At 72.4% G+C, this 46,210-nt stretch carries 33 protein-coding genes; 27 read left to right on the top strand and 6 right to left on the bottom strand.

The annotated features are described in order from the left end of the window. Positions 1–142: 142 nt before the first annotated feature. Complete coding sequence (locus AB0H88_RS22245) at positions 143–1,108, bottom strand: aldo/keto reductase (RefSeq protein ID WP_357647240.1); 966 nt, start codon at positions 1,106–1,108, stop codon at positions 143–145. Positions 1,109–1,443: 335 nt separating this feature from the next. Here AB0H88_RS22245 and AB0H88_RS22240 point away from each other — a divergent pair, with 335 nt between their 5' ends. The 3 genes from AB0H88_RS22240 to AB0H88_RS22230 all read left to right on the top strand — a co-directional run bounded on the left by AB0H88_RS22240 (position 1,444) and on the right by AB0H88_RS22230 (position 4,865). Then, positions 1,444–2,292: a metallophosphoesterase gene (locus AB0H88_RS22240; protein WP_357647238.1), complete on the top strand. Its 849-nt coding sequence runs from the start codon at positions 1,444–1,446 to the stop codon at positions 2,290–2,292. Positions 2,293–2,294: 2 nt separating this feature from the next. After that, positions 2,295–2,978, top strand: a complete 684-nt coding sequence (locus AB0H88_RS22235) for a 4'-phosphopantetheinyl transferase superfamily protein (protein WP_357647236.1) — start codon at positions 2,295–2,297, stop codon at positions 2,976–2,978. 375 nt (positions 2,979–3,353) lie between these two features. After that, complete coding sequence (locus AB0H88_RS22230) at positions 3,354–4,865, top strand: BTAD domain-containing putative transcriptional regulator (protein WP_357647234.1); 1,512 nt, start codon at positions 3,354–3,356, stop codon at positions 4,863–4,865. On the opposite strand, the gene AB0H88_RS22225 is transcribed toward AB0H88_RS22230, so the two are convergent. Then, entirely contained in the window at positions 4,781–6,415 is a 1,635-nt protein-coding gene (locus tag AB0H88_RS22225) for an FAD-dependent monooxygenase (protein WP_357647319.1), read from the bottom strand. The genes AB0H88_RS22230 and AB0H88_RS22225 overlap by 85 nt on opposite strands. Between AB0H88_RS22225 and AB0H88_RS22220 the strand changes: the two genes are divergently transcribed. From AB0H88_RS22220 to AB0H88_RS22130, 19 genes are all read left to right on the top strand, one after another. Then, positions 6,398–6,532 (top strand): hypothetical protein, encoded by a 135-nt coding sequence (locus AB0H88_RS22220; RefSeq protein ID WP_357647325.1) that lies wholly within the window; start codon positions 6,398–6,400, stop codon positions 6,530–6,532. The two genes, AB0H88_RS22225 and AB0H88_RS22220, sit on opposite strands and share 18 nt — an antisense overlap. A gap of 57 nt (positions 6,533–6,589) precedes the next feature. Beyond that, entirely contained in the window at positions 6,590–7,369 is a 780-nt protein-coding gene (locus AB0H88_RS22215) for a 3-oxoacyl-ACP reductase family protein (protein WP_357647233.1), read from the top strand. Between the two features lie 122 nt (positions 7,370–7,491). After that, complete coding sequence (locus AB0H88_RS22210) at positions 7,492–7,782, top strand: phosphopantetheine-binding protein (RefSeq protein ID WP_225290089.1); 291 nt, start codon at positions 7,492–7,494, stop codon at positions 7,780–7,782. Beyond that, positions 7,779–8,363 (top strand): 3-hydroxyacyl-ACP dehydratase FabZ, encoded by a 585-nt coding sequence (fabZ, locus tag AB0H88_RS22205; protein ID WP_357647230.1) that lies wholly within the window; start codon positions 7,779–7,781, stop codon positions 8,361–8,363. The genes AB0H88_RS22210 and fabZ overlap by 4 nt, the downstream gene beginning before the upstream one ends. Before the next feature lie 3 nt (positions 8,364–8,366). Continuing rightward, the gene (locus AB0H88_RS22200; protein ID WP_357647228.1) at positions 8,367–9,431 is read left to right on the top strand and encodes a glycine cleavage T C-terminal barrel domain-containing protein; all 1,065 of its coding nucleotides are present in this window, start codon (positions 8,367–8,369) and stop codon (positions 9,429–9,431) included. 29 nt (positions 9,432–9,460) lie between these two features. Next, on the top strand, positions 9,461–11,773 hold the full coding sequence (locus AB0H88_RS22195) for a beta-ketoacyl-[acyl-carrier-protein] synthase family protein (protein ID WP_357647226.1): 2,313 nt from the start codon (positions 9,461–9,463) through the stop codon (positions 11,771–11,773). Further along, positions 11,770–12,519, top strand: coding sequence for a nitroreductase family protein (locus AB0H88_RS22190; protein WP_357647224.1), 750 nt, complete (start codon positions 11,770–11,772; stop codon positions 12,517–12,519). The genes AB0H88_RS22195 and AB0H88_RS22190 overlap by 4 nt, the downstream gene beginning before the upstream one ends. After that, positions 12,516–13,757, top strand: coding sequence for an FAD-dependent oxidoreductase (locus AB0H88_RS22185; RefSeq protein ID WP_357647223.1), 1,242 nt, complete (start codon positions 12,516–12,518; stop codon positions 13,755–13,757). The genes AB0H88_RS22190 and AB0H88_RS22185 overlap by 4 nt, the downstream gene beginning before the upstream one ends. Beyond that, the gene (locus AB0H88_RS22180) at positions 13,754–14,620 is read left to right on the top strand and encodes an alpha/beta fold hydrolase (RefSeq protein ID WP_357647221.1); all 867 of its coding nucleotides are present in this window, start codon (positions 13,754–13,756) and stop codon (positions 14,618–14,620) included. Before AB0H88_RS22185 ends, AB0H88_RS22180 begins: the two co-directional genes overlap by 4 nt. A 35-nt stretch (positions 14,621–14,655) precedes the next feature. Then, positions 14,656–15,561, top strand: a complete 906-nt coding sequence (locus tag AB0H88_RS22175; RefSeq protein WP_357647219.1) for an ACP S-malonyltransferase — start codon at positions 14,656–14,658, stop codon at positions 15,559–15,561. Next, a complete protein-coding gene (locus tag AB0H88_RS22170; protein ID WP_357647217.1) occupies positions 15,558–15,995 on the top strand; it encodes a phosphopantetheinyl transferase in 438 nt (145 codons plus the stop codon). Before AB0H88_RS22175 ends, AB0H88_RS22170 begins: the two co-directional genes overlap by 4 nt. A 19-nt stretch (positions 15,996–16,014) precedes the next feature. Continuing rightward, positions 16,015–16,875: an ester cyclase gene (locus AB0H88_RS22165; protein WP_357647215.1), complete on the top strand. Its 861-nt coding sequence runs from the start codon at positions 16,015–16,017 to the stop codon at positions 16,873–16,875. Positions 16,876–16,886: 11 nt separating this feature from the next. After that, positions 16,887–17,675 carry an alpha/beta hydrolase gene (locus tag AB0H88_RS22160; RefSeq protein WP_357647213.1) on the top strand — a complete coding sequence of 263 codons (789 nt, stop codon included), beginning with the start codon at positions 16,887–16,889 and terminating at the stop codon, positions 17,673–17,675. Next, the gene (locus AB0H88_RS22155; RefSeq protein WP_357647211.1) at positions 17,672–18,415 is read left to right on the top strand and encodes a hypothetical protein; all 744 of its coding nucleotides are present in this window, start codon (positions 17,672–17,674) and stop codon (positions 18,413–18,415) included. The genes AB0H88_RS22160 and AB0H88_RS22155 overlap by 4 nt, the downstream gene beginning before the upstream one ends. Then, positions 18,403–19,398 (top strand): right-handed parallel beta-helix repeat-containing protein, encoded by a 996-nt coding sequence (locus tag AB0H88_RS22150; RefSeq protein ID WP_357647209.1) that lies wholly within the window; start codon positions 18,403–18,405, stop codon positions 19,396–19,398. Before AB0H88_RS22155 ends, AB0H88_RS22150 begins: the two co-directional genes overlap by 13 nt. Beyond that, the gene (locus tag AB0H88_RS22145; protein ID WP_357647207.1) at positions 19,395–20,333 is read left to right on the top strand and encodes an ABC transporter ATP-binding protein; all 939 of its coding nucleotides are present in this window, start codon (positions 19,395–19,397) and stop codon (positions 20,331–20,333) included. The genes AB0H88_RS22150 and AB0H88_RS22145 overlap by 4 nt, the downstream gene beginning before the upstream one ends. Before the next feature lie 2 nt (positions 20,334–20,335). Beyond that, positions 20,336–21,514 (top strand): ABC transporter permease, encoded by a 1,179-nt coding sequence (locus AB0H88_RS22140; RefSeq protein ID WP_357647205.1) that lies wholly within the window; start codon positions 20,336–20,338, stop codon positions 21,512–21,514. After that, positions 21,511–22,689, top strand: coding sequence for an ABC transporter permease (locus AB0H88_RS22135; RefSeq protein WP_357647203.1), 1,179 nt, complete (start codon positions 21,511–21,513; stop codon positions 22,687–22,689). The genes AB0H88_RS22140 and AB0H88_RS22135 overlap by 4 nt, the downstream gene beginning before the upstream one ends. Before the next feature lie 63 nt (positions 22,690–22,752). Then, positions 22,753–23,748 (top strand): hypothetical protein, encoded by a 996-nt coding sequence (locus AB0H88_RS22130; RefSeq protein WP_357647201.1) that lies wholly within the window; start codon positions 22,753–22,755, stop codon positions 23,746–23,748. A gap of 53 nt (positions 23,749–23,801) precedes the next feature. Here the strand turns inward: AB0H88_RS22130 and AB0H88_RS22125 are convergent, their stop codons facing one another. From AB0H88_RS22125 to AB0H88_RS22115, 3 genes are read right to left on the bottom strand one after another with little or no spacing between them, the layout of a single operon-like run. Further along, positions 23,802–24,956: a cysteine desulfurase family protein gene (locus tag AB0H88_RS22125; protein WP_357647199.1), complete on the bottom strand. Its 1,155-nt coding sequence runs from the start codon at positions 24,954–24,956 to the stop codon at positions 23,802–23,804. A 39-nt stretch (positions 24,957–24,995) separates the two neighbouring features. Beyond that, positions 24,996–25,880 carry an LPD16 domain-containing protein gene (locus tag AB0H88_RS22120; RefSeq protein WP_357647197.1) on the bottom strand — a complete coding sequence of 295 codons (885 nt, stop codon included), beginning with the start codon at positions 25,878–25,880 and terminating at the stop codon, positions 24,996–24,998. A gap of 21 nt (positions 25,881–25,901) precedes the next feature. Beyond that, complete coding sequence (locus tag AB0H88_RS22115; protein WP_357647195.1) at positions 25,902–27,623, bottom strand: condensation domain-containing protein; 1,722 nt, start codon at positions 27,621–27,623, stop codon at positions 25,902–25,904. Positions 27,624–27,916: 293 nt separating this feature from the next. Between AB0H88_RS22115 and AB0H88_RS22110 the strand changes: the two genes are divergently transcribed. From AB0H88_RS22110 to AB0H88_RS22100, 3 genes are read left to right on the top strand one after another with little or no spacing between them, the layout of a single operon-like run. Next, a complete protein-coding gene (locus AB0H88_RS22110; RefSeq protein WP_357647193.1) occupies positions 27,917–28,156 on the top strand; it encodes a phosphopantetheine-binding protein in 240 nt (79 codons plus the stop codon). Positions 28,157–28,165: 9 nt separating this feature from the next. Then, entirely contained in the window at positions 28,166–29,791 is a 1,626-nt protein-coding gene (locus tag AB0H88_RS22105) for an acyl-CoA ligase (AMP-forming), exosortase A system-associated (RefSeq protein WP_357647191.1), read from the top strand. Beyond that, positions 29,788–31,011: a pyridoxal-dependent decarboxylase, exosortase A system-associated gene (locus tag AB0H88_RS22100; RefSeq protein WP_357647189.1), complete on the top strand. Its 1,224-nt coding sequence runs from the start codon at positions 29,788–29,790 to the stop codon at positions 31,009–31,011. Before AB0H88_RS22105 ends, AB0H88_RS22100 begins: the two co-directional genes overlap by 4 nt. Positions 31,012–31,123: 112 nt before the next feature. On the opposite strand, the gene AB0H88_RS22095 is transcribed toward AB0H88_RS22100, so the two are convergent. Then, positions 31,124–32,497, bottom strand: coding sequence for a condensation domain-containing protein (locus AB0H88_RS22095; protein ID WP_357647187.1), 1,374 nt, complete (start codon positions 32,495–32,497; stop codon positions 31,124–31,126). A 472-nt stretch (positions 32,498–32,969) separates the two neighbouring features. Between AB0H88_RS22095 and AB0H88_RS22090 the strand changes: the two genes are divergently transcribed. Both AB0H88_RS22090 and AB0H88_RS22085 read left to right on the top strand, forming a co-directional pair. Further along, entirely contained in the window at positions 32,970–41,936 is an 8,967-nt protein-coding gene (locus AB0H88_RS22090; RefSeq protein ID WP_357647184.1) for an SDR family NAD(P)-dependent oxidoreductase, read from the top strand. Beyond that, positions 41,926–46,210: beta-ketoacyl synthase N-terminal-like domain-containing protein (locus AB0H88_RS22085; protein ID WP_357647182.1), on the top strand; the 4,285-nt coding region annotated here is incomplete at its 3' end. The genes AB0H88_RS22090 and AB0H88_RS22085, both read left to right, overlap by 11 nt.

Below are 46,210 nucleotides of genomic sequence, written 5' to 3'. Positions count from 1 at the left end.
ACCCCGCGCCCAGTCGGGCCTTGGGCCCTGAACCCCGCGCCCAGTCGGGCCTTGGGCCCTGAACCCCGCGCCCAGTCGGGCCTTGGGCCCTGAACCCCGCGCCCAGTCGGGCCTTGGGCCCTGAACTCGGCTGGTTACGGGGTCAGAGCAGGAGCGCGCCCGACTGGTTCGCGCCACCGGCCGGGAGGATTCCGGCCAGCCGGTCGCGGGTCTCGGGCGCCAGGCGGACACCGGAGGCGGCCAGGTTCATCTCCAGATGCACCTGGTCGCGGGTGCTCGGCACGGGCACGACGTGCTCGCCGTGGGAGAGCAGCCAGGCCAGCGCCAGCCGGCCGGCGCCCAGGTCGAGCTGCGCCGCCGCGGCCTCGATCTGCCGCAGCGGACGGGTGCTCAGCCGCAGGTGCTCCTGCTGGAAGCGCGGGTCCTCATGCCTCCAGTCGCCGGTGCCGAGCTGGAGCGGCGACCTGATCCGGCCGGTGAGGAAGCCGCGGCCGAGCGGGCGGGCGGCGACCACGCCGAGGCCGAGCCGCCGCGCCTCGTCGAGGAGCTCCGGCGGGGCGCGCAGGCCCCAGAGCGAGTACTCGACGGCGATCGCGGTGACGGGATGTACGGCATGCGCCCGCCGTACCTGGTCGACCGTGGCGTTGGTCAGCCCGAGATGGCGGATCCGGCCCGCCCGTACGAGCTCCGACAGCCGGGACACCGCCTCCTCCACCGGGACGCGGTCGTCCTGGCAGTGCAGGTAGTACAGGTCGACGTAGTCGACGCCGAGGCGTCGCAGCGACGCCTCGCAGGCCCGCGCCAGATGGTCGGGGCTCGCGTCGAACTCGATCGGCTCGCCGGGGCCGCCGCGGCGCACGCCGCCGCGCGTCGAGACCACCACCTCGTCGCGCCGCCCGGCGATGGCGCGGCCCACGAGGCGCTCCACCTCTCCGGCGGCGTAGAAGTCGGCGGTGTCCAGGAGCGTCACGCCGCCGTCCAGGGCCCGGCGAAGCAGGCCGAGCGCCTCATCGCCGTCGATGGGGCCATAGGCGCCGCTGAGGGCCAGCGAGCCGAGTCCGATGTTCGAGATGTCCGGCCCATCCCGTCCCAGCCTCGTGTAACGCAATTGGACCGCCTTAGTGTGCCAATCGCAGACTGCTTCATTTCTATTGATACCTAGCATCACTCAAAGCGTGGTCAAAGACCGGTCAAAGTCGGATCCAGCGTTACGGATCGGCTTTGCGCTGAGGTGGAAGCTAGGCATTTATCCTCTTATATATACGTTTTGCGGGGCCCCCTGGATCACACGAGTTCGGCCCGTACCCGCTGACCTGGTAGCTCCTTCGGGGTCTGCTCTGACCTGCGACGACCCCTAGGCGTCCCCCCTACTTCCGAGGACGGCGCCCCATAAAGTAGTTAAGTGTGCTTTCGCGGAGATATGCTGCTGTATAAGCTGTGCTGGTGGTGCTTGGAAGCTCGGGTGGTGGGAGGTTGCTGGCGGTCAGCGACCTCCATGTGGCCTTCTCCGAGAACAGGACCGTCGTCCAGAACGTCTTTCCGTATTCGGATGACGACTGGCTGCTGATCGCCGGAGATGTCGCCGAGCGGTTCGCCGACATCGAATGGGCGCTGACCCTTCTCAAGAGTCGTTTCTCCACGGTCGTCTGGACGCCGGGAAACCACGAGCTGTGGACGCCGCGCGACGATCCGATCCAGTTACGGGGTGAGCACCGCTATCTCGCGCTGGTGGAGATGTGCCGGGGCCTCGGCGTGCTGACGCCGGAGGATCCCTATCCGGTCTGGACGGGACCCGGTGGTCCGGTGACCGTCGCTCCGCTGTTCCTGCTCTACGACTACACCTTCGGCGCGAACGGCGCGGGCAAGCGCCTGGCGCTGGAACGCGCGCACGAGGCGGGCGTCGTCTGCACGGATGAGTATCTGCTGCATCCGGATCCCTACCCGACCCGCGACGCCTGGTGCCGGGCGCGGCTCGCGGAGACCCGGCGCCGCCTCGGCGAGCGGGATCCGCGCCTGCCCACGGTGCTGGTCAACCACTATCCGCTCGTCCGCGAGCCGACCCGGATCCTGCGGCACCCGGAGTTCGCCCTGTGGTGCGGGACCGAGCGGACCGCCACCTGGCCCCTGCACTACGACGCGATCGCGGTCGTCTACGGGCACCTGCACATCCCTCGCACGACGTTCCACGACGGGGTGCGCTTCGAAGAGGTCTCTCTGGGCTATCCGCGCGAGTGGGTCCCGCGCGGGCGCACCGGCGGCCCGCTCAGGACCGTACTTCCAGCTCCGGAGTGAAGATGATCGAGCACATCCTGCCCGCGACGGTCAAGGCGTACGACACCTTCGACGACCCGCCCGGGACGATGCTCTTCCCGGAGGAGGAACGGCTGATCACGCGGGCCGTGGAGAAGCGGCGCAAGGAGTTCACGACGGCGCGGCTGTGCGCGCGCAAGGCGATGGAGCGGCTCGGCGTGGCGCCGGTGCCCGTGCTGTCGGGGCTGCGCGGCGAGCCGCTGTGGCCGCAGGGCGTCATCGGGAGCATCACCCACTGCGCCGGTTACCGGGCCGCCGCGCTCGCCCGGGCGGCGGGGGCGATCGGCATCGACGCCGAGCCCGACCAGCCGCTGGCCGAAGGCGTCGTGGAGGCCATCTCGCTGCCGCAGGAGCGTGACATGCTCCGCGCCCTGGCCGCCGAGGATCCGGGGGTGAGCTGGGACCGGCTGCTGTTCTGCGCCAAGGAGTCGGTCTACAAGGCGTGGTTCCCGCTGGCGAAGCGGTGGCTCGACTTCCAGGACGCGGCCATCACGGTGGATCCGGTGCGTCGGACGTTCACCGCGCGCCTCCTGGTTGTCGGGCCCCGCTGGCAGGGGCGGCGGCTGGGCGGCTTCACCGGCCGGTGGATGACCGGCAACGGCCTGATCGTGACCGCCATCGCCGTTCTGGCCCCGCAGCCGGCCGTCCAGAGCGGCCAGGTGCGGTGAACTCTTCCCAGTGAGCACCATGCGAAAGGCCATCACACCGAATGGTGTGATGGCCTTTCGCGTTCCGGGGGTGCAACGGCGGAGAACTGTGCATCGCCTCCCGAGCGGACAAAGTGCCGGTCAATCCGTCTGAGTCGAATCCTAGGACCGCCGGAATGGGTTTCCGACCCCTAGGTGCCCCCTGGAGACGGCCATGGGGCGCGGATTCGGCGGCACCCCTATAGAGCGGGGTCGGCCTGCCGTCAGGGGCCGCTTAGGGGTGACTTGGGCCGGAAGCCGTTACTAGCTTTGTGCGTAGTGCATATCCCGAGTTATCGGCGGGAGAGATTTCCCCATGGCGCGACATTATCTTTATCCGGCCGGGACGGAACGCTGATGGCACTCCAATTCCATGTCCTCGGTCCGCTCCGGGTGTTCGACGACGGCGATGAGCTGCAGATCTGCGCGAACAGGGAGCTGGCGATCCTGGCCAGCCTGGTCCTGAACGCCAACCGGGTCGTCAGCGTCGACCGGCTGATCGAGACCGTCTGGGCCGGCTCGGCGCCGCAGAGCGCGGGGCGGCAGGTCGCCATCTGCGTGTCGCGGCTGCGCAGAACTCTCGGGGCCGCGGCCATCGAGACCTCCAGCCCCGGCTACCTGCTGCGGGTCTCGGCCGAGAACATCGACTGGCTCCGGTTCGGGGCGCTGGTGGCGCGGGCACGCGGCCAGGCAGCGGGCGGGGCGCGCGAGGACGCCGTCCGGCTGCTGCGCGAGGCGCTCACACTGTGGCGGGGCAACCCCTTCGAGGACATTCGCGGCCTGCGGTACGACGTGGCGCGGATGGAGGAGTCTCGTCTTGAGGCTCTGGAGGCGTGCCTGGAGCTGGAGATCGACCTGGGGCACCACCACCGGGTGATCCCCGAACTGCTGGCCCTCGTGGCGGAATGCCCGTTCCGGGAGCGGGTCCGGGCCCAGCTCATGCTGGCGCAGTACCGGGCCGGCCGGCGGGCCGAGGCGTTGCGGACGTACCAGGAGACGCGCCGCTACCTGCTGGAGCAGATCGGCCTCGAACCTGGCCCGGCGCTGCGGCGGCTGCACGACCAGGTCCTCCGTGACGAGTCCGGGCTGATGCGGCCCGCCGCCCACCGGCCGTCCGGCGCGGGGCCGGTCGTACCGTCGCAGCTGCCCCCGCAGGTGCTGCCGTACGTCGGCCGCACGGGCGAGCTCGCCGCGCTGGACGCGGCGCTGCGGCCCGAGCCCGAGGTGGCGGTGCCGGGGACGATGGTCCTGAGCGGGCCGCGCGGGGTGGGCAAGTCGGCGCTGGCCCTGCGCTGGGCGCACGCCAGGATCGACTGGTTCCCGGACGGGCAGCTGTACGCCGACATGCGCGGCGTGTCCGCCGCCGCCGTGCTCGACCGGTTCCTGCGGGCGCTCGGCGTGCCCGGCCAGGACATCCCCCTCGACCCCGCCGAGAAGCTGGCGCTCTACCGCAGCTGTACGGCGCGCAGGCGGCTGCTCGTGGTCCTGGACGACGTCAAGGACAGCGCCCAGGTGCTGCCGCTGCTCCCCGGTGGCGCGAACTGCCGGGTGATCGTCACCAGCGCCGACCCGCTCGACGACCTCGTGGCCAGGCAGGGCGCGCACCGCGAGTTCGTCCGCCCGCTCCCGGCCGAGGCGGCGCGGGAGCTCGCCGACATGCTCGTCGGCGCGCCCTACACCCCGACCGTGGCCCAGGCCGTCACCGACCTGGTCGCCACCTCGTCAGGCAATCCCCTGTCGGTACGCCTCGGGGCCGCGCAGATGCGTACGCGGGCGCGCCACCATCACGACCTGGCCAGGATGGCGCCCAACGCGCCGGCCAGCGCGGCCTGCGACGCCGCGCCGCCGGGCGAACGCCAGCCGACATGACCGTCAGGGCGGACCAGCACGGCACCGGTGTCGCCGACGCCGTACTCCGCCGCCCAGGTCGGGGAGGTGAGCGGGGCGTCGGGCTCGCGCTCGCTCGCGCGGGAGATCTCGACGACGGACAGCGTGACGCTGAGCCGGTGCGCCGCCTCCTTGGCGGGCTGGACCCACCCGCTGCCGGTCGGGGTCATGAGGGTGAAGGCCGGGCCCAGCAGATCGAGCGTCGACACCCTGCCCTCCCGGGAGCTCAGCCAGACATGCGGGGCGCGGTGGCCGGGGCGGGCCGTCGGGACGTAGGTTCGGTACGGATCCGCCGGTGCCGGGTCCGGCGTGCCGTCGGGCACCACCGCGGCCGACTCGTAGCGGAAGCCCAGGATCAGGCCCTCGGAGCTGCGGCGCTCGGCCTGCTGCTCGATCGCCTGGCCCATCGACAGCTGACCTTGCATCATGCGCAGCGTGATCAGGGCGTTGACCAGGCTCTCGTCCACCGTCCTGACGGCGATCGGGCGGCGCTCGGCGTCGTAGGTGGCCAGCAGCTCCGTACCGGCCGTCCCGGTGAGGACGGCGGCCAGCTTCCAGGCGAGGTTGTGCGCGTCCTGGATGCCGCAGTTCATCCCGAACCCGCCCTGCGGAGTGGTCGCGTGCGCGGCGTCGCCGGCCAGGAAGACCGGGCCGTCGCGGAACACGGTCGCCACCACCGCCTGCTGCAGCCACGGCATGACCCCGACGACGGTGACGGGCAGGTCGGGCAGGCCGACGGCCGAGCGTACCGCCGCCACGCAGGCCTCCTCGGTGAAGTCGGCCGCGCTGCCGCCGGTGCTCGGGTCGTAGCCGGTCTGGATCATCCAGCGCCGCTTGTTGTCGACCGCCTCCACCGCGCACGGCGGGTCGCTGCGCAGGAACGACAGCGCCACCCGGCGGTCGGCGGGTAGTTCGCCGAGGTCGGCGTCGAACATGACGCTGACCATGTGCCCCAGCGGCGGCGGCCCCACGACCTCGATCCCGAGCCGCTCCCGGATCCCGCTGCGGCTCCCGTCTGCGGCCACGAGATAGCGCGCCCGGACGAGCACAGGGCCGTTCCCGCCCAAGCTCCCTGGCCCGGTCGTGGGGTCGGGAGCCTGCCCGGTCTCGGGCCCCGCCGCTGGTCCGGCCGTGGGCTCGATGGTCGCTTCCACACCGTCGGCGGTGACGCGGAGGTCCGTCATGGTGGTCGCGAAGCGGACGTCGGAGCGTGGGTGGGATTCGGCGACCCTGCGGAGGATCACTTCGAGGATGTCCTGGGAGCAGAGGTAGGTGTACGTGGGGCTCTGCGGCGCGTCGCGGTCTATGGCCGCCGCGGCCCGGACGAAGTCGTCGGAAGCCAGCGAGGTGCCGACCCCGACCGCCAGCACGTCCTCGCGGGGCATTCCGGCGCTCTCCACCTCCTCGGCGATTCCCCAGGCCCGGAAGATTTCCATGGTTCTGGTGGAAATGAGGCGCGCTTTCGGGAAAATCGCCGTCCCGGGATGCCTCTCCACGAGAAGGGAGGATATTCCGTGACGGGAGAGCTCGATGGATGCCGCCAGGCCGACCGGCCCGCCACCGACGATAAGAACCTCAACATCGACCTCATGCATGTTGTTAGCGTCGTATATCTGATTATCGCCGTCAATGCAGGGATAACCGGATGATACAGGCGTGATACACGCCTTTAGTAGCTTTATCGGTGCAGGTACCAATTGTTTGGTATGCGCATTGTCAAACCCCTGGAGACGATGATGCTCTTTGCCGAAGGCTCCGTGGCCCTGGTTACGGGCGGGTCGCGTGGCATCGGCCGGGCGGTCGCGCTCGACCTGGCCCGGGAGGGTGCCCACGTCGTGGTCAACTACGCCCGTTCGGAGGCGGACGCTGAGGAGGTCGTCGCCCTGATCGGGAAAGAGGGCGGCAGCGCGACGGCCGTACGGGCCGACGTCACGGACGAGGCCGAGGTACGGCGGATGTTCCAGGGCGTACGAGCCGATCATGGCCGTCTGGACGTGCTGGTGACGAGTGCCGGCATCACACTGGACCGCTATCTCGTCGCCATGAGCCTGGAGCAGTTCCGCGGACCCATCGACACCAACGTCACCGGCACCTTCCTGACCTGCCGGGAGGCGCTGCGCATCATGCAGCACCAGCGGCGGGGCGCGATCGTGACCGTGTCCTCGACCAGCGGGCTGGACGGCGGCTTCCCCGGCCAGACGAACTACGTGGCCTCCAAGGGCGCGATCATCGCCTTCACCCAGGCGCTGTCGAACGAGGCGGCCCCGCACGGGATCCGGGCCAACGTGGTGGCGCCCGGGTTCGTGACCACCGATATGACGCGCAAGGTGCCCGCCAAGATCAGGAAGGACTACGAGACGCGCATCCGGCTGGGCCGCATGGGCCGGCCGGAGGAGATCGCGACGATCGTGAGCTTCCTCGCCTCCGACAAGGCGTCGTACATGTCCGGCGCGGTGGTGGTCGCCCACGGCGGCGGCCTCGGCTGACCCGCCGCGAAACCACCTGCTGAGCCCCACTCGCTGAGCCCACCCGCTGTGAGCCGACCCCGCCACGAACCGTGAATCAGTCCCCGACCGCAAGCCCCTGTCACGAGGCACATGGAGGATGGATGACCCTCGACCAGCTCCGCGCGAAGGCCGCCGAGCGCCGGCAGACGTGCACCCAGATCAAGAAGATGATCGTGTCCCGGCTCGACCTGGAGATCGAGCCGGACTGGATCACCGACGACCAGCCGCTCTTCGGGCGCGGCCTCGAACTCGACAGCCTCGACGTCCTGGAGTTGTACGTCGCCATCGAGGCCGAGTTCGGTGTGGCGCTGTACGACAGCGAGATGGCCGTCTTCGGCTCGGTGTCGCGACTGGCGGACGAGGTCAACCCCGCCCTGCGGGCGACGCCATGACGATCGGCGCCACCCAGCTCGCCTCGGCCACCGCGGCAGCCGCTGCGGCGGCCTCGGCGGCGGGCACGGCGGCGGGCGCGGCCGCGGCGGAAGCCGCCACGACGGCGCAGGCGGTCAGGTCGGCGGCCACGGCGACCGGGCTGAACCATGACCAGATCAGGCAGGTGCTCCCGCACCGCTGGCCGATGCTCCTGCTCGACCGGGTCAGCAGGGTGGAGCCGGGCGTCAAGGGCACCGCGACCAAGAACGTCGCCGGGACCGAACTCTGGTTCCAGGGCCACTTCCCGACCGCGGCCGTGCTGCCCGGCATCGTGATCATCGAAGCGCTGGCCCAGCTCGCCGGGGTGGTCTTCGCCCTGGCGGGCGCGAGCGAGATCAGCTACCTGGCCGGGGTCAGGTCGATGCGGTTCCGCCGTCCCGTCGTCCCCGGCGACCAGCTGACCCTGTCGGCCGAGCGGACCGGGGGCGGCGCCGGGTTCGCCGAGTACCGGGTGTCGGCGCGGGTGGACGGCCAGGTCGCCGCCGAAGGAAACCTCACGATCGCCGATCCGGCGGGTCAACGTTCCGTACGAAAGGTGTGAAGCATGGCTACCGTCCTCGCGAACCTGCATCCGGAGGGCACCGTCTACGGCGAAGTGGGCGACAGCTCGGTCCCGCTGCGCTTCTCTGAGCCGGCCGACGAGTACCGGGTGCTCAGGGAGCGCGCCGCCGTCCTCGACCTGGGTGGGAACCGCCTCATCGAGATCACCGGGCCCGCGGCCGTGGACTTCGCGCAGCGGCTGCTCGCCCGCGACGTGGAGTACCTCACCTCGGAGCGCTGCATGATGAGCCTGGTCCTGGACGAGTCCGGGCAGGTCGTCGACCAGGTGCTGGCCTTCGGCCGGGAGAACGGGATCCTGCTGGAGAGCTCCTGCGGCGCCGGCACGCGCCTGCTGGAGCACCTGGAAGAGCACAACGACGAGGGCGTGGTGATCACCGACCGGTCGGCCGACCTCACGGTCCTGGCCCTGGAGGGGCCGTACGCCTGGGGTGTGGTCGGGCGGCTGATCGACGGTGAGCTGGCCTCGCTGCCGTTCGAGTCGGTGGTGGAGACCGAGTGGAACGGCACCGAGATCATCTTCGCCCGGACCGGCTTTACCGGCGAGTACGGCTACCAGATGATCGTGCCCATCGAGTCCGCGGCCGAGCTGTGGTGCCAGGCGCTGGAGCACGCGGGAGCGGCCGGCCAGGAGGCCCTGGAGCTGGCCATGCTGGAGGTACGCCAGCCGATCCCGCGCCACGAGGCGACGGCGGGTGCGAGCGTGATCGAGATCGGCGCCAACTGGCTGGTCGACGTCACCAAGGACGAGTTCGTCGGCAGGGAGGCGGTGCTGGCGGCGTTCGAGTCGGGCCAGGGCCGCCGCACGGTCGGCTTCACCGGCGGCGACGCCATCCCCGAGGCGGGCGCCAGAGTGCTGGCGGGCGGCCAGGACATCGGCGAGGTGGTGCACGCGGTGCGCAGCGCCGGTCTGGGCGCCACGCTCGGGCTGGCCAGGGTCGACGCCGAACTGGCCGCCGCCGGGCTGGAGTTCACCGTGGACGGCGTCGAGGTGACCACGCTGACCAGCCCGTACATCGTGCCCAAGAGCTGGAGCATCCCGATCATCTGATCGGGAGGCCTGCTGAGAAGGAGAGAAGCATGGCGCTGCGGCCTGTCGTCGTCACCGGCCTGGGCATCATCTGTGCGATCGGCCGCGATCCCGCGGAGTTCTGGCAGCGGCTCATGTCGGGCACCGGCGGCCTCACGCCGGTCCTGGACGAGTCCTTCGCGGTGTTCGAGGCGCGGCACGCGGGCCAGGTACCCGACGAGTGGATCGACGGGGGGCTACCGGACGCGGGCGCCGGCCTGGACCGCACCGCCCGGCTCGCGCTGATCGCCGCCCGCCAGGCGATCGAGCAGGCGGGCCTGACCGGCGCGGACCCCGATCGGTTCGGCATCATCCTCGGTAAATGCCAGGCGACCCCCGACGCCGTGGGCCGCTACCAGCCCATGCACCGCACCGAGGACGTGGTCGCGGACCGGCTCGGCATGCGCGGGCCGCGCATCCTGGTGTCCACCGCCTGCGCGGCGGGCGGCAACGCCGTCGGCCTCGCCAAGGACAAGATCCTCACCGGCGAGGCAGACGTCGTCCTGGCCGGGGGCGTGGACCCGCTGCTCTTCGGCACGTACGCGGGCTTCGCCGGGCTCAAGGCGCTCAGCACCGGCCCGTGCCGGCCCTACAGCCACTCCGACGGGCTCAACCTCGGCGAGGGAGCGGCGTTCCTGCTGCTGGAGCCGCTGGACCGGGCGCTCGCGAGAGGCGCCACGCCGCTGGCGGAGGTCGCCGGCTACGGCCTGTCGGCCGACGCCTACCACGCCACCGCGCCCGACCCCACGGGCCGGGGAGGGGCGAGCGCGGTACGGCGGGCGCTCGCGGACGCGGGCCTGACCACGGACGACGTGGGCTACGTGAGCGGCCACGGCACCGGCACCCCGGCCAACGACGCCATGGAGGCCAAGGTCATGCGGGTGGTGTTCGGTGAGCGGGCCGGGCGGGTGCCCACCAGCAGCATCAAGTCGTTCGTCGGCCACACGCTGGGCGCCGCCGGTGCGGTGGAGGCCGTCGCGAGCGTGCTGGCCCTGCGGCACGGCACCGCGCCGCCCACCATCGGCTTCGCCGCCGACGCCGTACCGGGTGACCTGGACTTCGTGCCCAACGTGGCACGGGAGCTGCCGATCGACACCGTGGTGTCGAACAACTACGCCTTCGGCGGTAACAACGTCTCACTCGTGCTGACAACGCCACGGGACGCGCGGGAGTACGACGAGCTGCCGGAGGCGGCGGCCGTGATCACCGGGCTGGGGCCCGTCACCGGGCTGGGCACCGGCATCGGCGAGGTGGCCGAGGCGATCGTCACCGGGCGCCAGGCGGCCGGGCAGGCGCCGTCGCTCGACGGGCGGACGTTCGCGCCGCGCTCGCTGTGGCGGCACATGAACCACCTGTCCAGGATGGCGATCGCCGCCTCCCGGCTGGCCTGGGAGGACGCCGGGCTGCAGTTGCCCAGGAAGGAGCTCGACGACGTCGGGCTGGTCTTCGCCACGGGCGCCGGGTCGGCGGAGAGCACCGGCGGGTTCGACGAGAGCATCGCCGCCAACCCGAACAAGCCGGCCGTGCTGAGCTTCTCCAACGTCGTGCTGAACGCCACCGGCGGCGCGGTCTGCCAGACGCTCGGTCTGCGCGGGCCCACCACCACGATCTGCAACGGCGGCGCCTCGGCCTCGATCGCCCTCGACTGCGCGCTGGAGATGATCAGGGCGGGCAAGGCGGAGGTGGTGCTGGTGGTCGCGGCCGACGAGACGGTCGCCACGACCGCTGCCGACGCTGTGGTGTCGCCGTACGACCGGCGGCACTCCGGCACGGTTCCCGGATCGGCGGCGGTGGCCTTCGTGGTGGAGTCGGCCGGGCACTGCACGAGACGCGGCGGCCAGCCGTACGCGCGGGTCATGGGAACCGGCCACGCAAGCGGCGGGGACCCGACCACGACCGGCCACGCGGGCGGCGCGGACCCGACCACGGCGGACCACGCGGGCGGTGGGGAGTTGGTCGCGCGGGTGCTCGCCCGGCTGCCCGAGGCCCGGCCCGAGCTGGTGGTCGGTGCGGGCACCGGGGTCCCGGACGACGCCGAGGAGTCGGCTGCGGTCCTGGCCGCCCTGCCCGGCGCGGTGCTCACCACGTCGGCGGGACTGACCGGCGACTGCCAGGCCGCAACCGGCGCGATGAACATCGCCATGGCCGCCCTGGCGATCCGCGACGGTATCGCGCCCGCCCTCACCGGGCTCGTCGAGCCGCACGCGGGCGAGCCGGCCTCGTACGTGACCAAGCCGGAGCTGCCCGACCCGATCGGCCAGGCGCTGGTGCTGACCGCCGCGCCCGGCTCGGTGCGCGGCGCCGTACTGCTGGGGGCACCGTGACCACGGCCCCGGGGCTCGCGATGGCTCCGCCCTTCGACGTGGCCGAGACCGACCGGCTGCTGACCACCACCCGCTCCGTGCGGCGGCGGCTCGACCTGGACCGGCCCGTGCCCCGCGAGGTCGTACAGGAGGCCCTCCAGGTCGCCGTCCAGGCCCCGACCGCCAACAACCACCAGAACTGGCGCTGGCTGGTGATCACCGACCCGGCGGTCAAGGAGCGGATCGCCGAGATGATCTCGACCTCCTGGACGTTCCACCGCAACGACATGTGGACGAACGCCGGCAGACGACGCAACAACCGGCAGGCTCGCAAGAACTACGACTCGGCCGAGGCGCTGGTGGAGACCATTGGGCGGGTGCCCGTCCTGGTCATGCCCTGCGTCCTGGGCCGCCCGCCGGACATCGAGGCCATCAACACGGCCTGGGACCGGCGGATGGCCGACAAGGTCCCCGAGGACCCGGGACACCTGGTCCAGCACGGCCCGATGCGGGCGAGCATCTTCTACGGCTCCATCTTCCCGGCGATCTGGTCGTTCCAGCTGGCACTGCGCAGCCGGGGCCTCGGCAGCACGATCACCTGCATGCACGTCCCCCATGAGCGTCAGGTGGGCGAGCTGCTCGGCATCCCGACCGGGGTCACCCAGGTGTGCCTGATCCCGGTCGCCTACACGCTCGGCACCGAGTTCCGGCCGGCGGATCGGTACGGGGCCCACGAACGTACGTACTGGGAAAGGTGGGAGGCATGACCGTCGACTACGCCGACGTCGTCATTGCCGGAGGCGGCATCGCGGGCGCCTCGGCGGCCTGCAAGCTGGCCGCCGGCGGGCTGTCCGTCGTACTGCTGGAGAAGCAGGAGGAGTACCGGGACCTGGTCCGCGGCGAGTGGCTGGCCCCCTGGGGGATCAGGGAGGCGCAGCGGCTGGGCGTCTACGACTGCTTCGGGGCGGGCGGCGGCTGGGAGATCCGGGAGTGGATGACCTGGGACGAGGCCGTCACCGAGGACGAGGTCGAAGCGGTGGACATGACCCGCTTCATCCCCGGCATCGGCGGGCCGATGTCGTTCCCGCACCACCAGGTGTGCGAGCTGATGGCGGCGCAGGCCGTGGACAGCGGCGCCCGGCTGGTGCTGGACGCGGCCCGGGTCACCGTGACGCCGGGCCGCGAGCCCGTGGTGACCTACCAGACCGCCGAGGGCCCGCAGGAGATCCGGGCCAGGATGGTGCTCGGCGCCACGGGCCGGGGCAACACCGTCGGCCGCCAGATCGGCGTCCGGATGCGCAACTCCATGCACCACTGGGGCGGCGGCATGATGGTCGAGGGCCTGGACGGCTGGCCCGCCGACGTTCAGGCCATGGGCACCGAGGGCGACGTCATGTTCATGGTCTTCCCCCAGGGCTACGGCCGGGCCCGCCTCTACCTGAACTTCCCCACGGTCAACAAGCTCCGTTACCGCGGCCCCGGCGGCGTCGAGCGCTTCCTGGCCGCCTTCGAGCTCGACTGCCTGCCCGACAGGGGCAAGGCGGTGACCGAGGCCGTACCGGCGGGCCCGCTGTCGGTGTGGCCGTCGGTGTCCAGCGTTCCCGAGGGGCCGCCGCTGACCGATGGCGTGGTGCTGATCGGCGACGAGGCCGGCAACGCCGACACCGTGCTCGGCACCGGGCTCTCCTGCGCCCTGCGCGACTCCCGTACCGTCTGCGACATCCTGCTCGGCGGCGACGACTGGTCGCCCGCGGCGTTCGCGCCGTACCTGGAGGAGCGGGACTTCCGCCTGGAGCGCCTCGACTTCGGCGCATCGATCATCAGCCGGCTGCACGTGGAGTTCGGCCCCGCGGCCACGGAGCGGCGGCGCCGGGTCCGCAAGCTCATGGCCAAGAACTTCGCCGCGCAGGTGACCGGGCTGCTCAACATGGTCGCCCCCGAGGACGTGCCCGAGTTCGGTTTCAGCGAGTTCTTCGCCGAGCGGTTGTTCAGGGAGACGGCATGAACAAGAAGAGAGTCCAGGTCAACGACGTCGAACTCGCCTACGTGGACGAGGGCGAAGGCGATCCCGTCATCCTGCTCCACGGCTTCCCCGACTCCTCCTACCTGTGGCGGCACCAGATCCCGGCCCTGGTCGAGGGCGGCTTCCGGGTGATCGCGCCGGATCTGCGCGGGTTCGGCGACTCCGGCAAGCCACAGGAGATCGAGGCGTACGGGATGCAGACGATCGTCAACGACGTCGTCGCCCTGACCATGAAGCTCGGCATCCGTCGGCCCCACATCGTCGGCCACGACTGGGGCGCGGCCATCGCCTGGATGTACGCCTTCCTGATGCCCCGCAGACTCGACCACCTCGCGGTGCTGTCGGTCGGGCACCCGGGCGTCTTCGCCACTCCTTCGCTGGAGCAGCGGATGGCCTCCTGGTACATGCTCTTCTACCAGTTCCCCGGCGTGAGCGAGGAGTTGCTGCGGCGCAACGGGTGGCGGCTGTTCAAGGAGATCATGGGCCGCGACGGCGACTACGACCGTTATCTGCGCGACCTGGCCCGGCCCGGCGCCCTGACGGCGGGCCTGAACTGGTACCGCGCCAACCGCTCGCCCGAGGCCGAGCTGCGGCCGGCCCGCCCCTTCCCGCCCGTGCTGGCGCCCACGCTCGGCATCTGGGGAGCGGGGGACAAGGCACTGCTGGAGGAGGGCATGTCGGCCTCCGGCAAGTACGTGAAGGGGCCCTGGCGCTACGAGCGCGTCGAGGACGCGGGCCACTGGCTCCCGCTCGACGCCCCCGATGAGGTGAACAAGCTGCTCCTCGGCTTCCTCGGCACCGAGCAGGCCGCTCATGAGGAGAGGCGACCTCGCCGGCGGCTGTAGGCGAAAGGGAGTTTAGGCGAAAGGGGTACTGCGCAATGCTTGGATTTCTCTTCCCAGGACAAGGCACGGTCCGTGTCGGTATGGGTGCGTGGCTGCGTCGCAGACCCGTGGCGCGAGCGCGGCTCGACGAGATTGACGCGCTGCTCGCACAGCCCATCACCCCGCTGTGCGCTCGCGGGCCGCTGGAGCGGCTGGTGGCGACCGAGCACGCGCAGGTCGCGGTGACCGCGTGCAACCTGGCGGCGCTGGCGGTGCTGCTGGAGGAGGGATTCGAGCCGCTCGTGGTCGCCGGGCACAGCGTCGGCGAGCTGAGCGCGTTGCACGCGGCGGGCGTGCTCACGCTCGCCGACACCGTACGGCTGGTCGAGCTCAGGTCCCGGCTGATGGCCGAGGTCGGCGTCACGGGCGGGATGCACGCGGTGATGGGACTGCCGGTCGAGGAGGTCGAGACGCTGGCCGCCGAGGCGGGCTCCGCGGACGAGCCGCTGGTCGTGGGCCTGGAGAACGCCCCGGGCCACGTGGTGGTCTCCGGCGCGCTGCCGGCCCTGGACCGGCTGGGCAAGCTCGCCACCCGGGCCAGCAAGATCGTACCGCTGCGGGTGGGCAACGCCTTCCACTCACCGCTGATGGCGGCGGCCGTCCCCGCCTGGGCCGAGGCGGTGCGGGCCGCGCCGATGAGCGAGCCCCTCGTGCCCGTGGTCCCCAACGTGACCGGAGAGCCCACCACCGACCTCGCCACGCTCAGGGACGCGCTGGTCGCCCAGCTCACCGGGCGGGTCCGGTGGACGGACACGGTGAGCGCGGTCGAGGAGTTCGCCCCCGGCGTCGAGGTGGGCGACAGCAAGGTGCTCGCGGGCCTGTCGCGCCGGGCGGGCGCGCGCTGCCTGAGCCTGGCCGAGCCCGCCACCCTCCGGCGATTGTCCAGGGAGATCGCGGCATGAACCGGTGGGGCAGCGCGATGGTCGGCTTCGCCGGGCTCTCCCGGCCTCAGGAGCTGGTCGGCGACATGCGCCTCGAAGAGGTGTACACGGCGGCCGAGCGCCTCAGGTCGGGGTACGGCCGCACGCTCCAGCACTGGGCCGGGCGCCTGGCGGGCAAGTACGCGGTGCTCCGCCTTCTCGGTGTCTCCCCCACGGCCGAGCATCTCGGCCAGGCGGAGGTGCTGCCCAGGCCCACCGCCAACTGCGCGAAGACCGCCGTCTGCCACACCGGGCACCCGCCGGCCGTCCGGCTGGCCGGGGCGCTGCGCGCGGCGGCGGGGCCCGGCCAGCAGATCCGGCTCTCGCTCAGCCACACCGACGGCAAGGTGCTCGCGGTGGCCGTCGCCTCCGCACGCCTGCCCGAAGACGAGACCGCCGAAGACGAGAACGCCTAAGAAGAGAACGAGGCATGACATGGACGCCAGGAAGGCCGCCGAGCGGCACCTTGAGGCGTGGCAGGCCGGTGACCCCGAGGCGGTGGCCGCCACCGCCGCCTCCTACAGCGACCCCGACACCGGCGGTGAGCTGAGTGGGGCCGCGCTGGCCGCCCACGCCGCCGGCACGCTGGCCCGCTTCCAGCGGCCGAGGTTCCTGGTGGACGAGGTCATCGGCGACGGCGAGGCCGTCACGCTCTGGTGGACGCTCCAGGCCGACCACCGCGCCCCCTACCTGGGCATGCCCGGGGTCGGCGGGACCATCGGCGTCCAGGGGAGCGACCTGGTGACCCTCGGTCCGGACGGTCCGCGTGTGCGGCGCCGCTTCGACCGGCTGGCGGTCGCGGAGGCGCTCGGCTACTCGGCGCGGTTCGTACCGGCGGCCGACTCCGAGACGGGCGGGGTCAGGCAGTTCGGCGTCAGCGCGCGCGTCCCCAGCGGGCGCACCGAGCCGCCGGGCGTACTGACCCTGACCTGGCTGGAGGTCCGCGACGACGCGGAGGCGGCGGACGTGGACCTGCTCAGCGTGGAGGTCGTCAAGTCGCTGCGGGCCTCCAAGGGGTTCCTGGGCCTGGCGACGTTCGACGTCGGCGACCGCAAGTTCACCGTGACCGCCTTCGACCGCCCCGAGTCCGTCCGCGCGGTGCACGCCCGGCCGCACCAGCGGAGCATGCGCCGCTTCTTCAAGGGCGGCCTGTGCACCCGGGTGCTCACCAGCGTCTGGATCCCCTCCGACATCCGCGAGTACGCCCGCTGCCCCGACTGCGACACCGTCGTCCGGGTCGGACCGGACGCCGCCTGCGGCTGCGGGTGGACCCCGGGCGACGCCTCCCTACTGTGACTGGAGCCTTCATGTCCGACTTCACCACCGAACACCGGCTCGGCCACCGCGAGGGCGGGCCCGCCGTGGTCTTCATGTCCGCGCTGTTCGCCGGCGGCTGGATCTGGGAGCACCCCTACCGCTATCTGGCGGGGGCCGGCGTGCCGGTGCTGCGTACGCACGAGGCGATCTGCGCGCTCGACCGCCGGGTGGCCGGCTCGATCGAGCGGCTCGGCGACGCGCTGCTGCACGCCTGCGACGAGGCGGGTGTCGAGGACCTGGTCCTCTGCGCCAACTCGCTCGGCGGCCTGGTCGCCATCGACCTGGCCGGCCGCCGCCCCGAGCGGATCAAGGGCATCGTGGTGAGCGGCGCCCCCGGGCTGACCCCCGACCCCGACGTCGGGCTGAGCTTCGACCGCCGGGCCAGCGTGCGGCCGTTCGGCGACGACTTCGGCGTCCGCATGGTGTCCGCGCTCTTCCACGGTACGGAGCCCTACTTCACGCGGGCGCAGATGGACGAGGTCGGCACCATGCTCCGGCAGCCGGAGGCCATGGTCAGCATGGCCCGCAGCCTCAAGGCCACCCGCCGCTACCAGGTCAAGCCGGCGCTCGACAAGGTCCGCTGCCCGTCCCTGTACGTCTGGGGCAGGCACGACCGGATGACGCCGGTCGACCCGTGGCTGGAGCTGCTCGCCGGCTACCCGGAGAACGACGTGGTGGTGGTCGAGGAGAGCGGGCACATCCCGATGATCGAGCGGCCGGCCGAGTACAACGCGGTGCTCGAACCGTTCGTGGCCCGCTGCGCCAAGGTCGCGGCATGACGCTGTCCGCCGGGCAACGGGTCATGCGGCCGGACGCATGGCCGGTCGTGCAGCCGGTCGACCGGCCGTCCGCGCGGGCCGTGCAGCCGGTCGTTCGGCCGTCCACGCAGGCCGTGCTGCCAGTCGTCCGGCCGGTCGTCCCGCCCGTGTTTCCTCCTGTGCTGGTGGGTGTGGACATCGTGGACGCGGACCGGCTCGCCAGGGCGGCCGGGCGCGGCGGCGCCGTCTTCACCGAGCACCTCACCACGCCCGCCGAGCGCGAGCTGGGCGCGGAGGAGGTGGCCTTCTCCGTCAAGGAGAGCTTCATCAAGGCGGTGGGCGGGCGTCCGCCCGGCTTCACCTGGCACGACTTCGAGGCCCGCGCCGGGCGGCCCGCCGCCTGGGCGCGGCGGCTGCTCGACGAGGCGGCCGCGGAACTGACCGCCTCGACCGGGCTCGCGCTGACGGGCGGCTCGTCCTACGCCGTCCGGGGCGCGAGCGAGCAGGCGGCCCTGGTACGGCTGGCGCCGCGCCGGAGCCGGGTGGCCGGGGCGGCCCGGTGGGGGATGGGCGCGGGGCTGCTCGTCTCCCTGGCGATCGTGTACGCCGACGGTCTGAGCGACGGTTACGCCGACGGGTTCGGCGACTGTGACGGCGACGGGTTCGGCGAGTGTGACGGCGACGTGTACGGCGACGTTTACGGCGACGTTTACGGCGACGGTTTCGGCGACAGGGAGGGAGACCCAGGATGTCCCAGGTGAAGCCCGGGGAGTCGATCCAGCGGGCGCTGGACGAGGCGGGCGCCGGAGCGACGATCGAGCTGGCGGCGGGCACGTACGCGGAGAACGTCTGGATCAGGCATGACGGCGTGACGCTGACCGGCGCCGGAGCGGGCCGCACGGTGCTGGTCCCGGGAGACTCCGTCCCCGAGGGGATCCCGAAGCTGCACGACGCGTCGGCGGACGTCGTCAGCGGCATCAGCCTGCACGGCGTCGGCGACGTCACGATAGCCGGGCTGAGCGTGCGCGGCTCGACCGGCGCGGGGATCTACGCCCACACCGTCACCGGCCTGACCGTGCGGGACGTCGAGACGGCCGGCAACGCCGTCTGGGGCGTCTACGTGCGCGAGTCGAGCCGGTGCGAGGTGACCGGCTGCACCGCGTCGGGCAGCCAGTACGGCGGCATCGCGCTCAGCTTCTGCCCCGAGGCCGATGGGCTGGTGGCGGACAACGAGAGCTTCGCCAACGCCTTCGGGATCTTCGTCGACAACTCCTCCCGCGTCAGGGTGCTGCGCAACAGCTGCCACGGCAACGCCGCCGGGCTGCTGATGCTCAACCAGACCTACGAGGGCGAGCCCGACGGCGGCGTGCGCGACTGCCTCGTCTCGGGCAACGACCTGTACGGCAACGGCCTGGCTGCGGGCGGCGACGCCCCCGACGCGCTGGGGGCCGCGGGCCCGCCGATCTCCGGCGTGGGCCTGGCGCTGATCGGGACGCACCGGGTCAGCGTCGTGGACAACCGGATCCACGACAACCATCCCAGCGGCGAGTCCGTCATGGGCGCCGCGTTCGTCATGGGCTCGTCCAAGGACTGGGGAGGAGACGACGCCATGGACAACCACCTCCTGTGGAACCGGGTGACCGGCAACAGCCCGCTCGACCACCAGCTCGGCGTCGATCTGGAACGCCAGGTCTGCGCGGGCAACACCAGCGACAAGGGCGAGCCGGACGGGTGGGGCCGATGACCGCCACCCTGGCCTGTACCGGCCTGAGCAAGAGGTTCGGCGACGTGCTCGCCGTACAGGATGTGGGGTTCGCCATCGCCCCCGGCGAGGCGTACGGCCTGCTCGGGCCGAACGGCGCGGGCAAGACCACCACGATCTCCATGCTCGTCGGCCTGCTCAAGCCCGCCACCGGGAACGTGACGGTGTGCGGCACGGACCTCGCCGCCGAGCCGCTGGTGGCCAAGGCGAAGATCGGCTACGTGCCGCAGGAGATCGCGCTCTACCCGGAGCTGACCGGGCGGGAGAACCTGCGCTTCTTCGGCCGGCTGTTCGGCCTGCCGCGACGGGAGCTGGCGGCGCGCATCGACGAGGTGCTCGACCTGGTCGGACTGTCCGACCGGGCCGACGGCAAGCTCGGCACGTACTCGGGCGGCATGAAGCGGCGGATCAACATCGGCGCGGCCCTGCTGCACCGGCCTGAGGTGCTCATCCTGGACGAGCCGACCGTCGGCGTCGACCCGCAGAGCCGCAAGGCCATCCTCGACGGCGTGGAGCGGCTGGTCGCCGACGGCATGGCGCTGCTCTACACCTCGCACTACATGGAGGAGGTCGAGCGGGTCTGCGACCGGGTCGGGATCATCGACCACGGCCGGATCGTCGCCGAGGGCACCCGCCACGAGCTCGTCGCCATGGTCGGCAGCGCCGACAAGATCGAGCTGATGCTCGACGGCGACGTGGACGGCGCGTTCGACAAGCTCCAGGCGCTGGAAGGCGTCATCGAGGCGGTCAGGACCGGCACCGGCTCGGTGCGGCTGCTCGCGGAAGGCGGCCGCTACGTGCTGCCCGCGATCATCACCGCCGTGGACGGCCGCGCCACCGTGACCGCCGTCGAGGTCATCGAACCCGACCTGGAGGCCACCTTCCTCCACCTCACCGGCAGCAAGCTGCGGGACTGATCATGCTGAGACCCCTTCTGTCCATCGCCGCGCTGGAACTGCGTACCCGGGTACGCGATGGAACGGCCCTGGTGGTCGCGCTGATCGTGCCCATCGCGCTGGCCACCCTGTTCGGCCTCGCCCTGGGCGGGGACGACCCGCCGCTGCGGGCCACGATCGGCTTCGTCGATCTCGACCGCGGCGAGTTCTCCGCCAGTGTGCGGCGGGAGGTCATGTCCAACGAGCAGCTCAAGGGCACGCTGACGCTGCGCGAGCTGCCCAGCAGGCAGGAGGCGCAGCGCTCGCTCGATGCCGGCGACATCGGGTCGGCCATCGTGTTCCCGCAGGGGTTCACCAAGAGCGTCGGCGCGGGCTCGGGCGGCCAGGTCGCGGTGCTCACCTCCGCCGAGTCGCCGCTGGCCGGCGTGGTGGCGAACGCCATCGTCGACCGCATCTCCTCGGTGGTGGACGCCCGCACGCTCGCGGTCCGCGCCTCGCTCGCGTACGGCGTGGCCGGTGACCGGGTGAAGGAGCTGGTGGAGCGCAACGGCGCCGCCGGGCCCGGACTGAGCCTGGCCGACGACCCCATGGCGGGCGGCAAGATCGACCTGTCGGTGTACTACGGCTCCGGCATGGCCGCCCTGTTCGCCTTCTTCGTGGTGGGTGCCTCGTTCAGGAGCCTGCTCACCGAGCGGCGGCAGGGCACGCTCAACCGGATGCGGGCCGGGCCGATCCCGCAGTGGACGCCGATCGCCGGCAAGGCCCTGGTGGGGTTCGGGCTGGGCGTGGTCAGCGTCGTCGCCACCTGGGCGTCCTCCTCGCTCATCTTCGGCACCAGCTGGGGTGACCCGGTGGCGGTCTTCGCGCTGCTGGTCGCGCACGTGCTCGCCGCCGCCGCGATCACCATGCTGGTGGCCAGCCGGGCCAAGACCGATGCCCAGGCCGACGGGGTGACCATGGTCGTCTCGTTCGTGATGGCGTTCTTCGGCGGCAGCCTGGTGCCGCTGTACAACCTGCCCGGCTTCCTGCAGAAGGTGGCGCTGCTCACCCCGAACGGCTGGACGTCGACCGGGCTGATCCGGCTCGCGGGCTCCGGCGGGGGACTGACCACGGTGATCGTCCCGATCGGCGTGCTGTGCGCGATCGCGCTGGTGGCGGGCGGCCTGGCCGCGGCCGGCTTCAGGAAGGGGCTGCTCGGATGAGGCCACAAGAGTCCGCGCGGATCCAGCTGCGGCCGCGTCCCATCCTCGCGCTGGTGGCGGCGAACCTGCGCCGGCTCTCCCGCGACAAGGTCGGCCTGTTCTTCATGGTGATCATGCCGTTCGTCAACATCGTGTTCGTCGGCATGGCGCTCGGCGGCGGCGCCGTGGGGGCCGCCAAGCTGCCCGTCGGAGTCGTGGCCACCGGCTCCGATCCCGTCACGGCCGCCGTGCTCAAGGAGCTGCGCGCGCACCCCGACCTCGCCATCACGACCGTGGCGACCAAGCAGGACCTCCAGTCGGGCGTACGCGAAGGGTCCCTCGCCGCCGGGCTGGTGATCCCGGCCGGCTCGACCAGGCTCGAACTCGTCATGACCCAGATGAACGGCAGCGGCATGGCGGCCCGCAGCGCCGTCGACGTCGCGGTCGGCAGGGTGGCCGCGGTGCTCGAGGCCACCAGGGCCGTCGAGGCCGCGGGCGCCACGCCCGCGCAGGCCGCCGCGCGCGTGCGCGAGGCACAGGCCGACTCGGGCCGCGTCGCGGTCATCGGCTCCGGTACGCCCGGCGCCACACCCAGGGGCTTCGCCTACACAGCCCCGGCCAACCTGCTGCTGTTCACCTTCATCAACTCCATGGCCGTCGCCGCCGCGCTCGCCGAGAGCAGGCGGCTCGGGATGCTCCAGCGCGCGATCACCGCCCCGGTCAGGCGCCGGTCGGTGCTCGCGGGGGAGGCGCTGAGCAGGTTCGTCGTGGCCGTCGCGCAGTCGCTGTTGATCATGGTGGTCAGCTCGCTGGTGTTCGGCGTGTCGTGGGGCGACCCGCTGGGCGTCGCCGCGGTGGTCGGCTCGTTCTCCCTGGTGGCCACCGGTGCCGCGATCCTGGTCGGCAGCCTCGTACGCTCGCCCGCGCAGGCGCCCGCCATCGGGCCGCCGCTGGGCATCGTGCTCGGCATGCTGGGCGGCTGCCTGTGGCCCAGGGAGTCTGCGGGGGACTTCCTCAACTCGATCGGTTACCTGTTCCCGCACGCCTGGGGCATGGACGCGCTGCTGGCGCTGACCAAGCCCGGCACGGGCATCGGCACGGTCCTCCCCGAGGTCGCCGTGCTCTCCGGGATGGCGGCGGCGCTGCTCGGCCTGTCCCTGTTCCTGTTCAACCGCCGCACCCGAACCTTCACCTGAGAGTTCCGGTCACCTAAGAGTTCCGGTGACCTGAGAGTTCCGTTGAGTTGATGGGAGATCGTGATGACGACTATTCCGTTGTTTCCGGGGATGGCCCCTGTGGGCGGCGACCACGCCACCGACGTTTACCGTTACGCGGCCCGCAAGGGCGCGATCGAGGCGCTCGAGGTGGCCGCCGTCGATCTCGGCATCAGCCTGCATGAGATCCACGAGGCGGTGGCCCATCTGGTGGAGAACCGCCTGCTCATGATGGAGGACAGGGCGGGCCGCCGGTTCGTCCCCGTGGATCCCGAGGTGGCCGCGGCCTCGCTGGTCTCCTCCGTCGAACGGGAGATCTACCAGCGCCGGGAGCTGATCGACCAGATCCGCGAGCGGATCAGCGTGTTCCGGCAGGACTACACCGGCAGAACCTCGGCGCCCAGCGCGATCGAGTACCTGGTGGGGTCGATGGAGGTCCGGGGCTTCCTCAAGACGGCCGGTGACTCCTGCCGGGACGAGGTGCTGGTGCTCCAGTCGAGCCTGACCGACGCGGACGAGCTGTCGCAGGCGTACTCACCGCTGCTCGGGCGGGGCATCACCGTGCGCATCATCTGCCAGCACCGCAACCGGGCCGATCTCGCCACCCGGATGCGGATGAAGAAGCTGACCGACGCGGGGGCCGCGGTGTGCACCGTCAGCCACATCCCGCGCTCGGCCGTGGTGTTCGACCGGTCGCTGGTGGTGCTGTTCGGGCTGTCGGACGGGGAGACCAACGTGGCGCGGGTGCACAACCACGGGGTCGCGCAGTTCCTGCTGGACCTGTTCAACCACCTGTGGGAGACGGCCACGCCGCTGGAGGGCGTCGAGGCCGGCTACGCCGATGTGGCCGATGACCTGCAGCAGGCCATCGCCGCGCTGATGGCCAAGGGCTACACCGACGAGGTCGTGGCGCGCAAGCTGGGCATGTCCGTGCGTAGCTGCCGCCGGCACATCGCCACGCTGATGCGCGACCTCGACGCGACCAGCCGCTTCCAGGCCGGGGTGCAGGCGGCCAGGAAGTTCCTGCCCAATGGCGGGTGACAAGCGGCCGGTTGTCTGTGCGGGCCCGCCCCCGGCGGGCCCGTCGCCGTACGTCATGTGGCCTGCATCGCGACCGACACCGCGGCCAGGTCCAGGGCCCGCTCGCAGACCAGCTCGACGCCCCGCACCAGCTCGTCGAACGCCATGCGCGGGTCGAGGCACATCCGGATGGAGCTGTTCGCGTCCTCGGCGCTCACCCCGATCGCCGTCAGGACGTGTGAGGGCTCCTGGGAGTCGGAGTTGCACGCGGACCCGGTGGACACGGCCACGGTACGCAGGCTGGAGACCAGACTCTCCCCCCGGACCCCGGGTAGCACCACGTTGAGCACATGAGGCACTCCGGTGAGCGGATCGCCGTTGATCCGCACGCCCGGGAGCCGGGTGGTGAGCAGTTCGAGGGCCGCCTCGCGCAGCCGTACGGCCCGCATCCAGTCGTCGTCGAGCCGCCGCAGCGCCAGCTCGCACGCCTTGCCCAGCCCCACCACGAGGTGCGTGGGGATGGTCCCGCTGCGCAGCTCGTACTGGCCGCCGCCGTACGTGATCGGCCGCAGGCGCACGCCGGGCCGCACGTACAGGGCGCCGATGCCCTTCGGGCCGCGTACCTTGTGCCCGGAGATCGACAGCGTGTCCACCCCGGCCTCGACCACGTCGATCGGGATCCGGCCGGCCGCCTGGGCGGCGTCCACGTGCAGCAGGCAGCCGACCTCGTGGCAGAGCGTGGCCAGCTCCGCCATCGGCTGGATGGCGCCGATCTCGCTGTTGACCAGGGCGGCGGTGGCGACGCGGGAGTGGACGTCGAGCTGCTCGGCCAGCCGGGTCAGGTCGATCAGCCCGTCCTGGCGTACCGCCATCGTGCGGGTCTCGATGCCCCGCCCGGCCAGTGCCCGGCCGATGGCCAGCGCGGACTTGTGGTCGGTCGGGCAGAACAGCGCGTTGACGGGCGCGGGCTCCTCATGGGCGAACATGCCCAGCAGCGCGATGTTGTTGCTCTCGGTCGCGCCGGAGGTGAAGACGATGCCGCGCGGGTCGGCGCCCAGGAGCTCGGCCACGGACACGGCGGCGAGGTCCACCGCGCGGCGGGCCTGCTTGCCGAGGACGTGCGGCGACGACGGGTTGCCGAAGTCCTCTCTCAGGTACGGCAGCATCGCGTCGACCACTTCGTCGTCCACGCGGGTGGTGGCGCAGTTGTCCAGATAAATGATCTTCATGGGCGGCCCGTCACTTTCGGTGGTCCGTCTCGCGCCGCGTCAGCTCCTGAACGTGCTGACCGTCACGAGCTTCGAGTAGATCTCGTCCGTGGACATCTCCCCGCTCCCACCGGGGTCGGCGATGATCACCAGCATGTCCGACAGCCGGTAGAGCTCCAGGGCGATGTCGACGCCCGTCTGGACGGGTGCGAGACACTCACCAGGCGCGAAGATGACGATCGCCCGATAGCCGGCGTTGTGCACCTCGGAGATCATCTCGGTGATCTCGCCGGCGCATCCGGTGATGCCGCAGCTGATCAGCGTGCGGTAGTTGCCCTCGTCGTCGAGGAAGGCCACCTCGGTGTCCTTCGTGCCCGACTCGAGATACCGCTTCTCCAGGCGCCCCTGCTTGACGAACCGGTCGGCGGCCTTCTGGAAGCGGTACTTGAGCCAGGTCTCGGGGAAGGCCAGCGGGTGCTTACGGCTCGGCAGCACGCGGTCCGGCCCGAACCCGGCCTCGCGCAGGATCCGCTCGTACTCCGCTGGCAGGCCGGTGAAGCGCTCGAAGAACTCCGCCCGCAGCTCGCTCGCCGGGCGGCCCGACGTGGGCACGTACTGCCAGTCGTTGACCAGCAGCAGCAGCCGCACGTCGGTGCGGGTCCGCGCGTACGACTTGAGGAGGTCGGCCGACAGCTGCCAGCTGTACTCCGGGAAGATCCCCACCCGGCCGGCGATCCGGCGCCGCATCAGCTCGGACCCTTGCGCCTCGATGACGCCGGGGACGAGCTTCCCCTCATCCTCGAAAAGCATGAAATGGCCGCCCATGACGACCAGGTTCTCTATGCCGGAGGCGGTCAGCTCACGGTCTATCAGCCGGCGCAGCTCCTCTTCGGAGCCGACGAGCTGGTGACTCTTGGATACTCGGGCGGCGAGTGCGTCTGTCATGGTGGACCACTCCAGGGTGGGTCAGGGCTGGGAGAGTACGTGCCTCGGAGACTCGATGACGGCTTCCGGGGTGATCTCAGGGGGCGCTGCGGTGACCGGGGTCAGCGTGCCGGCCAGCGCCCGCAGCGGCTGGGGGCCGGTCAGGTGGTGGACGGAGGCGCCCGCCCATCCGTGGGCCGCCAGCAGGGCCAGGACCCGGGGGATCCGCAGGGCCCGGCCGCCGGCGAGCGTGTAGCTGTCGGACAGGTCCACCTCGCCGAGCCCGTTCACCTGCCGGACGACCTCGGCGAGCGCCTGCCCGGCCTCGGGGGCGAACGCCGGTCGGTCTTCGGGGGCGAGCGCTGGTCGCTCTTTGGAGGCGAGCGCCGGTCGGCGGTCGGGGGCGGGTGTGCTGTGGGGCGCCGGTGTGCTGAAGCCGGCGAGGCGCGTGACGTCGCTGATCCGGAGGTCGTCCCCGGCGAGCAGGACGGTCTCGTAGCCGCGCAGGAAGCGCTCCATGTCACCGGCTCCCATGACCGAGGACCGGGCGTGGAAGCCGACGACGACCGCGTCACGCCACTCGTCGATCCTGAAGTACGTGTCCATCTCCTCGTACGCCCAGGCCGTCGGCACCGGCTTCCAGGCGAACGTGGTGCGCCGGGCCCGCGCCTCGCTGGAACGCTGCTTGATGAAGTTGACCTCCGACCCGAGGCGTATCGGCAGGCCACGCCGCGATCCCTCGCGCGACACCAGCTCCACGACCTCGTCATAGGGCACGGACGAGTGCGTCCGGGCGAGCTCGAAACGCTCGGCCACCCGGCGCAGCAGCTCCGCGAACGTCGGGTCGTCGTGGCAGTCGACGGTCACCAGCATCGGCGCGAACATGCACGTCATCACGCCCGCGTACGGGCCGGGCTCGCGGTTGCCGGAGAACGACAGGTGCGCGACCGTCCCGAGCCCGGTGTAGGCGGCCATCATGGCGGTGTACGCGGTCACGTGGACCAGCGACGGCCACACCTGGTCCGCGGCGGCGATACGCCGTACGGCGTCGAGCAGCGCAGGAGACGTCAACGCCGCACTCCGCGTCACCGGCCCGCCATCGGGGGCGCTATTGGGGACGCGTCGGGCGGCGAACGGGTCGGCCGGGAGGCGGGTGATCTCCTCGGCCCAGTACGCCAGGGAGCGGGCCGCCACGGCGGTGGCCTCGGCCGACGACTCGTGGCGGGCCAGGTCCGACGGCTGGTTGCGGACGGGTTCCAGCGCGGCCGGTCGCCGGGAACTGAAGCCGGCGCACTGGACGGTCAGCTCGCGCTTGATCTCCCGGACCGTCCACGCGTCCACGGCCAGATGGTTGAGCACCAGGACGATCTGCTTGGGGACGCCGCCCGTGGTGATGACGCAGGCGCGGATCGGCCAGTCGGCGTCGAGGCGGAAGGCGGTGGTGCCGAGCCGCTCGACGATCTCGGCGGGGGCAGGGGTGCCGTCGCGTTCGGTGGTCGCCAGGAGGATCGGCAGCGCGGCCGGCGGGTGCACCTGCTGGCGCGGCTCCGGCCCGGGGTCGAGATGGTAGGTGGTCCGCAGCGACTCGTGGCGGCGCGTCAGGTAGTTGATCGCCGCGCGGCAGTTCGCCACCGAGACGTCGTGCGGGATGGCGAGCCGCAGCACGATGTGCGTGTCATGCCGTTCGCCCGGCGGCAGCCGGTGGTATTTCAGCCACATGTAACGCTGGCCCCAGCACAGATTCGCGTTCTTCGCGGCGGACAACTCAGCCTCCCCATGTGCGCCGGTCGCCGGTGATGCGAGTTGCAACACTTTGAATGTGCTTCATAATCTGCGCCGGTGCGGAGTGCGACAACCGGGCGCCGATGACCGGCTCCGGAAGGCGATTACCTGCCAACGGCGCCGGCCGCTTTTCTGGAATGGCGGGCTTGACGCTTCGTCGCGCATTCGGCCAAGCTCGGAGCGAACAGCATTGAGCGGCTCGGCTTTCGGCCTGAGGTGGCGCGGTGACTATGTTGGAAATACCACCCGAGTTTCAGAATATTCTGCGCTCGCATTTGCCGTACGCGGACGCGGGCGACTTCTCGGCGTCCGACGAGCTGGCGGGCCTCGGCCTCGACTCGATGGGCGTGGTGCGGTTGCTGGCCGACATCGAGGACCGCTACGACATCGAGCTGCCCGACGACCTCCTCAACGAGGAGACGTTCGACACCGTCGGCTCGCTGTGGCAGGCCCTATCCGCGCTGATTCACCCCCAAGGAACCGTCGGTGACGAGCGAGCACCGTTACGAGTGTGAGGATCGCCGATGCTGACGCGAGTCGATGACGTGGTGCGGTGCGGCGATCCTGATCGCCCCGCCGTGACCTACCAGGACGAGACGCTCAGCTACGGCGAGCTGACCCGCCGCGTCGGCCGCGCCGCGAGCGGGCTGCGCCGTCTCGGGCTGCGCCGGGGCGAGCGGGTCGTCGTCTACCTGGAGAAGCGGATCGAGACCGTCGTCGCCATGCTCGCCGTGTCCGCGGCCGGCGGGGTGTTCGTGCCGGTCAATCCGCTGTTCAAGCCGCAGCAGGTGGGCTATGTGGCCGCCGACTGCGGGGCGGTCGCGGTGGTCACCTCGGTCGAGCGGCACCGCCTGGTCGGCGCCCGGCTCCAGGAGGTGGAGTCGCTGCGCCACCTGATCCTCATCGGCGACCGGCCGCGCGTCCCGGAGCCGCTCCCGGTCACGCCCTGGTCCCAGCTGTGCGCCTCCGACGAGGAGGGATCGGCTCCTGAGGGGGTGAACGCCTCCGAAGCGGGCCCGGCTCCTGAGGGGGTGGACGCCTCCGAAGCGGGCCCGGCTCCCGAGGGGGTGATCGACGCCGACGTGGCGGCGATCCTCTACACCTCGGGCAGCACCGGCAGCCCCAAGGGCGTCGTCCTGTCGCACCGGAACCTGCTCGCCGGCGCCCGCAGCGTCGCCCACTACCTCGGCCACACCCGTGACGACGTGGTGCTCGGCGTGCTCCCCCTGAGCTTCGACACCGGCTTCAGCCAGCTCACCACCTCCTTCATCGCGGGCGCGCACGTCGTGCTGGTGAACTACCTGGTGCCCGGCGCGGTGGTCCGCCTGTGCGCGCGGCACGGCGTCACCGGGCTGACCTGCGTACCGCCGCTGTGGCTGCAGCTCGCGGCGCAGACCTGGCCGGAGGCGGCCACCCGTCGTCTGCGTTACTTCGCCAACACCGGCGGGCGCCTGCCCAAGCCCGCGCTGGACTCGCTGCGGGCCACGTTCCCGCAGGCCAGGCCGTACCTCATGTACGGGCTGACGGAGGCCTTCCGCTCCACCTACCTCGACCCCGAGCAGGTCGACCGCAGGCCCGACTCGATCGGGAAGGCGATTCCCAACGCGGAGATCCTCGTCGTACGCCCGGACGGCGGCGTGTGCGAGCCCGGCGAGAAAGGGGAGATCGTGCACCGTGGCGCGCTCGTGGCGCTCGGCTACTGGAACGACCCCGAACGCACCGCCGAACGGTTCCGCCCCTACCCGCCGGGCGGCAGCCCGTGGGGGAGCGAGCTCGCGGTCTGGTCGGGCGACGTCGCCTACCGCGACGACGAGGGATTCATCTACTTCGTGGGACGTACCGACGAGATGATCAAGACTTCCGGATACCGGGTCAGCCCCAGCGAGATCGAGGAGGCGGCCTACGCCACCGGGCTGGTGGGCGAGGCGGTGGCGTTCGGCGTCGCCGACGACACGCTCGGCCAGCAGGTGGTGCTCGTCGTCAGCGGGCCGAGCGGCGCGGCGTGCGACACCGAGACGCTGGTCAAGGCGCTCGAACGCGACCTGCCGCGCTACATGGTCCCGCGCCGGGTGGTGGTGCGCGACCGGCTGCCGAGATCGGGCAACGGCAAGTTCGACCGTACGGAGCTGCGCAGGTCGGTGACCTGGTGACCGCCCTCCCGAGCGGCTGGTACGGCAGGTACGACTGCCAGCTCACCGTAGGCGGCATCCCCGTCGAGCGGCTGGCCGCCCGCGTGGGGAGCACGCCGTTCTTCGCCTATGACAGGGAGCTCGTCAACCGGCGGGTGGCCTCGGTGCGCGCGGCCCTGCCCGAGGATGTCGAGCTCAGCTACGCGGTCAAGGCCAATCCGATGCCGGCCCTGCTCCAGCACATGAGCGGCCTGGTCGACGGCTTCGACGTGGCCTCCGGGCAGGAGATGCGGCACGCCCTCGACACCCCGGTGCCCGCCTCGCGGATCAGCTTCGCCGGGCCCGGCAAGTCCATGGCCGAGCTGACGCAGGCGGTCGCCGCCGGCGTCACCGTCGAGCTGGAGTCCGAGCTGGAGGTGGAGCGGGTCCGGTCGGCGAGTGCCGCCGTGGGCGTTCCCGCGCGGGTCGCGCTGCGCGTCAACCCCGACTTCGCGATCCGCGGCTCCGGCCTGCGGCTGGGCGGGGGGCCGCAGCAGTTCGGCATCGACGCGGAGCGGATCCCCGCGGTCCTGGCCGGGCTGACCGGCGACGACCTCGACTTCCAGGGCTTCCACGTGTTCGCCGGTTCGCAGAACCTGCGGGTCGACAACATCTGCGAGGCGCAGCGCCGTACCGTCGAGCTGATTCTCGGCTTCGCCGACGCGGCGCCCGGGCCCGTGCGCTACGTCAACATCGGCGGCGGCTTCGGCATCCCGTACGCGCTGCGCGACCGGCCGCTCGACCTCGGCCCGATCGGCGACAACCTGGCGCGGCTGGTCGACGGGCTGGTCCGGCCCCGGCTGCCGGAGGCGCGGGTCGTCGTCGAGCTGGGGCGCTATCTGGTCGGTGAGGCGGGCGTGTACGTCACGCGCGTGGTGGACCGCAAGGAGTCGCGCGGCAAGGTGTTCGTCGTCGTGGACGGCGGCCTGCACCACCAGCTCGCGGCCTCGGGCAACTTCGGCCAGGTGATCAGGCGCAACTACCCGATCGCGGTGGGGAACCGGATGGACGACCCGCCCGAGGAGGCCGTGACCGTGGTCGGCTGCCTGTGCACCCCGCTCGACCTGCTGGGGGACGACGTCTCGCTGCCGAAGGTGGGGGTGGGGGATCTGATCGTGCTGTTCCAGGCCGGTGCGTACGGACTGACGGCCAGCCCCACCGCGTTCCTGAGCCACCCGGCACCGGTTGAGGTGCTGGTCTGAGCCGGGAATGAAGGCGGGTCCGCAGTACCCCTGCGGGCCCTTCGGCTTTGTCGCCGCGGGTGGGGATCCGCAGGCCGGCGCGGCGGGGGCTGTCGCGCCGGCCTGCGGACGTCTACTCCGGCGGCGCCGGCACCTCAGAGGGGAACAGCGACGGCGGCAGGCCCTCGCTCCTGGCGCTCCACAGGTCCTTCAGGCACGTCTTCGGGTCGGTCACCGCGAGCTGTACGCCGAGCGCCATCGCCCGCAGGATGTCGGTCGCGGCCTCGGGCGGGATGATCGTCGGATCCGCGAGCAGCATGACACTGGTGAGGCCGCCCTGGACCGCCACCCGCACCCGGAACGCCTGGCCGTACTGCTGCGCCAGCGGCGTCCAGACCAGCTCGGCGGGAGTCGGGTCGGCGGGGTTCAGCGGGGCGCGGTCGATCTGCATGTAGTTGAACCAGCTGCGGAACAGGTGGTTGAACCAGCAGTCGTGCCCCGGCTCCTGCCCGCTGTGCGTGGCCGCGTCGGCGGCCAGCGCGGCGACGCGGTCGAAGTCGTAGCAGGAGTAGCGGTACGTGCGCGCGCTCGCCCAGTGCCAGCGCTTGACGTGCTCGGCCAGCGTGGCGCCCGGATCGACGGTGGCGCTGACCGGAATGAGCTGGTTCATGGTGCCGACGACGTGCTGGTGCTCCTCGGCGAACCGGTTGGAGGCCATCAGGCTCATCGTGACCCGGTCGGTGCCGGTGTGCCGGGCGAGGCCGGCGGCGATGAAGGCCATCAGCACCGCGGGCGGTGTCACGCCGTGGCGCTTGGCGGCCTCGGCGGCGAGCCCGCCCAGGCGGCGGGAGTGCAGCGTGGCCTCGATCCGGTTCCGCTCGACGCGGGCGGGGAGCGTGGGCAGCTCGTCCATCAGGCCGTCGGTGAGCACTCGTCGCCAGTAGCGTTCGGAGCTCTCCTGCTGGCCGCGCCACGACTCGTCGCGCTGCCGGTGGGCCAGCTCACGCAGGGTGGGACCCATCTGCGCGTGGGCGTCCGGGTCGGCCACCAGGGCGCGGAACTGGTCCTGCAGATGATGGATCGACCACACGTCCACGATCAGGTGGGAGAACGACAGTGCGAGGAAGACCGGAGACCCGTCGGTCGTGACGAGCACGCCGCGCCAGGGCAGCGCGTCGGTCATCGGGAACGGGATCGTGGCCAGCTGCTCCTTGGTACGCTCCGGGTCGCCGCGGTCGGTGATCACGCGGTCCACGTGCTCGACCGGCGGCGTCACCGTCCGGTGGATCCGCTGCACGGGCTGCCCGTCTCGCACGTGGTAGGTGGTGCGCAGGCATTCGTGCCGGTCGACGAGCCGCCGCAACGCCGTCATGACCCGGTCCAGGGGGAGGCCGCGCAGGTCCCAGGTCGTCGGCAGGTTGGCGTCCCGCATCCAGTCCTCGGGGTAGCGCTCCACTTCTCGCCAGCTCCATAGCTGGCCGTTGCTCAAGGGGGCGTCGACGGGCATGTGGTCTCCTCGTGAGCTGTTCGGCGGGCGGACCGCTGACAGTGGCCCCGCTGACGGCCCTCCACACGCGCACGTACTGCGGATCGCACCGGGCCCCTGGAGCGCGCTCCGGTAAAAGGCGGCGCTTTATCCATTTCGGCTCGGCAGAACTCTCAGGCCAATGTCGCTACCTGTCCCACACAGGATGCGAACCGCATACACCTATGTCAACGCGCCCGCGCTGGCAGCTTCTGCCGGAAACAAGGTGCCAGCCCGCGACCGTGGTCCGGAAACGGCGCTGCGATTAGGGTCACAGCAACTATTCAAAGCGATCGTCTTTATGGAAACCGGCACTGTCTTGTTGGTGATGATGCCCGAAGCTTGAGGTGGCGCATTGATGGTCGGTGAGTCGATTCAGCTAAACGGTACGGCTGCCGGGGACACCGGCCGGTCGCGGACCGGTCGCTTTTCGTCCGCCGCGGAGTCCGTCGCCGTGGAGCCCGTCGCCGTGGTCGGCGTTTCCTGCCGGCTTCCTCAGGCCGCCGATCCCGGACGGTTCTGGCAATTGCTGCGCGATGGCGTGGACGCCGTCACGGCCGTGCCCGAGGGCCGGTGGCCGGACGGGTCGGCCGCGGCCTACCGGCGTGGCGGCTTCCTCTCGGACGTGGACCGCTTCGACGCCGCCTTCTTCGGGATCTCGCCGAACGAGGCCGCCGCCATGGACCCCCAGCAGCGCCTCGTACTGGAGCTGGCCTGGGAGGCGCTGGAGAGCGCGCGCGTGGTGCCGTCCCGGCTGAGCGGGAGCGGCGCCGGGGTGTTCCTGGGGGCGATCTCCAACGACTACGCGGCGCTGCAGGACCGGGTGGGGGCCAATGGCCTCGGGCGACACGCCTACACCGGGGCGAACCGGGCGATCATCGCCAACCGCGTCTCCTACTTCCTCGGCCTGCGGGGGCCCAGCCTGACGCTGGACGCCGGGCAGTCCTCGTCGCTGCTGGCCGTACAGATGGCCTGCGAGAGCCTGCGGCGCGGCGAGAGCGGGCTGGCGCTCGCCGGCGGCGTGAACCTCAACCTGCTGGCCGAGACCACCGCCGCCATCGGCAACTTCGGCGCGCTGTCGCCGGACGGCCGCTGCTACGTCTTCGACGACCGGGCCAACGGCTACGTACGCGGCGAGGGCGGGGCGCTCGTCGTACTCAAGCCGCTGTCCGCGGCGCTCGCCGACGGCGACCCGATCCGGTGCGTGATCCTCGGCGGCGCCGTCAACAACGACGGCGGCGGCGACGGGCTCACCGTGCCGAGCCGGCGGGCGCAGGAGGAGGTCATCCGGCTGGCCTGCGAGCGCGCCGGCGTCGAGCCGGGCGACGTCCAGTACGTCGAGCTGCACGGCACCGGCACGAAGGTCGGCGACCCGATCGAGGCCGCCGCCCTCGGTGCCGCCTACGGCCCCGACCATGCGGATGGCGCGTCGCCGCTGCTGGTCGGGTCGGTGAAGACCAACATCGGGCACCTCGAAGGCGCCGCCGGGATCGCGGGACTGGTCAAGGTCGTGCTGAGCCTGGAGCGGCGCGAGCTGCCGCCCAGCCTGAACTTCGAGACGGCCAACCCGGACATCCCGCTGGACGAGCTGGGGCTGGAGGTCGTGCGCGACACCCGTCCGTGGCCCCGCGCCGACCGGCCGCTCGTCGCGGGCGTCAGCTCGTTCGGCATGGGCGGCACCAACTGCCACCTGGTGCTGGGGGAGGCGCCGCGGAGCGAGTACGGCGTCCGGTCGGCGAGCGAGGACACGCCTTGGGTGCTGTCGGCGCGCTCAGCCCGAGCACTCAGCGCCCAGGCCGAGCGACTGACCGCCCACGTCGGCCCGTCCGCCGGCTCCCATGCCGGCCCGTCCGCCGGCTCCCATGCTGGCCCGCAAGTCGGCTCCCATGCCGACTCGCACGTCGGCCCCCATACCGGTACCGAGCCTGGGGCTGTGGCGCTGGCGTTGTTGCGGAGTCGGGCCTTGTTCGAGCACCGGGCGGTGCTTCTGGGCACCGACCGGCAGGCGGGGTTGGCGGCGCTGGCGGCCGGGCGGCTGGACGAGTCCGTGATCACTGGGTCCGTGGTCGCCGGGTCCGGAGCCGGTGGCCGCCGGGTGTTCGTCTTCCCGGGGCAGGGGTCGCAGTGGCCGGAGATGGCTCGTGACCTGCTCGCGGGCTCGCCGGTGTTCGCGGCGCACGCCGAGGCGTGTGCGGGAGCACTCGAACCGTTCGTCGACTACGCGCTGCTCGACGTGTTGCGTGGGGCGCCGGGCGCGCCCGGTTTCGACCGGGTCGACGTGGTGCAGCCCGCGCTGTGGGCCGTCATGGTGTCGCTCGCCGGCCTGTGGCGTTCGTACGGCGTCGAGCCCGAGATGGTGATCGGCCACTCGCAGGGCGAGATCGCGGCCGCCACCGTCGTCGGCGCGCTGTCCATGCCCGACGCGGCCAGGGTCGTGGCCCTGCGCAGCCGCGCCATCGCCGGAATCGCCGGGCGCGGCGGGATGATGTCGATCGCCGCCCCCCTCGACGTGGTCGAGTCGGCGATCCGCTCGCTGGCGGGGGACGTGTCGATCGCCGCCTACAACGGGCCGAGGTCCGTGGTCGTCTCCGGGCGGCTTGAGGCGCTCGACGACCTGGGACGACGGCTCACCGACGACGGGTACCGCACCAGGATCATCCCGGTCGACTACGCCTCACACTCGGCCGAGGTCGAGGAGATCCGCGACGAGGTGCTGGCGGCGCTGGCCCCCGTACGGCCGGTGAGCGCGGGGACGCTGTTCGTCTCGACGCTCACCGGCGAGCCGATCGACACGGCCGAACTCGACGCCGGCTACTGGTATCGCAGCCTCCGGCAGCCGGTCAGGTTCGCGCAGGCGACCCGGCGGGCGCTCGACCACCAGGGCGGCCTGTTCGTGGAGTGCAGCCCGCATCCGGTGCTGGGAGCCGGGATCGAGGAGACGGCCGAGGAAGCGGACCGCGAGGCCGCGATCATCGGGACTTTGCGGCGGGGTGAGGGCGGGCCGGCGCGGTTCCGGCGCTCACTCGCCGAGGCGTACACGCGGGGGGCCGAGGTCGACTGGACCGGACCCGATCCGGTGGCGGGGGCGGAGCTGGTGGAGCTGCCCACGTACGCGTTCCAGCGCGAACGCCACTGGCCGTCGCTGCCCGCAGACGCTCGGCGCTCCGCAGCGCAGACGCTCCCCGGAGATGCCCGGCGTTCGGCGGCGCAGCCGGTTCCCGCAGGCGGCGGGGGTGCCGCGGCGGCTGGCGACGCCAGCGGCCATGGTCCCGGTTCGGTGGGGGGCGGGCTTTCGCGGCGTGAGGTGCGTGAGCTGGTGCTGACCGTCCTGGCCGGGCTGCTCGGGTACGAGGACGCGGCCGGTGTGGAGCCGGGCAGGACGTTCAAGGATCTCGGGCTCGAGTCGGCCACGGCGGAGGACCTCAGGCACCGGCTGCGGAGCGCGACCGGGCTGCGGCTGCCGACCAGCCTGCTGTTCGACCACCCGACCCCCGATCTGCTGATCGCCCACCTGCGGACCCTCCTCGACGACGGCGGATCCGCAGCGTCGTCCGCCGCCCACCAGAGCGATCTCGCCACGGCCACCCCCGCCGACGACGCGCCCGCTGACAACCTCGTCGGGGACCCCGACGGCGACCTTGTCGGGGGCTCCGGCGGCGATCCCGCTGACGACGCCGACGCGATCGCCATCGTGGCCATGGGGTGCCGGTATCCCGGTGGGGCGGACTCGCCCGAGGAGCTCTGGCGGCTCGTCAGCTCCGGCACCGACGCGATCACCGAGTTCCCCGCCAACCGAGGCTGGGACCTGGACGCGCTGTTCGCGGCCGGCCCCGACCGGTCGGGTACCAGCGACACCAGGTACGGCGGTTTCCTGCACGACGCCGATCGGTTCGACGCCGCGTTCTTCGGCATCAGCCCGCGCGAGGCCACCGCCATGGATCCCCAGCAGCGGCTGCTGATGGAGGTCAGCTGGGAGGCGGTCGAACGGGCCGGGCTCGACCCGGCGGGGCTGCGCGGCTCGGCCACCGGCGTGTTCGTGGGCGCCATGGCCTCCGACTACGGCCCCCGGCTGCACCAGGCCACCGGGACGGTCGACGGGCACCTGCTGACAGGCACCGCGCTCAGCGTCGCGTCCGGGCGGATCGCGTACGCGCTGGGCCTGCGCGGGCCCGCCATCACCGCCGACACGGCCTGCTCCTCGTCGCTGGTGGCGATCTTCCTGGCGATGCAGGCGCTGCGGCGCGGCGAGTGTTCGCTGGCCCTGGCCGGCGGCGCGACGGTGATGTCCAGCCCGGGGATCTTCGTGGAGTTCAGCCGTCAGTCAGGGCTGGCCCCCGACGGCCGGTGCAAGGCGTTCGCGGCGGGCGCGGACGGCACGGGCTGGGGCGAGGGCGCCGGGATGCTGCTGCTGGAGCGGCTGTCCGACGCGCGCCGCCTGGGGCACCCGGTGCTCGCCGTGATCCGGGGCGGCGCGGTGAACCAGGACGGCGCCAGCAACGGCCTCACCGCACCGAACGGCCAGGCTCAGCAGGAGGTGATCCGGCAGGCGCTGGCCGACGCCGGGCTCGCCGCCGCCGAGGTGGACGCGGTGGAGGCGCACGGCACCGGCACCCGGCTCGGCGACCCGATCGAGGCCGAGTCGATCATCGCCGCGTACGGCGCGGACCGCGATCCCGAACGACCCGTCTGGCTCGGCTCGCTCAAGTCGAACATCGGCCACACGCAGGCCGCGGCCGGGGTCGGCGGCGTCATCAAGATGGTGATGGCGATGCGGCACGGCAGGCTGCCACGCACCCTGCACGCCGATGAGCCCACCCCGCACGTGGACTGGAGCGGCGGCGCGGTACGGCTCCTCACCGAGCCTGTCGAACTGCCCGACGACCGGCCGACCCGGGCCGCGGTCTCCAGCTTCGGCATCAGCGGCACGAACGCCCACCTGATCCTGGAGCAGGCATTCGAGCCGGCGTACGCGGTCTCCGAGACGGCGCACGCGGGACCTGAGACGACGCATGTGGAACCCGAGACGGCGCACGCGGTCTCCGAGACGACGCATGTGGGACCCGAGTCGGCGTACGCGGGCTCCGAGACGGTCGAGGCGCCGCTGGTGTGGGCGGTGTCCGCGAAGTCGGCGGCCGCGCTCGAAGCGCACGCCGCGCGCCTGCGCGACTATGCCACCGACGCCCCCCAAGACGACCTGCCCGCCGCCGGGCACCTGCTGGCCCGGCGGGCGCGGTTCGCGCACCGCGCGGTGGTGGTGGCCGCGGACCGGGATGAGTTGGTGGCGGGCTTGGCGGCGTTGGCCGCGGGTGAGTCGCATGCGGCGGTGACCAGTGGTGTGGCGTTGCCGGATGTGCGTCCGGTGTTCGTGTTCCCGGGTCAGGGTTCGCAGTGGACGGGTATGGCGGTGGATCTGCTGGAGTCCAGTGAGATGTTCCGGGAGTGGATGAGCCGGTGTGATGCCGCGCTCGCCCCGTACACGGGCTGGTCTGTGGTGGGTGCGCTGCGTGCGGGTGAGTTGGTGGGTTCGGAGGTCATTCAGCCGGCGTTGTTCGCGGTGATGGTGTCGCTGGCGGAGGTGTGGCGGTCGCTGGGTGTGGATCCGGCGGCGGTGGTGGGTCATTCGCAGGGTGAGATCGCGGCGGCCTGTGTCGCGGGGGCGTTGACGCTCGACGACGCCGCGAAGGTGGTCGTGCTCCGCAGCCAGGCTCTCGTCAAGCTGAGCGGCACCGGCGGGATGCTCGCCGTCGCGCTCCCCGCCGAGGAAGTCCGGCTGGAGCCGTGGGCGGATCGCCTGTGGGTGGCCGTGCGGAGCGGGCCGGCCAGCACGGTGGTCGCCGGGGAACTGGACGCGCTGGACGAGTTCGCGGCGGCGTGCGGTGAGACGGTCCGGGTGCGGAAGATCGGCATCGACTACGCCTCGCACACCCCGCACGTCGACGTGCTCCGCGACGAACTGCTCGCCAGCCTGGCCGAGGTCGCGCCGCGGCCGACCGACGTGGCCTTCTGCTCGTCCATGGCCGCCGACTTCGTCGAACCGACCGGGCTGGACGCCGGCTACTGGTTCCGCAGCCTTCGCAATCCCGTACATTTCGAGCAGGCGATCGGGGCGTTCGCCGGAGACGGCACCCCGCTGTTCATCGAGGCCAGCCCGCACCCCGTGCTGACCGGCCACATCCAGGACACCCTGGCGGCCGCGGGCGCTCCCGGCGGCGCCACCGGGACGCTCCGCCGCGACGACGGCGGCCGGCGGCGCCTGCTGCTGGCGGTGGCCCAGGCGTACGTGTCGGGCGCCGACGTGGACTGGGCGGCCGTCGATCGGGCCGCCGCCACGCGGGCCGGACTCGTACCGGACCCCCCACGCCATCACGTGGACCTGCCGACCTACCCCTTCGAGCACACCAGGTACTGGATCAACGAGAGCCCACGGGCCGGTGGGCCGCGGCATCCGATGCTCGACGCGGTCGTGCCCGTGGCGGGCGACGACGGGTACCTGCTCACCGGGCGGCTGTCGCGCGGCGCGCTGCCGTGGCTCGCCGACCACGCCGTGGACGGCGGCGTACTGCTGCCGGGCACCGCGTTCGTCGAGCTGGCCCTGGAGGCCGCCGCGACGGCCGGGTGCGACGAGATCGAGGATCTGACGCTGGAGGCGCCGCTGCCGCTGCCCGAGACGGGCGCGGTCCAGGTGCAGCTCGCGGTCGGCGGCGCCGACGCCGAGGGCCGCCGCGACCTCACCGTCTACGGCAGGACGGCGGACGACGACGAGGCCCGATGGACCCGCCACGCCAGCGGCACCCTGACCGTCGCCCCAGTTGTCGCCGCAGCCGCAGCCGCAGCCGGAGTCGCAGCCACGGCAACGGCAACGGCAACGGCAACGGCAACGGGCGCGGGCGCGGGCGCGGCCGGCGAGCGGCTTGCCGCCTGGCCGCCCGCGGACGGCGTCGAGATCGACCTGGACGACGCGTACGAGCGGCTCGCGGAGCGGGGATACGAGTACGGCCCCGCCTTCCAGGGGCTGCGCGCGGCCTGGCGGGTGGACGGTGACGCGTACGTCGAGGTGGCGCTGCCGGAGCCGGTGCGCGCGGACGCGGGCCTGTTCACGCTCCACCCGGCGCTGCTGGACGCGGCGCTCCACCTGCTGGTGCTGGAGTCGGCCGAGGAGGCAGGGGCGCTGCTGCTGCCGTTCGCGTGGAGTGGCGTTCGGGTGTCCGCGCTCGGCGCCGAGGTGTTGCGGGTACGGATCGCGGCCGGGGAAGGCGACCGGGTCTCGCTCGACATCCATGACGGTGCGGGCGACCGCATCGCCGGGGTGGACGCGCTGACGCTGCGCCCGGTGCCGAGACACGGGGCCGTCACGCGCGGCCCGTCCGACGCCGCCTCGTACACGCTCGACTGGATCGACCTGGCGGTGTCCGCGATGGACCCGGCCGAGCAGCGCTGGGCCGTGGTGGGCTACGACGAGTTCGCCGACGAGATCGGCGCGGCCGTGGACGCCCCGCGTTACTACGACCTCGCCTCCCTGACCGAGATGACCGCCGGGGAGATGCCGAGCACCGTTCTGGTGCCGTACCTGCCCGAGGCCGATGCCGACGACGTGCCCTACGGCGTGCGCGACGGCATCTACCAGGCGCTCGACCTGGTGCAGGGCTGGGTGGGCGACGAGCGGTTCGCCGGGTGCCGGATGGTGTTCGTGACCAAGGGCGTGTTCCGGCCCGGGGGAGCGGACGTGGCGGGCGTGGTGGCCGGTCCGGTGTGGGGGCTGGTGCGGTCGGCGCAGGCCGAGCATCCCGGGCGGTTCGTGCTGGTGGACGTCGACGCGGCCACCGTCGACTGGGGACTGGTGGCGGCGGCGGTCGCGGCGGGTGAGTCACAGCTGGTCGCGCGGGAGGGACTGGTCGCGCGGGAGGGACTGGTCGCACAGGAAGGACTGGTCGCACAAGAAGGACTGGTCGCACAGGGAGGCCTGGTCTCACAGGAAGGAAAGGTCCTCGTCCCGCGCCTGATCCGCCGTACGGCCGACGCCCCCGAGCTCTTCGACGCCGGCACGGGCACCGTCCTGGTGACCGGCGGCACCGGCAGTCTCGGCGCCCTGGTGGCGCACCGCCTGGTGGAGCGGCACGGCGCCAAGGACCTCCTGCTGGCCTCCCGCCGCGGCCCCGAGGCGAGCGGTGACCTGGTGGCCCGGCTGGAGGCGCTCGGCGCGCGGGTCACCGTGGCGGCGTGCGACGTGTCGGACCGCGACTCGCTCGCCGGGCTCCTGTCCGGCGTCCCGGCCGAGCGGCCGCTGGCGGCCGTGGTGCACGCGGCGGGCGTACTCGACGACGCCACGGTGGAGGGGCTGTCGGCGCAGCGGCTCGACTCGGTGTTCGCCCCGAAGTCCGACGCCGCCTGGTACCTGCACGAGCTGGTCCCGGAGGTCCCGCTGGTGACGTTCTCCTCCGTGGCGGGCGTGATCGGCAACTCCGGTCAGGCCAACTACGCCGCCGCCAACGTGTTCCTCGACGTGCTCGCGGCACACCGGCGCGGGCTCGGCCTGCCCTCCGTGTCGGTGGCCTGGGGGCTGTGGGAGACCGCGGACAGCGGTATGACCGGAGCGCTGTCGGCGGCCGACACGGCCAGGCTGGCCCGGTCGGGTATCGCGCCGCTGACCGCCGAGCAGGGGCTGGAATTCTTCGACAGCGCGATCACCGCCCCGGCCGAGCTGGTCGTCGCCGCCAGGTGGGACACCGCCGGGCTGCGCGCCAGGGCCGAGGCGGGCGAGCTGCCGCCAGTGCTGCGCGGCCTGGTCCGTACGCCCCGCCGGACGGCCGCTGCCGCGAACGCCACGAGCGCCCCCACGCGGGCGGGAGCGGCCGGCATGGCCGAGCGCCTGGCGAAGATGGCGGAGGCCGAGGCCCGCGTCCACCTGGCGGACATGGTCCGCTCGCACGTCGCGGCCGTCCTGGCGCATGGCAGCGCCGGCAACGTGGACATGGACCGGGCCTTCAACGAGCTCGGCTTCGACTCGCTGACCGCGGTGGAGCTGCGCAACCGGCTGAACAGCGACACAGGGCTCCGGCTGCCCGCGACCCTGGTCTTCGACCACCCCACGGTCACGGCGCTGGCCGAGTACCTGTTCCGTACCCTCGCACCCGCCGCGCCCTCGCCCGAGGACACGCTGCGCGGTGCGGTCGAGCGGGTCGAGTCGATGCTGACCAGCGCGCACGGCGACGCCGAGGCCATCCGCGGCAAGCTCGTCGCCATCGCGCAGAGTGCCGTCACCAGGTTCGGTGCCGGGCTGATGACCAGGTTCGGCGCCGGGTCCAACGGCGCCGCGGAGAAGATCGATTCCGCCTCGGACGAGGAGATCTTCGCGTTGATCGACGACCAAACAATGACGTCTCCTCTGAGGTCCTCTCTGGAAAGGCCCGACCATGGCGACTGAGGAACAGCTGCGCAATTACCTGAAGAGGGTGACCGTCGAGCTCACGGAGACTCGGCAGCGCCTCACCGGGGTGGAAGACCGTCGCCACGAGCCCATAGCGATCGTCGGGATGGGATGCCGGTTCCCCGGCGGGGTGGCGGGGCCCGAGGACCTGTGGGAGCTGGTGGCCTCCGGTGTGGACGCGATAGGTGACCTCCCCACCGACCGGGGCTGGGACGAGAACCTCTATGACCCCGACCCGGAGGCGCTCGGCAAGTCGTACACCCGGCACGGCGGCTTCCTGCCCGACGCCGGCGACTTCGACGCGCCCTTCTTCGGGATGAGCCCGCGTGGCGCGCTGGCCACCGACCCGCAGCACCGGTTGTTCCTGCAGACCTGCTGGGAGGCGTTCGAGCGGGCGGGGATCGATCCGGCCACGCTGCGCGGCAGCCAGACCGGCGTGTACGCGGGCAACATGTACAACGACTACTCGCTGCGCTACACCGGCGGTGCCGTGCCGGAGTCGGTCGAGGGCGTCCTGATGGTCTCCAGCGCTTCCAGCGTGCTGTCCGGCCGGGTCTCGTACACCTTCGGCCTGGAGGGCCCGGCGATCTCGGTCGACACGGCCTGCTCGTCGTCGCTGGTGGCGATGCACCTGGCGGTCCAGGCGCTGCGGCGCGGCGAGTGCGCGCTGGCAGTGGCCGGCGGCGTAACCGTGATGGCGACGGCGGACCCGTTCATCGAGTTCTCGCGGCAGCGCGCGCTGTCGCCGGACGGCCGGTGCAAGTCGTTCTCCTCCTCGGCGGACGGCGCCGCCTGGTCGGAGGGCGCCGGCGTACTGGTGCTGGAGCGGCTGTCGGACGCGCGGCGCAACGGCCGCCGGATCCTCGCGCTGATCCGCGGCTCGGCCGTCAACCAGGACGGCGCCAGCAACGGGCTCACCGCCCCGAACGGCCCCTCCCAGGAACGCGTCGTCCAGCGGGCCCTGGCCGACGCCCGGCTCGACACGCGGGACGTCGACGCCGTCGAGGCGCACGGCACCGGCACCCGGCTGGGCGACCCCATCGAGGCCCAGGCGCTGCTGGCCACGTACGGCCGCAACCGCGCGGCCGACCGCCCGCTCTGGCTCGGCTCGGTCAAGTCGAACATCGGCCACACGCAGGCCGCGGCCGGCGTCGCCGGGGTGATCAAAATGGTGATGGCGATGCGGCACGGCGTGCTGCCGCCCACCCTGCACGTGGACGAGCCGACCCCGCACGTCGACTGGTCGGCCGGCGGCGTGGAGCTGCTGACCGAGGCCAGGGAGTGGGTACGCGGCGAGCATCCGCGCCGGTTCGGCGTCTCGTCCTTCGGCATCAGCGGTACGAACGCGCACCTCGTCATCGAGGAGGCCGAGGAGAGCCCGCGTACGGACCAGGAGCCGCCCGTCGTCAACGGCCCGCTCGCCTGGGTGATCAGCGCCCGCGGCGGCCGGTCGCTGCGCGCGCAGGCCGCCCGGCTGCACGAGCTCGTCACCTCAGCCGACACCGCCGAAGCAGCGAGCGCCCCCCGAGTAGCGAGCGCCCTCAGAGCGGCGGACGCCCCCGAGGCGGTGGACGTGGCCCGGTCGCTGGTCACCGGCAGGTCGCTGTTCGAGCACCGCGTCGTCGTGGTCGGCGAGGACCGGGAGGCCCTGGCCGCCCGGCTCGGCGACTTCCTGGCCGGCCACCCGGTGGCCGAGGTGGTCGAGGGCGCCGCCCGGGAGAAGCCCAAGCTCGCCTACCTGTTCACCGGCCAGGGCGGACAGCGGATCGGCATGGGCCGCGAGCTGGCCGCCGCGTCGCCGGTCTTCGCCGAAGCGCTGGCCGAGGTGTGGGCGGAGCTGGACGAGCACCTCGACCGGCCGCTGCGCGAGATCGTGTGGGCCGAGCCCGGCACGCCCGAGGCCGACCTGCTGAACGAGACCCGCTACACCCAGCCCGCGCTGTTCGCCTTCGAGGTGGCCGCCTTCCGGCTGCTCGCGGCGCTCGGCGTGACGCCCGACCACGTCGCCGGGCACTCGGTGGGCGAATACGCGGCCGCGTACGTCGCCGGAGTCTGGTCGTCGGCCGACGCCGCCCGGCTCATCACCGCGCGCGCCCGCCTGATGCAGGAGCTGGACACGCCGGGCGCGATGGTCGCGATCGAGGCGACCGCCGAGGAGGTGGCGCCGACGCTGGCCGGACAGGAACACCTGGTGTCCGTCGCCGCCGTCAACGGGCCGGCCAGCGTCGTCGTCTCCGGTGCGGAGGAGCCGTGCCTGGCGGTCGCCGAGCACTGGCGCGAGCTCGGCCGGCGGACCAGGCGGCTGGCGGTCAGCCACGCCTTCCACTCCCCGCTGATGGAGCCCATGCTGGCGGACTTCGCCACCGAGCTGGCGGGCGTGGAGTTCCACGAGCCGCGTATCCCGTACGCCCCCAACCTCCCCGACGGCTCCTGGGCCGAGCCTGGCTACTGGGTGGAGCAGATCCGCCGGGCCGTCATGTTCCACGCCACGATCGTCCGGCTCGAAGCCGACGGAGTGGACACGTACCTGGAGGTCGGCCCGGCCGCGGTGCTCTCCGCCATGGCGCACGAGTGCGTCACCGAGGCGGACACCCCGATCCTCGCGCTGTCCGGCAAGCGGCTCGCCGAGCCCGACGCGCTGATCGGCTGCCTGGCGCGGGCGTGCGTGGCGGGAGTGGCGGTCGGCTGGTCCGCGCTGTTCGGTGGTGGGGCGCAGGTGGACCTGCCGACGTACGCGTTCGAAGGGGAGCGGTACTGGCTCGCCCCGCCCGCGCGTGCCGCCGACGTCTCGTCGGCCGGGTTGCGGCAGGTCGGTCATCCGCTGCTGGGGGCGGCGGTCGACGTGGCCGACGACGGGGCGATGGTGCTCACCGGGCGGCTGTCGCTGGCCGACGCGCCCTGGCTGGCCGATCACGTGATGCTGGGCGCGGCCGTGCTGCCCGGCGCCGCGCTCGTGGACCTGGCGCTGGAGGCGGGTGGCCAGCTCGGTTGCGATCTGGTCGAGGAGCTGATGTTCGAGGCGCCGCTGGTGCTGCCTGAGCGGGGCGGCGTGGCGGTACAGGTGGTCGTGGGGCGGCCCGAGGGTGGCGGCTCGCGGCCGGTGGGGATCTACTCGCGACCGGCGGGTGAGCCCGAGGCCGCGTGGACGCGCCACGCGTCGGGCGTGCTCGGCGCGGACACGGCCCCTGACGCGGGCGTGCTCGCCTGGGCGACGTCCTGGCCGCCCGCGGGCGCCTCGCCGGTCGCCGTCGAGGGCGCCTACGAGCGGCTGGCCGACGCGGGCTACGACTACGGGCCCGCCTTCCAGGGTGTGCGGGCGGTATGGCGCCAGGGGGAGGAGCTGTTCGCCGAGGTCGCGCTGGCCGACGACGTGGACGTGGCCGGGTTCGGCCTGCACCCTGCGCTCTTCGACGCGATGTTCCACCCGATGCTGATCGCCGACCCGAGCGACGAGTTGCGGCTGCCGTTCGAGTTCCGCGGCGTGCGGCTGCCCGCCGCCGGGGCCAGGGCGCTCCGGCTCCGCCTGTCGCAATCCGGTCCGGCCATCGAGGCCGCCGACGCCGGGGGCCGGCCGGTCTTCTCGATGGAGTCGCTGCGGGTCCGTACGGTCCCGGCGGCGGCGCTGTCCGGTACGACCGGCAGCCGCACGGATCCCGTACCGCACGGCGTCGACTGGACCGAGGTCACCGTCGAGCCGGTCAACGACGGCGCCCGGTGGGTCTCCGCCGGGGAGCCGGTGCCGGGGCTGGACGCGTACCCGGATCTCGACGGGTTCGGTGCTGGAGAGGACAGGGCCGGCGCTGGGGAGGACAGGGCCGGCGCTGGGGAGGACAGGGTCGAGGACGGGTTCGGTGGCGGGGAGCCGGTGCCGGACGTCGTGGTCGTCTCCCTCACGGCAGCTCCGGGGGCGCCGGTGCCCGTCGCGGTGCGCGAGCTGACCGGGCGGGTGCTCGGGCTGGTGCGGCGGTGGGTGACCGAGGAGCGGTTCGCCGGCAGCAGGCTGGTGTTCGCGACCCACGGCGTCTTCGACCCCGCCGGTGGCGGGGCCGGGAGTGTGGTGGCCGCGGCGGCGTGGGGATTGGTGCGGTCGGCGCAGGCCGAGCATCCGGACCGGTTCGTGCTGGCGGACGTGGAGGCGGGCTTCTCCGCCTGGAAGCTGGTGGCGGCGGCCGTCGCGGCGGGTGAGTCGCAGCTGGCCGTACGCGAGGGGAAGGTGCTCATCCCGCGCCTGGCGCGCAGAGAGATCGGCTCCGCTGCCCAAGCAACGGGAC

This window comes from Nonomuraea sp. NPDC050680 (assembly GCF_040654555.1).
GTDB lineage: Bacteria > Actinomycetota > Actinomycetes > Streptosporangiales > Streptosporangiaceae > Nonomuraea.
The sequence above is the reverse complement of the archived record's forward strand: the minus strand, read 5'-3'. Positions and strand labels throughout refer to the sequence as shown.

Coding starts and splice junctions, on each gene's coding strand:
- AB0H88_RS22235 (WP_357647236.1), top strand. CDS start 2,295: ATGATCGAGCACATCCTGCCCGCGACGGTCAAGGCGTACGACACCTTC.
- AB0H88_RS22230 (WP_357647234.1), top strand. CDS start 3,354: ATGGCACTCCAATTCCATGTCCTCGGTCCGCTCCGGGTGTTCGACGAC.
- AB0H88_RS22215 (WP_357647233.1), top strand. CDS start 6,590: ATGCGCATTGTCAAACCCCTGGAGACGATGATGCTCTTTGCCGAAGGC.
- AB0H88_RS22210 (WP_225290089.1), top strand. CDS start 7,492: ATGACCCTCGACCAGCTCCGCGCGAAGGCCGCCGAGCGCCGGCAGACG.
- fabZ (WP_357647230.1), top strand. CDS start 7,779: ATGACGATCGGCGCCACCCAGCTCGCCTCGGCCACCGCGGCAGCCGCT.
- AB0H88_RS22200 (WP_357647228.1), top strand. CDS start 8,367: ATGGCTACCGTCCTCGCGAACCTGCATCCGGAGGGCACCGTCTACGGC.
- AB0H88_RS22195 (WP_357647226.1), top strand. CDS start 9,461: ATGGCGCTGCGGCCTGTCGTCGTCACCGGCCTGGGCATCATCTGTGCG.
- AB0H88_RS22185 (WP_357647223.1), top strand. CDS start 12,516: ATGACCGTCGACTACGCCGACGTCGTCATTGCCGGAGGCGGCATCGCG.
- AB0H88_RS22180 (WP_357647221.1), top strand. CDS start 13,754: ATGAACAAGAAGAGAGTCCAGGTCAACGACGTCGAACTCGCCTACGTG.
- AB0H88_RS22175 (WP_357647219.1), top strand. CDS start 14,656: ATGCTTGGATTTCTCTTCCCAGGACAAGGCACGGTCCGTGTCGGTATG.
- AB0H88_RS22170 (WP_357647217.1), top strand. CDS start 15,558: ATGAACCGGTGGGGCAGCGCGATGGTCGGCTTCGCCGGGCTCTCCCGG.
- AB0H88_RS22165 (WP_357647215.1), top strand. CDS start 16,015: ATGGACGCCAGGAAGGCCGCCGAGCGGCACCTTGAGGCGTGGCAGGCC.
- AB0H88_RS22160 (WP_357647213.1), top strand. CDS start 16,887: ATGTCCGACTTCACCACCGAACACCGGCTCGGCCACCGCGAGGGCGGG.
- AB0H88_RS22155 (WP_357647211.1), top strand. CDS start 17,672: ATGACGCTGTCCGCCGGGCAACGGGTCATGCGGCCGGACGCATGGCCG.
- AB0H88_RS22150 (WP_357647209.1), top strand. CDS start 18,403: ATGTCCCAGGTGAAGCCCGGGGAGTCGATCCAGCGGGCGCTGGACGAG.
- AB0H88_RS22145 (WP_357647207.1), top strand. CDS start 19,395: ATGACCGCCACCCTGGCCTGTACCGGCCTGAGCAAGAGGTTCGGCGAC.
- AB0H88_RS22140 (WP_357647205.1), top strand. CDS start 20,336: ATGCTGAGACCCCTTCTGTCCATCGCCGCGCTGGAACTGCGTACCCGG.
- AB0H88_RS22135 (WP_357647203.1), top strand. CDS start 21,511: ATGAGGCCACAAGAGTCCGCGCGGATCCAGCTGCGGCCGCGTCCCATC.
- AB0H88_RS22130 (WP_357647201.1), top strand. CDS start 22,753: ATGACGACTATTCCGTTGTTTCCGGGGATGGCCCCTGTGGGCGGCGAC.
- AB0H88_RS22125 (WP_357647199.1), bottom strand. CDS start 24,956: ATGAAGATCATTTATCTGGACAACTGCGCCACCACCCGCGTGGACGAC.
- AB0H88_RS22120 (WP_357647197.1), bottom strand. CDS start 25,880: ATGACAGACGCACTCGCCGCCCGAGTATCCAAGAGTCACCAGCTCGTC.
- AB0H88_RS22105 (WP_357647191.1), top strand. CDS start 28,166: ATGCTGACGCGAGTCGATGACGTGGTGCGGTGCGGCGATCCTGATCGC.
- AB0H88_RS22095 (WP_357647187.1), bottom strand. CDS start 32,497: ATGCCCGTCGACGCCCCCTTGAGCAACGGCCAGCTATGGAGCTGGCGA.